General features: G+C 58.5%; 50 protein-coding genes and 1 pseudogene (1 of these 51 running past the window's edge). 21 read left to right on the forward strand and 30 right to left on the reverse strand.

Translation table 11 applies throughout. From position 1 onward, the window contains the following. Positions 1-621 precede the first annotated feature (621 nt). The 3 genes from ltrA to AC13CY_RS11470 all read left to right on the forward strand — a co-directional run bounded on the left by ltrA (position 622) and on the right by AC13CY_RS11470 (position 3,870). Entirely contained in the window at positions 622-1,902 is a 1,281-nt protein-coding gene (ltrA, locus tag AC13CY_RS11460) for a group II intron reverse transcriptase/maturase (RefSeq protein WP_023006382.1), read from the forward strand. Positions 1,903-2,149: 247 nt separating this feature from the next. Continuing rightward, the gene (locus AC13CY_RS11465; protein WP_058578181.1) at positions 2,150-2,980 is read left to right on the forward strand and encodes an amino acid ABC transporter substrate-binding protein; all 831 of its coding nucleotides are present in this window, start codon (positions 2,150-2,152) and stop codon (positions 2,978-2,980) included. Between the two features lie 11 nt (positions 2,981-2,991). Then, positions 2,992-3,870, forward strand: coding sequence for an amino acid ABC transporter substrate-binding protein (locus AC13CY_RS11470; protein ID WP_063610158.1), 879 nt, complete (start codon positions 2,992-2,994; stop codon positions 3,868-3,870). Positions 3,871-3,935: 65 nt separating this feature from the next. On the opposite strand, the gene AC13CY_RS11475 is transcribed toward AC13CY_RS11470, so the two are convergent. The 6 genes from AC13CY_RS11475 to AC13CY_RS11500 are packed head-to-tail and all read right to left on the reverse strand — an operon-like array spanning position 3,936 to position 10,257. After that, entirely contained in the window at positions 3,936-4,253 is a 318-nt protein-coding gene (locus tag AC13CY_RS11475; protein ID WP_170968087.1) for an AtuA-related protein, read from the reverse strand. Beyond that, a complete protein-coding gene (locus AC13CY_RS11480) occupies positions 4,246-5,619 on the reverse strand; it encodes an acyclic terpene utilization AtuA family protein (RefSeq protein WP_062360938.1) in 1,374 nt (457 codons plus the stop codon). Before AC13CY_RS11480 ends, AC13CY_RS11475 begins: the two co-directional genes overlap by 8 nt. Then, on the reverse strand, positions 5,616-6,464 hold the full coding sequence (locus AC13CY_RS11485) for a beta-keto acid cleavage family enzyme (RefSeq protein ID WP_058578138.1): 849 nt from the start codon (positions 6,462-6,464) through the stop codon (positions 5,616-5,618). Before AC13CY_RS11485 ends, AC13CY_RS11480 begins: the two co-directional genes overlap by 4 nt. Beyond that, the gene (locus tag AC13CY_RS11490; RefSeq protein WP_058578139.1) at positions 6,461-7,390 is read right to left on the reverse strand and encodes a 3-hydroxyacyl-CoA dehydrogenase NAD-binding domain-containing protein; all 930 of its coding nucleotides are present in this window, start codon (positions 7,388-7,390) and stop codon (positions 6,461-6,463) included. The genes AC13CY_RS11485 and AC13CY_RS11490 overlap by 4 nt, the downstream gene beginning before the upstream one ends. Then, positions 7,387-9,264, reverse strand: a complete 1,878-nt coding sequence (locus AC13CY_RS11495; RefSeq protein ID WP_058578140.1) for a TRAP transporter permease — start codon at positions 9,262-9,264, stop codon at positions 7,387-7,389. Before AC13CY_RS11495 ends, AC13CY_RS11490 begins: the two co-directional genes overlap by 4 nt. Positions 9,265-9,282: 18 nt before the next feature. Next, positions 9,283-10,257 carry a TAXI family TRAP transporter solute-binding subunit gene (locus tag AC13CY_RS11500; protein ID WP_058578141.1) on the reverse strand — a complete coding sequence of 325 codons (975 nt, stop codon included), beginning with the start codon at positions 10,255-10,257 and terminating at the stop codon, positions 9,283-9,285. Positions 10,258-10,387: 130 nt separating this feature from the next. On the opposite strand from AC13CY_RS11500, the gene AC13CY_RS11505 reads away from it, so the two are divergent. Next, positions 10,388-11,335 (forward strand): LysR family transcriptional regulator, encoded by a 948-nt coding sequence (locus tag AC13CY_RS11505; RefSeq protein WP_063610144.1) that lies wholly within the window; start codon positions 10,388-10,390, stop codon positions 11,333-11,335. Positions 11,336-11,353: 18 nt separating this feature from the next. On the opposite strand, the gene preA is transcribed toward AC13CY_RS11505, so the two are convergent. The 4 genes from preA to AC13CY_RS11525 are packed head-to-tail and all read right to left on the reverse strand — an operon-like array spanning position 11,354 to position 16,451. Next, positions 11,354-12,697 carry an NAD-dependent dihydropyrimidine dehydrogenase subunit PreA gene (gene preA / locus AC13CY_RS11510; protein WP_058578142.1) on the reverse strand — a complete coding sequence of 448 codons (1,344 nt, stop codon included), beginning with the start codon at positions 12,695-12,697 and terminating at the stop codon, positions 11,354-11,356. After that, on the reverse strand, positions 12,694-14,073 hold the full coding sequence (locus AC13CY_RS11515) for an NAD(P)-dependent oxidoreductase (protein ID WP_483052535.1): 1,380 nt from the start codon (positions 14,071-14,073) through the stop codon (positions 12,694-12,696). Before AC13CY_RS11515 ends, preA begins: the two co-directional genes overlap by 4 nt. Before the next feature lie 40 nt (positions 14,074-14,113). After that, a complete protein-coding gene (gene hydA / locus AC13CY_RS11520) occupies positions 14,114-15,553 on the reverse strand; it encodes a dihydropyrimidinase (protein WP_058578144.1) in 1,440 nt (479 codons plus the stop codon). 31 nt (positions 15,554-15,584) lie between these two features. Further along, entirely contained in the window at positions 15,585-16,451 is an 867-nt protein-coding gene (locus tag AC13CY_RS11525) for a nitrilase-related carbon-nitrogen hydrolase (protein WP_058578145.1), read from the reverse strand. A 620-nt stretch (positions 16,452-17,071) separates the two neighbouring features. Between AC13CY_RS11525 and AC13CY_RS11530 the strand changes: the two genes are divergently transcribed. Continuing rightward, the gene (locus tag AC13CY_RS11530) at positions 17,072-18,589 is read left to right on the forward strand and encodes an NCS1 family nucleobase:cation symporter-1 (RefSeq protein ID WP_058578183.1); all 1,518 of its coding nucleotides are present in this window, start codon (positions 17,072-17,074) and stop codon (positions 18,587-18,589) included. Positions 18,590-18,650: 61 nt separating this feature from the next. Here the strand turns inward: AC13CY_RS11530 and AC13CY_RS11535 are convergent, their stop codons facing one another. Next, positions 18,651-19,556, reverse strand: a complete 906-nt coding sequence (locus AC13CY_RS11535; RefSeq protein ID WP_062360936.1) for a LysR family transcriptional regulator — start codon at positions 19,554-19,556, stop codon at positions 18,651-18,653. 163 nt (positions 19,557-19,719) lie between these two features. Between AC13CY_RS11535 and AC13CY_RS11540 the strand changes: the two are divergent. Beyond that, a pseudogene (locus AC13CY_RS11540) lies at positions 19,720-21,654 on the forward strand (putative bifunctional diguanylate cyclase/phosphodiesterase); the annotation flags it as partial. Here AC13CY_RS11540 and AC13CY_RS11545 read toward each other — a convergent pair. From AC13CY_RS11545 to AC13CY_RS11565, 5 genes are read right to left on the reverse strand one after another with little or no spacing between them, the layout of a single operon-like run. After that, the gene (locus tag AC13CY_RS11545) at positions 21,634-22,662 is read right to left on the reverse strand and encodes a CobW family GTP-binding protein (protein WP_483052536.1); all 1,029 of its coding nucleotides are present in this window, start codon (positions 22,660-22,662) and stop codon (positions 21,634-21,636) included. The pseudogene AC13CY_RS11540 and the gene AC13CY_RS11545 overlap by 21 nt on opposite strands. 3 nt (positions 22,663-22,665) lie before the next feature. Then, on the reverse strand, positions 22,666-23,658 hold the full coding sequence (gene moaA, locus AC13CY_RS11550) for a GTP 3',8-cyclase MoaA (protein WP_074211432.1): 993 nt from the start codon (positions 23,656-23,658) through the stop codon (positions 22,666-22,668). Continuing rightward, positions 23,655-24,908, reverse strand: a complete 1,254-nt coding sequence (gene moeA, locus AC13CY_RS11555; RefSeq protein WP_483052537.1) for a molybdopterin molybdotransferase MoeA — start codon at positions 24,906-24,908, stop codon at positions 23,655-23,657. The genes moaA and moeA overlap by 4 nt, the downstream gene beginning before the upstream one ends. Beyond that, positions 24,905-25,525: a molybdenum cofactor guanylyltransferase MobA gene (gene mobA / locus AC13CY_RS11560; RefSeq protein ID WP_483052538.1), complete on the reverse strand. Its 621-nt coding sequence runs from the start codon at positions 25,523-25,525 to the stop codon at positions 24,905-24,907. The genes moeA and mobA overlap by 4 nt, the downstream gene beginning before the upstream one ends. Next, positions 25,522-26,379 (reverse strand): formate dehydrogenase accessory sulfurtransferase FdhD, encoded by an 858-nt coding sequence (locus AC13CY_RS11565; RefSeq protein WP_427720554.1) that lies wholly within the window; start codon positions 26,377-26,379, stop codon positions 25,522-25,524. The genes mobA and AC13CY_RS11565 overlap by 4 nt, the downstream gene beginning before the upstream one ends. A 151-nt stretch (positions 26,380-26,530) precedes the next feature. Here AC13CY_RS11565 and AC13CY_RS11570 point away from each other — a divergent pair, with 151 nt between their 5' ends. The 11 genes from AC13CY_RS11570 to AC13CY_RS11620 all read left to right on the forward strand — a co-directional run bounded on the left by AC13CY_RS11570 (position 26,531) and on the right by AC13CY_RS11620 (position 37,275). After that, complete coding sequence (locus tag AC13CY_RS11570; RefSeq protein ID WP_253028054.1) at positions 26,531-26,971, forward strand: DUF3305 domain-containing protein; 441 nt, start codon at positions 26,531-26,533, stop codon at positions 26,969-26,971. Further along, positions 26,968-27,582 (forward strand): DUF3306 domain-containing protein, encoded by a 615-nt coding sequence (locus AC13CY_RS11575; protein ID WP_253028053.1) that lies wholly within the window; start codon positions 26,968-26,970, stop codon positions 27,580-27,582. Before AC13CY_RS11570 ends, AC13CY_RS11575 begins: the two co-directional genes overlap by 4 nt. A gap of 200 nt (positions 27,583-27,782) precedes the next feature. Further along, on the forward strand, positions 27,783-29,495 hold the full coding sequence (locus AC13CY_RS11580; protein WP_058578152.1) for a 4Fe-4S dicluster domain-containing protein: 1,713 nt from the start codon (positions 27,783-27,785) through the stop codon (positions 29,493-29,495). Positions 29,496-29,499: 4 nt separating this feature from the next. Then, the gene (locus AC13CY_RS11585; protein WP_253028051.1) at positions 29,500-30,153 is read left to right on the forward strand and encodes a TorD/DmsD family molecular chaperone; all 654 of its coding nucleotides are present in this window, start codon (positions 29,500-29,502) and stop codon (positions 30,151-30,153) included. A gap of 78 nt (positions 30,154-30,231) precedes the next feature. Continuing rightward, positions 30,232-30,435, forward strand: a complete 204-nt coding sequence (locus AC13CY_RS11590) for a twin-arginine translocation signal domain-containing protein (protein ID WP_052509959.1) — start codon at positions 30,232-30,234, stop codon at positions 30,433-30,435. 24 nt (positions 30,436-30,459) lie between these two features. Beyond that, on the forward strand, positions 30,460-33,315 hold the full coding sequence (locus AC13CY_RS11595; protein WP_483052539.1) for a molybdopterin-dependent oxidoreductase: 2,856 nt from the start codon (positions 30,460-30,462) through the stop codon (positions 33,313-33,315). 61 nt (positions 33,316-33,376) lie between these two features. Beyond that, positions 33,377-33,991: a formate dehydrogenase FDH3 subunit beta gene (gene fdh3B, locus AC13CY_RS11600; protein ID WP_054645125.1), complete on the forward strand. Its 615-nt coding sequence runs from the start codon at positions 33,377-33,379 to the stop codon at positions 33,989-33,991. Positions 33,992-34,002: 11 nt separating this feature from the next. Continuing rightward, entirely contained in the window at positions 34,003-35,103 is a 1,101-nt protein-coding gene (locus AC13CY_RS11605) for a formate dehydrogenase subunit gamma (protein ID WP_054645124.1), read from the forward strand. Positions 35,104-35,206: 103 nt separating this feature from the next. Further along, the gene (locus AC13CY_RS11610; protein WP_062372825.1) at positions 35,207-35,554 is read left to right on the forward strand and encodes a DUF1244 domain-containing protein; all 348 of its coding nucleotides are present in this window, start codon (positions 35,207-35,209) and stop codon (positions 35,552-35,554) included. Between the two features lie 4 nt (positions 35,555-35,558). Then, positions 35,559-36,077 (forward strand): molybdenum cofactor biosynthesis protein B, encoded by a 519-nt coding sequence (moaB, locus tag AC13CY_RS11615; protein WP_016915144.1) that lies wholly within the window; start codon positions 35,559-35,561, stop codon positions 36,075-36,077. Beyond that, the gene (locus tag AC13CY_RS11620) at positions 36,070-37,275 is read left to right on the forward strand and encodes a molybdopterin molybdotransferase MoeA (protein WP_457824818.1); all 1,206 of its coding nucleotides are present in this window, start codon (positions 36,070-36,072) and stop codon (positions 37,273-37,275) included. The genes moaB and AC13CY_RS11620 overlap by 8 nt, the downstream gene beginning before the upstream one ends. Before the next feature lie 481 nt (positions 37,276-37,756). Here the strand turns inward: AC13CY_RS11620 and AC13CY_RS11625 are convergent, their stop codons facing one another. The 3 genes from AC13CY_RS11625 to AC13CY_RS11635 are packed head-to-tail and all read right to left on the reverse strand — an operon-like array spanning position 37,757 to position 39,987. After that, on the reverse strand, positions 37,757-38,923 hold the full coding sequence (locus tag AC13CY_RS11625; RefSeq protein ID WP_457824817.1) for a glutathionylspermidine synthase family protein: 1,167 nt from the start codon (positions 38,921-38,923) through the stop codon (positions 37,757-37,759). A gap of 35 nt (positions 38,924-38,958) precedes the next feature. Beyond that, the gene (locus tag AC13CY_RS11630; protein WP_457824816.1) at positions 38,959-39,561 is read right to left on the reverse strand and encodes a DUF1190 domain-containing protein; all 603 of its coding nucleotides are present in this window, start codon (positions 39,559-39,561) and stop codon (positions 38,959-38,961) included. 12 nt (positions 39,562-39,573) lie between these two features. After that, positions 39,574-39,987, reverse strand: coding sequence for a DUF350 domain-containing protein (locus AC13CY_RS11635; protein WP_044630035.1), 414 nt, complete (start codon positions 39,985-39,987; stop codon positions 39,574-39,576). A gap of 303 nt (positions 39,988-40,290) precedes the next feature. On the opposite strand from AC13CY_RS11635, the gene AC13CY_RS11640 reads away from it, so the two are divergent. Together AC13CY_RS11640 and mtnK are read left to right on the forward strand one after the other, a co-directional pair. Beyond that, positions 40,291-41,889 (forward strand): solute:sodium symporter family transporter, encoded by a 1,599-nt coding sequence (locus tag AC13CY_RS11640; protein ID WP_273424819.1) that lies wholly within the window; start codon positions 40,291-40,293, stop codon positions 41,887-41,889. Positions 41,890-42,145: 256 nt separating this feature from the next. Next, positions 42,146-43,408: an S-methyl-5-thioribose kinase gene (gene mtnK / locus AC13CY_RS11645; RefSeq protein ID WP_483052540.1), complete on the forward strand. Its 1,263-nt coding sequence runs from the start codon at positions 42,146-42,148 to the stop codon at positions 43,406-43,408. A 152-nt stretch (positions 43,409-43,560) separates the two neighbouring features. On the opposite strand, the gene AC13CY_RS11650 is transcribed toward mtnK, so the two are convergent. Genes AC13CY_RS11650 through mtnB form a run of 3 tightly spaced genes read right to left on the reverse strand, consistent with a single transcriptional unit; the run spans position 43,561 to position 45,420 of the window. Then, complete coding sequence (locus AC13CY_RS11650) at positions 43,561-44,109, reverse strand: 1,2-dihydroxy-3-keto-5-methylthiopentene dioxygenase (protein ID WP_054645121.1); 549 nt, start codon at positions 44,107-44,109, stop codon at positions 43,561-43,563. A gap of 37 nt (positions 44,110-44,146) precedes the next feature. After that, on the reverse strand, positions 44,147-44,833 hold the full coding sequence (mtnC, locus tag AC13CY_RS11655) for an acireductone synthase (RefSeq protein WP_483052541.1): 687 nt from the start codon (positions 44,831-44,833) through the stop codon (positions 44,147-44,149). Continuing rightward, positions 44,830-45,420: a methylthioribulose 1-phosphate dehydratase gene (mtnB, locus tag AC13CY_RS11660; protein ID WP_253557607.1), complete on the reverse strand. Its 591-nt coding sequence runs from the start codon at positions 45,418-45,420 to the stop codon at positions 44,830-44,832. Before mtnB ends, mtnC begins: the two co-directional genes overlap by 4 nt. Positions 45,421-45,525: 105 nt before the next feature. Between mtnB and mtnA the strand changes: the two genes are divergently transcribed. Then, positions 45,526-46,545: an S-methyl-5-thioribose-1-phosphate isomerase gene (mtnA, locus tag AC13CY_RS11665; protein WP_483052542.1), complete on the forward strand. Its 1,020-nt coding sequence runs from the start codon at positions 45,526-45,528 to the stop codon at positions 46,543-46,545. 13 nt (positions 46,546-46,558) lie between these two features. Here mtnA and AC13CY_RS11670 read toward each other — a convergent pair whose 3' ends face one another. The 8 genes from AC13CY_RS11670 to AC13CY_RS11705 all read right to left on the reverse strand — a co-directional run bounded on the left by AC13CY_RS11670 (position 46,559) and on the right by AC13CY_RS11705 (position 55,655). After that, positions 46,559-47,239, reverse strand: coding sequence for an RES family NAD+ phosphorylase (locus AC13CY_RS11670; protein WP_058578166.1), 681 nt, complete (start codon positions 47,237-47,239; stop codon positions 46,559-46,561). Then, a complete protein-coding gene (locus AC13CY_RS11675) occupies positions 47,236-47,637 on the reverse strand; it encodes an MbcA/ParS/Xre antitoxin family protein (protein ID WP_054641243.1) in 402 nt (133 codons plus the stop codon). The genes AC13CY_RS11670 and AC13CY_RS11675 overlap by 4 nt, the downstream gene beginning before the upstream one ends. A gap of 74 nt (positions 47,638-47,711) precedes the next feature. After that, positions 47,712-49,832 (reverse strand): DNA helicase RecQ, encoded by a 2,121-nt coding sequence (gene recQ, locus AC13CY_RS11680; RefSeq protein ID WP_483052543.1) that lies wholly within the window; start codon positions 49,830-49,832, stop codon positions 47,712-47,714. Between the two features lie 62 nt (positions 49,833-49,894). Beyond that, positions 49,895-50,740, reverse strand: a complete 846-nt coding sequence (locus AC13CY_RS11685; protein WP_483052544.1) for a carbohydrate ABC transporter permease — start codon at positions 50,738-50,740, stop codon at positions 49,895-49,897. Beyond that, on the reverse strand, positions 50,737-51,621 hold the full coding sequence (locus AC13CY_RS11690; protein WP_058578169.1) for a carbohydrate ABC transporter permease: 885 nt from the start codon (positions 51,619-51,621) through the stop codon (positions 50,737-50,739). The genes AC13CY_RS11685 and AC13CY_RS11690 overlap by 4 nt, the downstream gene beginning before the upstream one ends. 68 nt (positions 51,622-51,689) lie before the next feature. Beyond that, complete coding sequence (locus AC13CY_RS11695) at positions 51,690-52,970, reverse strand: ABC transporter substrate-binding protein (RefSeq protein WP_058578170.1); 1,281 nt, start codon at positions 52,968-52,970, stop codon at positions 51,690-51,692. A 44-nt stretch (positions 52,971-53,014) separates the two neighbouring features. After that, positions 53,015-54,142: an ABC transporter ATP-binding protein gene (locus tag AC13CY_RS11700; RefSeq protein WP_483052545.1), complete on the reverse strand. Its 1,128-nt coding sequence runs from the start codon at positions 54,140-54,142 to the stop codon at positions 53,015-53,017. 94 nt (positions 54,143-54,236) lie between these two features. Continuing rightward, complete coding sequence (locus AC13CY_RS11705) at positions 54,237-55,655, reverse strand: sigma-54 interaction domain-containing protein (protein WP_228168755.1); 1,419 nt, start codon at positions 55,653-55,655, stop codon at positions 54,237-54,239. 287 nt (positions 55,656-55,942) lie between these two features. Here AC13CY_RS11705 and speB point away from each other — a divergent pair, with 287 nt between their 5' ends. Beyond that, positions 55,943-56,891, forward strand: partial view of an agmatinase gene (gene speB / locus AC13CY_RS11710; RefSeq protein ID WP_253028033.1) — the 5' portion only. The gene runs 2 nt beyond the window's last position; only the first 949 of its 951 coding nucleotides appear in the window; its start codon is at positions 55,943-55,945; the stop codon is cut by the window's right edge — 1 of its three bases falls inside, at position 56,891.

The following is a 56,891-nucleotide window of genomic DNA, read 5'->3' on the forward strand; positions in this document are numbered from 1 at the left end:
ATTTGAGTGCGCCAGGCAAAGCCTGGACATCCGGGAAACCGAGAAGGTGGAAAGGATGTCGTGAAACCCAGTGGGTGAAAGTCCCACCCGGCCAAGGCTAGCCACCAGCCGGCAGCGAGTGTTGCGTGGTGTCGGGTAACCGCCGCTGCGAAGCGTACACAGCGAGTAGGTAGGCCGTGTGATAGAGCCCCGAAATTGTGGTAGTGGCAGTCGCCGACAGTTTTCAAATGCTGGAAGGCAACACGACCCTGCCGTATGGCTTGGCAGGGAAGGGCCGCCGGGGTCGAAGAGCAGGGCATGTCCATACAGGGGTTTCCCAGGAACCTGGGAGGCCCGTCCTTCTCCTCTGAACGACAAAGGTACAGGCATGGGGCTGCCTGCGGCGAAAGCTCCCGGTCCGGTGCTGTCGTGCCTGACGGTACCGGAAGCAAACAACAGGCACTCAGGGGGTACGGCCAGGCGACCATAAGGAGCCAGCCGGATGGAAGGGCGGGAGTCGGAGTCGCTCATAGTACCGAAGAAGGCGGGGAACCTACTCGACGGGACCCGCTGGAGGGAAGGGGCGGCCAATCATCAGAACTGCACGAGGGCAACATGACAGGTGCACAGGAACCTGAGGTCATGTCCACGAAACAAGTGCGGATAGCAGCGCTGGCAGAGCGCTTCCCGCAGCGTGCCTTCACGTCACTGGCGCATCATATCGACGCCCAGTGGCTGAGGACGGCCTACCTGATGACGCGCCGTGACGGCGCCGTCGGGATCGACGGCCAGACGGCGGACGACTTCGCGCGCGACTTCGAGGCTAACGTCCAGCGTCTGCTGGAAGCGGCCAAGAGCGGTCGCTACCGGGCGCCGCCGGTGCGGCGCGTCAATATTCCCAAGGGAGACGGGCGCTCCACACGGCCGATTGGCATTCCTACCTTCGAAGACAAGGTCCTGCAACGTGCCGTGGTGGCCCTGCTGGAGCCGCTCTATGAGCATGATTTTCACGAGTGCTCGTATGGTTTCCGGCCGGGGCGCTCGGCGCATCAGGCCATCGGAACGGTGAGGAATGGCCTGATGTCGATGGGCGGAGGCTGGGTCATTGATCTGGACATCAAAGCCTTCTTCGACACGATCGACCACCAGCACCTGCGTGCGTTTCTGCAGCAACGAGTGAAGGACGGCGTGATCCTCCGCCTGATCGGCAAGTGGCTCAAGGCCGGGGTATTGGACGCCGGGCAATGGCAGAAGGGCGAGATAGGCAGCCCACAAGGGGGTGTGATTTCCCCCTTGCTGGCGAATGTCTACCTCCACTACGTGCTGGATGAGTGGTTTGAGCAAGACGTCAAACCACGCCTGCGCGGACGAGCATTCTCGGTGCGCTTCGCCGATGATGCCGTGCTCGCCTTCAGCAACGAAGCTGATGCCCGCAAGGTGCTGGAGGTACTGGCCAAGCGCTTTGCGCGCTTCGGCCTTACCCTGCACCCGACCAAGACTCGGCTGGTACGGTTTCGGCCACATCGCGAGCTACGGGCCGAGACCTTCGACTTCCTGGGCTTTACCTATTACTGGGGGAAGTCCCTGCGTGGACGCTGGATCATCAAGCAGAAAACGGCCAAGGACCGGTTCAAGCGAGGCCTGAAGCGAATTTCGCTGTGGTGCCGAGCCAACCGCCACCTGCCCCTGCGTGATCAGCACCGCCAACTCTGTCGAAAGGTTATGGGGCACTATGCGTACTACGGGATAACCCACAACATCGAGTCTCTGCAACGCTTCCAATACAGGGTTCAGACAACCTGGATCAAGTGGCTCAGGAGGCGATCACAGAGAGGATGGTTCCCGTGGGAGAAGGCAAGGCAACTGTTGCTGACACTCCCGTTACCGCGAGCGAGAATCGTGCACCGAGCGTCCTTCGTGTGAACCTGACGGTTGAGGAGCCGAGTGCGTCAATCGCGCACGCTCGGATCTGTGGGGGGCCGGAACGAGCAATCGTCCGGTCTACCCGACCTATAACTCATGTGGCGCTTTACACCGCCAAGGCGATGGGGAGAGGGCGCTATGCGGTTTTTGGCCCTGAGATGACGATGGGAGGCACTTCATGACGGCGAAGATAACATCATGCTTAGTAGCTTCCCTTTTCAGCGTGTTAGCTAGCAGCACTACGCTCTTGGCAGACACCTCTCCTACACTTGAACGTATTGCGCAGAGGCAGACCATTACGATTGGTCATCGAGAAAGCGAGGTGCCATTCTCTTACCTAGTCGATGGGCAGCCGGTTGGGTACGCCATCGACCTATGTTTGGCGGTGGTAGAGCGCATTAGCGAACAGCTTGAAGGCCCTCCGCCCAGAGTGGAGTTTGTGCCGGTGACTCCGGTGAATCGTTTTATTCTGCTGCGTAATGGTGAGATTGACCTAGAGTGTGGCGTCACCACCAGCACTTCTGAACGCCGCCAGCAGGCCGCGTTTTCCTATCCTCATTTTCTCACCGCCACGCACTATGTAGCCCTCGCTGAAAACGACATAAATACGGTAGCGGACTTGGCTGGCCGCAGCGTTGTCTCGACAACGGGCACGATTAACGTTGAGCAGTTAAATGAGCTCAATCGTACCCAAGAGCTGAATATCGCAGTGATGTTAAGCCGTAGCCATGACGAAGCGTTCGCGATGGTCGCCAACGAAAAAGCCACGGCGTTTGTGATGGACGATATTTTACTCGCCAGCCTAGTATCTGCGGCGGCCTTGCCTCAGCGTTTCCATATTTCGGAAGAAACAATTAGTGAGCCAAAGCCCTATGGCTTGATGATGCCATTAGAGGATGCAGTGTTTGCTGAGATGGTTAACGAAGCGCTGTATGAGCACTATCACAGCGGCGCTATTCAGGCGCTGTACGATAAGTGGTTTTTAAAGCCTATACCACCTGGAAACCGAGTGATTGGCTTGCCGGTAAGCTCAGAGCTGGCCGCTATCTTTGAGCGCCCAGATGCCTATGCCCACTAAGGAGGTAAGAGATGCAAAGAGTGCAAGCGCGGTGGTGGGGGCTGTTGATGGCTGTTTGGATGCTCTCTACGGCAGCAGCAGCGGAGATCAATACGCTACAGCGGCTGAGTGAAACCGGCACGCTTCGCGTGGGGTATGGCGATACCGCTCCCTTTTCTTACCAAGATGACGAAGGCAATGTGCGTGGCTACTCCATTGAATTATGCCAGCGGGTGGCGGAGCAGTTACAGCAGCAGCTTAACCTGCCCAAGCTCGATATTGAGTACGTTTTCCGCACCCCCGGTAATCGGGTTCAGCTGTTAAACAGCGGCGAAATCGATATTGAGTGCAACGCCAGCACCAATAATGCGGAGCGAAGGCGCAGCGCTGATTTTTCGCTTAGCCACTTTTTTGTCTCTGTACGCTTTGTGGCACTTAAAGAGAACCAGTTTTTCACTCTGCAGGACCTCGCCGGGAGGAGCGTGAGTGTGGCCCGGGGAACCGTCAATGTAGGACAAATTAACCAAGCCAACCGCGAACAGCAGCTCAACCTTTCTGTTGTGCCGGTGGAAACGCTGCAAGAAGCCTTTGATCTAGTCACGGAAGGTCGTGTTGCCGCCTTTGCCATGGACGATATCCTGCTCAGCACGATGATCGCTGAATCGGAAGATCCCTCAGCCTATTCGCTTTCAGAAGAGGCGGTTACCGCTGAAGAGCCGCTGGGCTTACTGATGCGCCAAGGGGACCAAGCGTTCGTGGAGCAGGTCAACCAGGCGCTGCGCGAGATTTATCAGCGGGGAGACATATTGGCGTTGTATGAAAGATGGTTTCTGCAGCCGTTACCCGGCAAGGGCATCACTCTTAACGTGCCTATTAGTGAGACGCTAGCGCAGCATTTTATGAACCCGTAGCGCTATGAATACGACGCCAAGCCGCCCACGTTGATGGGAGCCGTTCAAAGGGCGGCTTGGCGTATTTAAGTAGGAGGAGTCACCTGCATAGATAACAATAAGGCCGATAGCGTTTTACCATGCCCATCCAAGTTTAGAGCGCCATTGACGCCACCTTGTAGCGCGTCATCAAGCACTAAGTTCACCCCTTTTAGATGAGGCAATAAATAGCGGGTGACGTGACTCACACCCCGATGCTCAAATAGCGCTGCAACGTTTGGCTCTGAAAGTTGCTCAACTAGCCAAGCGTAGTGATCCTCCTGATACACAAATACCCCTAGGCTGAGTCGGTCGCCTTTATCGCCGGCCCGGGCATGGGCATAGCGGTGCAATAGTTCACTCATTACCCTCTCCTCCATGCAGTGTAACGGTGGGGGCCACTTGTTGCCTGGGTACCAAATACGAGGCTGTTTTTAAGCGTTGTGTATGGTGGCGTCGTACGCCGCCACCTCCCGCTGGCCCGCAGCAATAGAGCGCCAATAACTCCTGTGTTGCCAGCTCAACCACGCTTTTGTCTGCATGCTCTACGGCAAGACGAAGGCGAATATCGTTGGCGGCGTCCTGCAAAGTTTGAGCGGTGAGCTGTGAGTCGCCATCGAAAACGCTGGAAATGCCAATTAAGTCAAAGCGTGCACGCAGATTGGCGGGGCAGCGCAATGCCAGCCGCTGGCGCAGGGTTTCTCTGGCCAGGTTTGCTCTAGCGAAGGCATTAGGGCCCGCATAGGAAATCTCGGCTTCGCCTTGGTAACCATCTAGAAAACTCACAGTGGTTTTTAAACGATCAGGTGCTGGCTTGCCGCGTACACCGGTGACTTCAACACGATCTTTAGTAAGCTGCCTGACCCGGACGTGCTCAAGATCAATGACGACATCGGGAGTGATATAAGCGCCGGGGTTATGTATTTCATATAGCAGTTGCTCTTTGACCGTTTGCTCGGTGACTAAACCGCCCGTACCCGGTGGTTTGGTCACTACCAGCCGCCCGTTACGCTCAACCTCCACCAGGGGATAGCCTAGGGAGGCCATGCCAGGGACCTCTTTAACTCCCGGATCAGCAAAGTAACCGCCGGTCACTTGCGTGCCACACTCAATCAAATGGCCTGCTAAGGCCCCGGCGGCTAGTTTGTCCCAATCATCGCCTGCCCAGCTGTGGTAATAACAGAGTGGGGCAAGCGCGAGTGAGGGGTCGGCCACTCGCCCTGTAATCACGACTTGAGCCCCTTGGGCCATGGCCTCGATTAAGGCATCGGCACCCAGATAGACATTGGCGGCGACCACTTGCTCTAGTGCGGAAATAGACCGCTTTTCGCCCTCCCAAGCCTGCCAGTCGAGGGCATGCAGCCGGTCTCTAACATCATCGCCATGAATAGTGGCCAAGCACGCTTGAGAGTGGCCTAAGCGCTGAGCCAACTGCTGAATACGACGGCATGCGGCAGTTGGATTCGCCGCGCCAAAGTTACCCAAAATCGTAATGTGGTTAGCCAGGCAATCACTCAGAACCGGCGATAAAAACTCTTCCAGCAACGGCTCATCACCGCTGTCCGGGTCTTTGATCCGGCGTAACTGGGCAGCCGCCAGCGTGCGTTCCCCGAGTGTTTCAAACATCAGCGCACGAGGAGCATCATAAGACATGAGGGCATCGACCAGCGGCCTAGCCGCATCGGTGCGATCACCAGAGAAGCCCGCGCCACAACCTACCACGACCGTCATAAGGTCACCCCCGTATTAGCAGCGGTAGTCAGGGCGAGAAAACGGCGTGCCTCGGAGGCATTCATCACCCGGCGTCCAGTCGCTTCGATACGAGCTTTAGTCGCGGCGACTAGCTCGGCATTGTTGGTGGCGAGTTGGCCATCCGATCGCCATAGATTATTTTCAAAGCCGACTCGGGTATGACCACCTTGCTGGGCCGCCAGCGCTAAACAATCACCTTCGGTTGGCCCAAACGCACAGACTGCCCAGTGGTCACCAGCCATTAATGCTTGTAAAAAGCCGGGTAGACGGCTTGGGTCGGCAATGGGTGGGTCAACGTAGCGCCCAAGTACGAAGAGTAAGAAAGCCGGACCATTAGGCACATCACCTTGCTCTCTTAAGTGATTGAAGTGGGTGAGGTCTTCAGGCGAATAAACGATGTATTGAATATGTGTTCCGCAGCTGGCCAGGTAACGGCACAGCTCGCCACTGGCTTGAACCTCATGAGCATCACCGAACCATTCACGCACCGCGATAGACACGTAGCCTGGCTGCAATGCCTCCATCACATCTCGTTGTTCTGAGGGGGAATACCGCCCTCCTGCTTCGCTGGTGACTTGAAGAAGTAATTGATCTCCTACGGTTTCCTTAATGGCGCTAATGGCATCTCGGTAGGCACCAGCATCCAGTAAATGACGCCCGCCGGCTTCACGTACATGCACATGCATGGCGGAGGCGCCCGCTGCCAGGCACTCTTGTGCGTCTCTTGCAAGTTCCTCAGGGGTGAGAGGAATAGCGGGATGGTCGTGGTAGACGCGCCGAGCCCCATTAGGGGCTACCATTAGCAAACAAGGTGAGAGGCTCATAAGGTCTCCTCCTGTTTTACGTTAATTGCCAGCGCTTGCTGAATAGCCGTCAACTGCCGATCTCGTTCAGAAAAAAGGTCAGGCAGTGATTGGCCTTGCGTCGCAGATTCAACCCCATGGATCACTTGCGCATACAGCTCATCGTTCATGGTCGGTTGGCCTAAGCTAGCCCAGCGATACTCCTGGCTAGGGCCGAGGTGTTCCAAGTAGTGGCGAATGCCCCCTTGGCCGCCGCCCAGATGATAAGTCAGAAATGGCCCTTGAATGGCCCACCGCAACCCTGGGCCTGCCGTTACTGCCAGGTCGATGTCTTCCACGCTAGCCACGCCTTCCTGTAATAGATAGAGCGCTTCCCGCCACAATGCCGAAGAGAGTCGATTCGCAATATGGCCAATCATCTCTTTACGTAGCATCACCGGCTGCTTACCGATACGCCGATAAAAATCGACCAATCGCTCCACAAGCTCAGTTTCTGGCCCATAGAGTTCGACCAGAGGGACTAGGTGGGGTGGATTGAAGGGGTGCGCGATAATAATGCGCTCAGGCGCAGGTGCACCCTTAGTGATATCAGAGTGCTTTAAAGAGGAGGTGCTGCTCACCACCAACGCTTGTGAAGGCGCTGCCTGTTGAATATCTACTAAGAGCTGTTGCTTGAGCGAGACGGATTCAGGCGCATTTTCGACGACCAGCTCTACGCCTTCTAAGGCCTCTGCCAGCGTTTGCGCGACCACTGGCGTGCGGGCCTCGGCACCAAGGGCACGCATATCCTCAGCCACACGCTGGGTAAATTGGGCGCGGGCGTTGGCATCCGGGTCGAAAGCCGTGACATGTAAACCGCGAGAAAGAAAATAGGCGGTCCAACTAATGCCGATAGTGCCACAGCCAATCATCGCAATATTCGTCATGTTCACTCTTTGATGACTCATAGCTCCGCTCCTTGAAGTGCAACACGCCGAGAGGATTGCCAGGCCCATAGATAGAGCCCCGTCAGTCCCGCAATGCCGACTAACCCAAGTGCGATATTCGGCACCAGCGCCAATAGCCCTGTGGTTGCCAGCAGCGCACTATCCAGCCATCGGTTGCCGAAAAGGCGAGCGCCCCCCAATATGCCCGCGAAAGCCAAAACAAAGGCCATGGCACGTGCGGCGGCTAAGGTAATGTCCCAGGCATCGCCTAAACCGATAAGCGCGGGGTACGCCAGAATCAAGAAGGGAATAACGTAGGTGGTGGCTCCCAAGCGGATAGCATGCCCCGCGACTTGTAACCAGCCCGCCTTAGCGATCCCCGCAGCAACAAACACCGCGATGCACACAGGCGGAGTGATGACCGATATCGTCGCAAAATAGAAAACGAACAGATGGGCGACCAAGGGTTCGATACCGATGCGGGTCAGTGCAGGAGCCAGTACGGCGGCGACCAGCACATAGGCTGCGGTAGTCGGAATGCCCATGCCCATAATCAAGCAGATGACCGCGACAATTAGCGCGACTAGAAACACCTGCTCGCCAGCGACACTGACCACTAGCGTCGACAGCGTGACGCCAATCCCCGTTAAGTTGAGCATGGCCACCAGAATCTGCGCCCCGGCGAGCAACACTCCAATGATGACCATGCCCTTGCCAGCATCTTCCAGACCCGTCAGTAGCGAACGTAAGATTTGGCGGGGCGGCGTTCGGTCCAATAAAGCAAAGAAGAGATAACTGACAAGCAGCAAAGTAATGCCCAAGAAAGCTGCGAATTGGATGGAGTAGCCATTGAGAACGCCACCAAACAAGCCACCCAATGCGGCAACAATCGGGGTCAGCCGCTTAAATTGGAGCACATCTGGCCAAGCGGGAAGCTCGCTCTCTGGGACCAGCGGTAAGGCTTTGCGCACAGCGACCAAGTGCAGCGTAAAAAAGACCGCTACATAGAAAAGGAACGCGGGTAACACGGCGGCTAAGGCAATGGTGACGTAGCTGACACCGAGTATCTCAGCCATGATAAACGCTGCAGCGCCTAAAATCGGCGGCGCGATCTGGCCCCCGGTAGATGCAACCGCTTCAACGCCGCCAGCAAAGGCCGGTGGGTATTTGAGCCGTTTCATCATAGGAATGGTGAAGTTGCCCGTGGTGGCTACGTTAGCCACCGCGCTTCCGCTCACCATCGCAAATAGGCTGGAAGCCACGGTCGCGATTTTGGCGGCGCCCCCTTGGCTTCGCCCACCGATGCGCATTGAAAGATCAATAAAGGTCTGGCCGCCACCTGTGTGGAGCAAGAGACTGCCAAAGAGTACAAACGCGGCAATGGTAGTGGCAGCTACGCCGAGTAGCATTCCCCATACGCCTAAATCCCCGAGAAACAGCGTCTCTGTCACGAAACTAGCATCAAAACCTCGATGGCTGAGCGGGCCTGACAGTCGGTCACCCAGCAGGGCATAGGCGATACCGATGGTGACTAGTAGCGGGAATACCCATCCAATAGCTCGTCGGGCCACTTCCAAAATAGACACCACTAAAATGGCCGTGAGCGCCATATCCTGGGGGGTGGCCCAGGGTAGCGTGGTCAGAATGCTATTGGCGTTGAAGGTAATAAACAGGCAGGCGGTTATTGCCCCCAGGGCTAATAAACAATCAATCACCACCCCTACTGGGCGCCATGTTTTACCAGCGCCCAAGGGATAGGTGAGTAACCCCAGCCCGATCACCAGCGCAAGAAACAGACTGCGATGAACCAAGCTTTCAAAAGGCCCAGCCGCTGAGGTGTAGAAGATGAAGCCGCCCAAAAACAGGGCGACCAGCATGAGCAATTTATTGCGCATGGAACCGAGCTCCTTCCCTTATTCTGATGGCATCAGACGGTCAGGAATATCGTATCCCTGCTCTTCAAAATAGCGTGCGGCACCAGGGTGAAAAGGCACTGTTCCGCTGCTAAGGGTGAGTTCGGCGATATCAACATCGGCGAGATTAGCGAGCGCACTGACCTGCGGTTCGGGATTTTCCATCACGGCTTTAACAATTTGGTAAGCCGTTTCTTCATCAAGTTCGGGGCTTGCGTGCATCGCTAAGCCAAAGCTCCAGGTCGTGTAGGCGGGCATGCCATCCGCCGCTCCCTCGGGGATATTGACCACGGAAATATCAGGCATCTGTTCATTCAGCGTTTCAGCCTGTTCATCGCTAAGCGACAGCACTTGGATCGGCGTAAACGTTGCAATATCCATGGAGGAACCATCCAGCTTTTCACCTACGCCAGATTTGACGTACCCCGCCATGCGATTGTCTTTTACACCGGCAACCACGTCTGTGGTAGAGCCACGCACATACTCAGGGGTTAGGCCCAGCGTCTCCATGACGGCAATCGTCGTTGCTTCGGTGGCAGAGCCGGTGATGCCAGGATTGAGGCGGGCACCGTCCAATTCCGCCATGCTGGTCACGCCAGAGTCTTCGCGCATCACGACATTTTGTGGTGCTTGGGAATAGACCCAAAGCAGGCGGTTATCGACGGGGCGGCTTTCAAACTCTCCTTCACCCGCATAGGCGTGATAGCCCACGTTCGTGGTGACGAGGCCCATGTCGACCTGGTTTCTTAAAATGCGGCGCAAGTTGTCCACTGTGGCACCGGTTTCTACGACCGAGGTGCGCACACCATCCACATGCTGATTAATAATTTGCCCAACGGCGACGAAATAGCCGTATTGGCTAGACGATGTAGAGGTTGAGCCAATTAACAGCTGCTCTTCTGCTTGAGCAGCCGTGCCTGCGATTAAGCCAGCGCTGAGAATGGCGGTTAAGAGCGGCGTTTTTAGTGAGTACATAGCAATTGCTCTCTCTGGGTATTGTGGGTTGTTGGTTCCAGAAGATGCGTGTCATTTGACTTATTAAGAATGAGAGAGCCTGCTAGTATTTGTCTAATATAATTATACGAACGAGACTTTTACTTTATTTATGCAGCCTTCAATCCGACAACTAAAAGCCTTTGTGGCGATTGCCGAGTTCGGCAGCTTCGTTGAGGCGTCCGAGCGCCTGCACATGTCGCAGCCAGCCTTGAGTATTGCTATTCGAAAATTGGAGGAGTGTGTTGGCGGTGTCCTGTTTAATCGCTCGCCGCGAGGCGTACAGCTCACTCCGGAAGGAAAGTTCTTTCTGCCCACGGCTAGACGGCTGATTGGCGATTGGGATGAGGCGCTGGGCGATCTGGGAGAGCTGTTCAATAAACAGAGAGGCAAAATAACGCTCGCCGCGCTGCCGACATTAGCGGCGGGATTTTTGCCGACCGTGCTCGCCGACTATCGGCGTCGATTTCCTAATATCGCCATCAGCGTTCACGATGTATTAGCCTCCCAGGTAGATGATCTTGTTAGCGATCATCGGGCCGATATTGGGCTATCGGTACAGCCGCTGCGCGCAGAAGCAACCCATTTTGAGCCGCTTGTAGAAGACTACTTTGTCGCGGTATGTCCGGATGGGCACCCCTTATTAGCTATGGACACCGTGCCTTGGGAGGCGCTACTGCGCTACCCCATTATCGGCGTGAGTCGCTTGTCGAGCACGCGTGCTGCGATAGAGAGCGTCTTAAAAGAGCTGAGCCTTGAAATGGATTTGATGTGTGAAGTCAGCCAAATTGGCACCGCCGGACGGATGGTGGCCGCAGGTTTAGGGGTGGCTGCGCTCCCTTCACTCAGCTTTCGCCAGATTTCCGCGGAGGGCATAGGCTGGCGGCCTTTAACGGCCCCACACGTTCCGCGGTCATTAGGCATTATTACTCCCTCGCGTGGCTCACCTTCTGCAGCAGCGACCGCCATGCTGGAACTAGTCCGAGAGCATGCTGCCTTCCTACGCGTACGTTTTGAAAGTGGAAATGCGACCGCTTCCTATAAAGGAGGCGGTCGTTAGAGTGATCATCCTGGGTGGTTATGAAGCGACACGGAAGGGGTTACGCGGGTCGTTATCCCAGGCGAGGAAGGGTTTGCCGGTTTCCTGAGGCACCATGGTGATGCAGTTCTCTACGGGGCAGGTGATTTGGCACAGGTTGCAGCCCACGCACTCGTCTTCGATGACCTCGTAGCGGCGTGCGCCGTCCTGCTCGGTGAGTTTGGCAATCGACTGGTGAGAGGTGTCTTCGCAGGCGATATAGCAGCGGCCGCAGTCGATGCACAAATCCTGGTTAATATGGGCGATGGTCTTGAAGTTGATATCCAGATGCTTCCAGTCGGTGGTGTGCGGCACCGCCTTGCGGGAAAACGCCTCAATGGAGTCGTAGCCTTTTTCTGCCATCCAGCGGGAGAGGCCGTCTTTCATCTCCTCTACGATCCTAAAACCGTTGAGCATGGCGGCGGTGCACACCTGCACGCTGCCTGCGCCCAGGGCGATAAATTCCGCCGCATCCCGCCAGGTGGAAATCCCGCCGATGCCTGAAATAGGTAGCGTAGGTGTGGCTGGGTCACGGGCAATTTCTGCCACCATGTTCAGGGCGATGGGTTTGACGGCGCTGCCGCAGTAGCCGCCGTGGGTGCTCTGATGGCCTACGGTGGGTTTGGCGACCATGTTGTCCAGGTCGATGCTGGTGATCGAGTTGATGGTGTTGATTAGCGAGACCGCATCCGCGCCGCCACGTAGCGCCGCCTGGGCACCCACGCGAATATCGGTGATGTTGGGGGTGAGTTTGACAATCACCGGTTTGGAGTAGTGCTTCTTACACCAGTAGGTGACTTTTTCGATCAGATCCGGGTTTTGGCCCACCGCCGCGCCCATGCCGCGTTCCGGCATGCCGTGGGGGCAGCCCAGGTTGAGCTCAATTCCGTCTGCGCCGGTGGCTTCTACCAGCGGCAAGATGTACGCCCAGGCTTCCTCGTTACAGGGCACCATGATGGAGACGATTAGCGCCCGGTCGGGCCAATCCTTCTTCACCTGGGTGATCTCTTTGAGGTTGATCTCCAGCGAGCGGTCGGTAATCAGCTCGATATTGTTAAAGCCAATCACCTCGCGGTTTTTGCCGTAGTGAGCGGAGTAGCGGGAGGAGACGTTGACTGCCGCAGGCTCTTCACCAAGGGTTTTCCACACCACGCCGCCCCAGCCCGCTTCGTAGGCGCGCACGACGTTGTAGGCTTTGTCGGTGGGCGGGGCAGAGGCCAGCCAGAACGGGTTGGGGGCTTTGATACCGGCAAAATTCACCGACAGATCAACGCCGTTCACCACGCTGTCGCCGCTGTTTTTCTTGCCTGGAAAAGAGAGGGTGTTGAAAGGCGTGGTGTTCATGCGGCCTCCTGCTGGGCGGCGAGCGCTTGATGGATGGCGTGAGCCGCCAGCTTGCCGTGCTGCACGGCTTGTACGGTGAGGTCCTGGCCGGGTTTCACGCAGTCGCCCCCGGCGTAAACGTTGGGCAGTGAGGTTTGGAACATCTCATTGACGTGAATGCGCTCGCCGTCGCGGGCAAGCTCCGCGGCAGTGGCGTCGCGCAGGCTTTCGCCAGCGAAGCCTTGGCCGATGGCGGTGAAAATGGCATCCGCCGCGATCTCGAAGGTCTCGCCCGTGGTGGAGAGGCGACCCTGCTGCTCTGCGGTGTTGGCAAAACGCATGCCTGCCACCCGCCCTTGCGCGTCCAGCAGAATCTCGTCGGGCTGCGCCCAGGTGATCATGCGCACGCCGTTAGCTTTGGCGATCTCCTGTTCATGGTCGGTGGCGGACATCGCCTCAACGCCACGGCGATACACCAACGTGACTTCAGCCGCGCCCAGTCGCGCCATTTGCGTGGCCATATCGATCGCCGTATTGCCTGCGCCAATCACGATGCAGCGCTTGGCCACGGCCAGGCTGCCCAGGTCATCGGTTTGGCGCAGGGTTTTGATGTAGTCCACCGCAGGCATCAGGCCCGGTGCATCCTCGCCGGTTAGTCCCAGCGTACGGCTCGCCCCTAGCCCCAAACCCAGGAATACGCTGTCGTACTGCTGGCGCAGGGTGTCGAGGGTAAGGTTGTCGCCCAGGCGCTGGCCGTACTGAAGGTCGATGCCGCCGACTTCCAGTAAGAACTCGACTTCTTTACGGGCAAAGTCATCGGTCATTTTGTAGCGGGCGATACCGTACTCGTTAAGCCCGCCGGGCTTTTGTTCGGCCTCAAAAATCGTCACCTGATGGCCCAGCATTGCCAAGCGATGCGCGCAGGAGAGCCCCGCAGGCCCGGCACCCACCACGACGATGTGGCGGCCAGTGCTGGCGGCGCGCTTAAACGGGTGGCTCTCAAACTGCATATGATCGGTGGCGTGGCGCTGGAGCAGACCAATCAGCACCGGCTGGCACTCGGCGTCGTGGTTACGCACGCAGCTACGTTCGCAGAGAATTTCGGTGGGGCATACGCGGGCGCAGCTGCCGCCGAGGATATTGGCTTTCAGAATGGTTTCCGCTGCGCCATTAATGTTGTTTTCACTGATTTGGCGGATGAAGCTCGGTATATCAATATCCGACGGGCAGGCCTCGACGCAGGGCGCGTCAAAGCAGTAGAGGCAGCGCTGGCTTTCAATGATGGCCTGGCGTGGCGTCAGCGGCGGGTGAAGGTCGCTGAAATTATGCGCCAACGTCGCTGGGTCGTAGGTGCCGACCTCTTTTGCGCTGGGCAGATGATCAAGTGAATGGGTCACGGTCGTTTCTCCATTGCTCTGTTCTTCGTAGGTGCTGGGATTAGCGAGTTACCGCCACGGGTGCATTCAGCTCGGCACGTTTTGCGAGCAGCTCGAACACGCCGGGGTAGGCGGGGCGCTTTAAGTAGCGCCCTGCGCCGCGCTCGGCATGGAGTTCACCGTCCCGCCATGTCCACTTGCCCTGGCTAATGGTGTGGCGAGCAATGCCGCGCACCGTTTTGCCCTCGAAGATGTTGAAGTCGACGTTCTGATGGTGAGTTTTCGCGGAGATCGTGCGCGTACCGTTCGGGTCCCACACCACGATGTCAGCATCGGAGCCCACTTGGATCGCCCCCTTGCGCGGGTAGAGGTTGAAGATTTTGGCGGTATTGGTAGAGGTGACCGCGACAAACTCTTGGGGCGATAGCTTGCCGGTATTCACGCCTTCGTCCCACAGCACGGCCAGGCGGTCTTCCACGCCTGCGGTGCCGTTGGGGATCTTGGTGAAGTCATCTTTCCCAGCGGCCTTTTGCTCTTCGCAGAAGCAGCAGTGGTCGGTGGCGGTGGTTTGCAGGTTTCCAGATTGAAGGCCGTGCCACAGCGCTTCCTGATGACCCTTAGGGCGGAAGGGCGGACTCATCACATGGGCAGCCGCCGTTGCCCAGTCGGGGTTTTGATAAACGCTGTCGTCGATCACTAGATGGCCCGCTAAGCACTCGCCAAATACCGGGTGGCCCTGCTGGCGGGCGTAGGCGATTTCGTCCACCGCGTCCTTGGTGGAAACGTGTACCAAATAAACCGGCGCCCCCAGGGTGCTGGCAATACGAATCGCCCGGCTGGCGGCTTCGCCTTCCACCTGAGGTGGTCGGGAAAGCGGATGCGCTTCTGGCCCGGTCATCCCCTGGGCGAGCAGCTTTTGCTGCATGTGGTAGACCAGCTCGCCGTTTTCTGCGTGAACGGTGGGTACTGCACCCAGCTCCAAGCAGCGGGAAAAACTCTCCACCAGGATATCGTCGGTGGCCATGATCGCGCCCTTGTAGGCCATGAAGTGCTTGAAGCTGTTAACGCCGTGCTCCCGCACCAGCGTCCCCATCTCTTCTTTGACGCTCTCATCCCACCAGGTAATCGCCACGTGGAAAGCGAAATCGGTGGCGGCTTTTTCGGCCCAGCCTTGCCAGGTGTTAAACGCTTCCAGCAGCGACTGGCCGGGGCTTGGGATCACAAAGTCGATGATGGTCGTGGTGCCCCCTGCCATAGCCGCGGCGGTGCCGGTGTAGAAATCTTCGCTGGCCACCGCACCCATAAACGGCATCTGCATATGGGTGTGGGGGTCGATACCGCCGGGCATCACCAATTGGTGGCTGGCATCGACAATCTCGCAGCCTTCCGGCACGTCTAAATCGGTGCCAATGGCGTGGATTTTTCCATCGACGCAGAGCACGTCAGCGCGGTGGGTGTCGGCGTGGGTGACGACGGTGCCGCCCTTGATCAATAAACTCATGATTCACTCCTGGGATAATTGACTGAGGGGCTTATTCGCCGTCGGTTAAGCGGGTGTAGGTTTCCGGGCGGCGGTCACGGAAGAACTGCCAGTTGTTGCGCACCTCGCGCACCATGTCTAAATCGATCTCGTGTACCAGCAGCTCGTCTTCCGTTTCGCTGGCCTGGGCTTCGATTTTGCCGCGTGGGTTAACGATGTAGCTGGAGCCGTAAAAGTCGCCGATATTCCAAGGCGCTTCGCTGCCCACGCGGTTGATGGCAGCGATGAAGCAGCCGTTAGCGGCGGCCGAGGCGGGTTGTTCAAGCTCCCATAAATATTGGGATAGCCCGGCCACAGTCGCGGAGGGGTTGAAGATCACTTCGGCACCGTTAAGGGCCAGTGCTCGCCAGCCTTCAGGGAAGTGGCGGTCATAGCAGATATACACGCCGATCTTGCCGTAGGCGGTATCGAACACCGGCCAGTTAGATTGGCCAGGCTTAAAGAAGAATTTTTCCCAAAAGCCAGCCACTTGGGGAATGTGTGTTTTGTGGTATTTGCCCAGATAGCTACCGTCAGCGTCGAACACCGCTGCCGTGTTGTAGTAAACGCCGGTCTCGGTCTCTTCATAGATAGGGACGATGATCACCATACGGTGTTCGGCGGCGAGCTTCTGCATCATCTGGCAGGTGGGGCCTTCCGGCACCCGCTCGGCAGCGGCGTACCATTTGCTGTCCTGGCTGGGGCAAAAGTAGGGTTGATTAAACACTTCCTGGAAGCACAGTACTTGCACACCTTGTTCAGCGGCTTGTTTTATCAGCGGCAGATGCGCTTCGTTCATTGTGTCTCGAATAGCGGCGGGTTCCAGGTCGGTACTGGTTTTTAGGCCCATTTGAACCAGGCCGATTTTCATCTTCTGCATACAAAGCCCTCTCGTGTCATACGCACCAACCGTCTGCTAGCGCATAACGGTGATTAACGGTCAGGTAAAACCATGTATTGCTAATACGGATTAGCAAATACGGCGGTCGCTTGGCGTGTAGTGACATCGGCTTAAAGCCAAATGTTTATTGTTATGAGTAAAAGTTGTCATATTTGACAGCTTTTTGAACATAGACCTTTACGTAGTCACTTTTCAAGGTTTTTTTATGGGGTGTGCGGCTATCTATTAACCAATTGATTTTATTTGTTTTTATTTTTTATGTGATCTTTTTTTGCTAATTTAGTGAGTGTTTGCACATATTTGGTGGTTTTTAAATTCTTTTAAAATCAGTAATTTGATTTTTCATTGACTGGTTTGTGCACTTTTTATGGTGCTTTTATGGTGCAATATTTTTTTAACGAACTAAGGTTTTTAGTGGGTTTGCTATACATTGGCGAAAACAATAACAAGCGCGTAGGTAGTGACTGCCTATCTGTCGATCAAGTCAGCTTTTTGTTCAATAAGTTAACGATCCTGTCTTCAGTTTAGGCATGCTTATTGCTGCGACAAAAGCTGAACCCGTACCTGCGGTCGGCAATGTCGCTGCTGAGGAGAATAAAATGACTGGCTCAAGAACCCAGATGGTAGACAGAGAGGGGTTGATTGAACTTAATGTTGGTGAGGACGTGCGTAATAGTCCCCGCTTCAATAAAGATATTGCACCTACCCAGGCAAGTGAGCGTACCTGGAGTAAGTGGAATATCGCGGCGCTATGGGTGGGGATGTCGATCTGCGTGCCCACGTATACGCTGGGTGGGGTGCTAACCGCCTACTTCGGCTTGAGCGTGGGGGAGGCGCTCTTTGCCATCCTGCTGGCCAACGTCATCGTACTGATTCCACTGACGCTGAATGCCTTTCCTGGCACTAAGTTCGGGATTCCTTTTCCGGTGGTATTGCGCTCATCCTTCGGTATTTTGGGCTCGAATGTGCCGTGCCTAGTACGTGCGCTGGTGGGCTGCGGCTGGTTCGGCATTCAAACCATGTTTGGTGGTTTAGCTATCCATTTGCTGCTGTCGGAGCTAATTCCTGCCTGGGCTGCTTTGGGTGGCGTGGGGGAGGTGATTGGCTTTTTTGTTTTCGGCGCGATGAACCTGTATGTGGTCATTCGCGGAGCGGAGTCGATTAAGTGGCTGGAAACGCTGGCTGCACCGCTGCTGTTGGCCGTAGGCGTTGGCCTGATGATGTGGGCGTGGCCGCATATGTCGATGACCGAGCTGCTGGCTCAACCGCCATCGCGCCCTGAGGGGGCTTCCGTTTATGGTTATTTCTTTGCCGGTTTGACCGCCATGGTGGGTTTTTGGGCGACTCTCTCACTAAATATTCCTGACTTCAGCCGCTTTGCCAAAAGCCAAAAAGATCAAATTGCAGGTCAAATTATTGGTCTACCGCTGACGATGTTCTTCTTTGCTGCCCTTGGGGTTGTGCTAACCGCTGCGTCTGAATCGCTAGTAGGGCAAACCGTTGCAGATCCGGTGAGGTTAATCGGTTATATCGACAGCCCCTTCTGGGTCATTATGGCGATGTTATTGATCATTATTGCCACTATTTCGACCAACACCGCTTCTAATATCGTCTCACCTACCAATGATTTTCAGAACATAGCGCCAAAAGTGATCAACCAGACGCGTGGCGTGCTGATAACCGGTGCGGTGGGAGTGCTGCTGATGGGCTATGACCTGTTACAAAAGGCAGGCATCATTCCTCCTGGAGTGTCTCTTGAGCAGATGTACTCCAATTGGCTGCTGGGTTACTCCAGTCTGTTAGGCCCCATTGCGGGCATTATGGCGGTGGACTACTTCCTGATTAAAAAGCAGCGCCTGGATGTACCCAGCCTGTACCTGGATAGTCACGCCTATCCTGCGGTCAACATGGCCGGTTTTATCGCTTTCGGGGTTCCTGTTGTGCTGACCTTACTGTCACTGTTAACCGGCACGATGAACTGGTTCTATGACTACGGCTGGTTCACTGGCTCCGCGCTGGGGGCGATTGTTTACTACGTCGCAAGCCAGGTATTGGCGTCATCTCCAAAGGCGGGGCCTGCGCCAGTGATGGCCAGCGAGGTGACAGAGCAATCCTGATCGGCTGTCGATGATAGTGGCTGTATGACAAAGCTCGGCAATTAGCCGAGCTTTGTCAGGCTTAGCCCCCCCCACTGATAAACCCCAAAAACGCATCCACCACGCGGTTGGGGCGGCGGTCATGGCGGGTAATCAGTACAAACGGGATGCGGTAGTGCTGAGTAGCGGTGTGAAGCGCGCGCATCTTGCCAGCTGCCACCCACTGCTCGGCGACATGTTCGGGTAGAAAGCCCATAAAGCGTCCGGTCAAAATCAGAAAGGCGGCCCCTTCTCGGTCCGAGGCAGAAGCCTGTAGGTTGAGTGCTTCGTGGGCTTGGCGTGCAGCATCAGGTAGGGGGTAGCGCGGGCGAATCGCCGGGTGGCTGGCGATTTGTGCAAGGCTCAATGCCTCATCGGGCACGCTGAACAGGGGATGTTCGGCGGAGCAGTATAAGTAAGAAGGTTCGTCGTACAACAGCCGTGTTTCTAAACTGGTGGGCAAATTCACCGCAGGCACTACCCCCACATGCAGGTGACCATCCATCACGCCGCGAATCACCGCGTCCGATGGCTCCATATGAATATGGACCGTTACCTCGTGATGAGGGGCGGTGAGTGCTGCCAATGCATGGGTCACATCCATGGCGGGTAGCGTGACGAGGTTATCGGTAATACCGATATTCAATTCGCCTTTGATAGTGTGATGCAGCGCGTTAACGTCGCTTTTAAAGGTCTCCAGCGCCGTAAGCAGCGTTAGCCCTGCCTGATAAATCTCTTTCCCCTCTTCTGTTAGGCTGAATCCGCCGCGTCCTCGCTGACAGAGGGAAAACCCCAGACGCCCCTCCAGGTCGTTCATATGCTGGCTAATGGCCGAGCGACTAATCCCCAAGGTGGTTTCCGCAGCGGTAAAACCGCCGCACTCAACGACCGTCTTAAAAATGCGGATCAGGCGTATTTCGTAGTCGCTCATTTGGCCTAGTGATGCCATAACTGTCTCTTGATCAGGAAAAAAGGGGGGGGCTGCATTGCGTTTAACAAAAAATTGATATACATCAAAAAAGCGAAGCGTCACTATCCTGGCATTGCGCCCATAGAGTCGCGGTGGTGTATCTTCCACTGTTATCCATGCCATCGCAAAGGACAAGCTACTCTTGGGTAGCCAGCAAGCGCTAGGATTGCACTATCAGCAGGTGTTGCCCCCCGCGTTGGCAAACACCTTTGACGCCATCTTTCATCAAGTTCAGCAAACCCGTCAGGTGGCGACGTTTGAATACCCGCTGATGCTAGGCCAACAGCAACGTTACTTTCATGCCACTGTTAGCCCCTTGGCAAGCAAAGCAAAATACTTTGAAGGAGTGCTTTCTGTGACCCGCGATATTACCGACGCGAAGCAAGCCGAGGCTGAACTGCAAATCGCCGCTGCGGCATTCCAGGCGCATTTAGGCATTATGGTGACCGATGCGCGGGGCAATATCCTGAAGGTTAATGATACTTTTAAGCGTATTACCGGTTACAGCGATGAGGAGATGATTGGCAAAAACCCGCGTATGTTTAGTTCCGGCCACCATAACGCTGCGTTTTATCGTCGGCTGTGGCGTAGCGTTATGGCAACGGGTAACTGGGAAGGGGAGATCTGGAATCAGCGCAAAAACGGCGAGCTGTTTCCTGAGTGGCTGACCATTAGCGCGGTGTATGGCCACGGCGGTGAATTGACCCACTACGTGGCGACCATGAGCGATATTAGTGAGCGTAAAGCGGCCGAGGAGGAGATCCACCAGCTTGCCTTTTATGACCCGTTAACCGGCTTTGCTAACCGTCGACTGTTTATTGATCGTATTGGTACAGCGTTAAAAGAGCTTAACCGTCATCAGCGCTGCGGCGCGTTAATCCTGATCGATATTGATAACTTTAATCATGTTAACGATACCCTAGGCCACCATGCGGGCGACCAGCTGTTGCAAAGTGTTGCCCGGCGCTTTGGGCGAATGCTGCGAGATACCGACACCTTGGCAAGGTTGGGAAGCGACGAGTTTGCGGTGCTGATCGAAGGGATTGATGGTAGCCCACGGCAAACTCAGCAACTGGCTAAATATATCGCGTATAAGCTGCTGGTGGCGCTGGATGAGCCGATCAGCGTGGGGGAGGAGAGTGCGTTAGTCACCGCTAGCGTAGGTATTACGATCATCGCAGATAGCCAGCGCAGCGCAGACGACTATCTTCAACAGGGAGATATGGCACTTTCTCAAGCGAAAGCCAGCGGCCGACGAGCAGTGCGCTTTTTTGACCCTTCCATGCAGGCAAAACTGCTAGCTAAGGTAAAACTAGAGTCGGAGCTTCGCCAAGCGCTTGAGCATCAGCAATGGCGGCTGCATTACCAACCTCAGGTTGATCGTCGGGGTAGATTAATAGGCGTTGAAGCCCTACTGCGCTGGCAGCACCCTGAGCGTGGGTTAGTCTCGCCGGGCGAGTTTATACCGCTGCTAGAGAGCACAGGGCTGATTAATGATGTCGGGGAGTGGGTGCTGGAAGAGGCTTGCCAGCAGTTAGCCCAGTGGGCAGGTTCGCCGCTGCTGGATAGGCTCACGATTTCGGTGAACATCAGCCCATTACAATTCCGCGAGAACAACTTTCTACAGCGGGTCGAGCAGGTATTTCAGCGTACTCAAGCGCCGCTAGAGCAGCTGAAATTAGAAGTCACTGAAACTCTGTTTGTAGAGGCGCGTGACGATGCACGCGATAAAATGCTCAGTCTAAAAGCCTTGGGCGTTCGTTTCTCGCTGGACGACTTCGGCACCGGCTACTCGTCGCTGGCTTACTTGGCCCAACTGCCGTTGGACCAGCTGAAAATTGACCAATCCTTTGTGCAGCAAGTGCTCGAGAGCAAAGCAAACGCGGCGATTGTGGAAAGTACCATTGCCCTGGCGAAGAGCTTAAACCTGGATGTGATTGCCGAGGGGGTGGAAGTGGAAGCGCAGCAGGCGTGGCTGATGGCCCATGGCTGTCACGCCTTTCAGGGCTATCTGTTCGGACGGCCGGTGTCCGTTAATGACATTGAAGCAGCCGTGCTAGCTCAGTCCTACGCGTGAGGCATGCAGCTTGATGAGTAACGCCGCGATCAGCGCGGCGTGCTCAAAGCTCTCGGGGGTAATCACCTCAAGCCGTGAGTCCTGCCGCCAGGCGCTGCTGGCAACGCTGAGCGCGCCGTCTGCGCGGTTGAACCGTTTCCAGCCGTCGGTGGTGTGGAACACTCCCTTTACCCGCGCCGTAGCGGGCAGCTCGCCAACACAATGGGCGAGATGGTCGAGGTCGAATCGCTCGGTAGGGTGCCACCGCAGGCCCGTGCTGGTGTAACCCAGGGCAGTGGCGGTTTGCTGTTGGGGCTGGCCAGCAGGGGGCGGAAAATCGAAAAAAGCCCCCTCTAGGCTAGGGCTGGCTGCCAGAGCCTGATGCTCGGCAGGCATCGCAGGCTGATCTTGTTGGCGCGCCTGGCCGCTGTCCAAGATGAGCGACACCGGCAGCCCCCCTTCCTCAACGGTGTACACCCATTTACGGGCCGGCCATAGCGTGCCGATAAACTGCTGCGCTTGTTGATGCTGGGCGCTGCTTGCCTGCTCGCCCATGGTGATAGCGATGGCGTCAGCCATATTTAGCTGGTCCTGAAACGTGTCGTGCTCACGCACGCGGGCTTCATCCAATCGGCGTGGGTCAAGCGTGGCGATGATATCCTGCACCGCCACCACGTCTTGAAACGCCTCGCCGCGCAGTAAATCTAATAACCCCGCCGGATGGCCAAGGCCCGATGGCTCGATAATCACCCGGTCGGGCTTGCTGCGCGCTAATAAATTGACCAGCGCCGCCTGAAGCACAAACGCCAGCTGGCAGCATAGGCAGCCGCCGGGCAAGCCTTTTACCACCACATCATCGCGGGCATCAAACATCGCTTGATCAATGCCGATCTGACCAAATTCGTTGACCAAAATCGCCCACTTCTCATCCACAGGCTTTTGCTCGATCAGGCTGTGGATAAGCGTGGTTTTGCCGCTACCTAAAAAGCCGGTGACGATGTGAACGGGAACGCGTGAAGCGGCTGCCAACGGTTAACCTCCGGTCATGTTCATAAAACGCACCACCTGCACGTCGCCATCGGTGGTGAAGTGGTGGCGTTCGGGCTTGAGCGGCAGCGCATTGATAATGGCGGTTTTGAGCGCCTGCATATCGCCAGGATGGCGGCGCAATACGGCGCGCAGGTCCACTGAGTGTTCATTCCCTAGGCAGAGCAGCAGGCGACCTTCCACGGTGACCCGGACGCGGTTGCAACTATCGCAGAAGTTGTGGCTGTGGGGCGAGATAAAGCCCACCCGACTGTCGCTATCGGCCATTTTGAAGTAGCGCGACGGCCCTGGTGTGCTCTCTGTGGTGGGCATCAGCGGGTAGCGTGTTTCGATCAATGCCTGAACGTCGTCGCTGGAGTAGAAGGTCTCTGCTCGGGAGTGGTCGGACACATCGCCCAGCGGCATCTCCTCGATAAAGCTAATATCGAGGCCCTCCTGACGGGCAAAGGTCACCAAGTCGAGCACTTCGTCTTCGTTACGCCCTTTCAAGATTACCGCGTTCAGCTTGATGCGCTTGAAGCCCGCCTCTTTGGCGGCGTGGATACCGTCGATCACTTTGGCTAAGTCGCCGGTGCGCGTAAGTTGCTTAAAGCGCTCGGGGTCGAGGGAGTCCAGGCTAATGTTGAGCCGACGTAGGCCACCGTCATATAGCCGCTTGGCGTGCTTGCGCAGGCTAGCGCCGTTGGTGGTCATGGTGAAATCGTCCAGCCCCGGTAGGGCGCCAATCTCGTCCACCAGTTGCTCAATCCCTTTGCGCACTAGCGGTTCGCCGCCGGTCAGGCGGATCTTCTCGACGCCAAGCTCGGTGAAGGCGCGCGCCACCATGGCGAGCTCTTCCAGCGTGAGCACTTGCGCGCGGGGGAGAAACGTCATCTCCTCGCTCATGCAGTACACGCATCGGAAGTCGCAGCGGTCCGTCACGGAGATGCGTACATAGCGGACACGGCGGCCAAAATCGTCAATCAGTTGTTCGGTCATTGCCAGCTCGTTATGGGTTGAATGCAGACCGCCTCGCCTGGTTGAGCGTCTGCTTGGTCATCGCTAAGTTCAATTAAGCAGTTGGCCATCACCATGGAAGTCAAAATACCCGAACCCTGGGCACCTGTGCTGCGCACATGTAGCACGCCCTGCTCATTACAAGTATAAATGCCACGTAGAAAGTCGGTGCGCTTCAGGCGGCTTTTTAGCGGTGTTTGGGCAATCGCTGTGAGTCGTAAGGGCGGAAAAGGCAGCTGCCCCTGCAGTCGTTGCAAAAGCGGCACCACAAACTGGCTGAAAGTAACCATCACCGCCACCGGATTACCGGGTAAGCCCACAAACGGCGTGCGGGAGTCACTCAGTTGGCCGCAGGCCATCGGGCGGCCAGGGCGTAGCGCCACCCGCCAAAAGGCCAGCCGTCCAAGTTTTTCCAGCGCGTCGCGGGTGTAGTCCGCGTGGCCCAAGGACACGCCGCCGCTGGTAATCACAAGGTCACACTGCGCCGCTGCTTCCGCAAGCGCTTGCTCAATGGCGCGCGGGTCGTCGGGCAGAATACCTAAATCCACCACCTCGGCGCCTTGCTCGCTAAGCATGCCGATTAAGGTAAAGCGGTTGGTGTCGTAGATCCCGGCGCTGGGGAGCGGCTCTCCCGGTGGCGTGACTTCGTTGCCGGTAGAAAAAATCGCGACCTTAGGGCGCTGGTATACGTCGACCTCGGCATAGCCTAACGAGGCCACCAGCCCCATGCTGGCAGCATCCAGCCGTGTGCCCGCCGTCAATGCAACGGCCCCTTTGGCAATATCTTCTCCGGCTTGGCGTACGTGCTGCCCAAAACTGACCCGCTCTGGCGCATCGATGGTGACGCTGTCGTCGCCCTCAATGAGCTGCTCACGCATAACCACCGTATCGGTGCCGCTGGGCAGCGGCGCGCCGGTGGTGATGCGTACGCACTGGCCAGAGGGCACCTCACCCTCAAACGCTTGCCCGGCGAAGGCATCACCTACGATCTGAATATGTGTGGTGTAGGGTGGCTCTTTGGGCCAGGACAAGGCAACGCCATCCATCGCCGCATTGGTATTCTGTGGCACGCTAATAGGCGCAGTGATATCAGTCGCCAGCCTGCGTCCGTAGGCGCTGCCTATTGCCACCTGTTCTACCGCTACCGATTTCTCAACCAGCGTCATCAGCGCATCGCGGGCGGCATCGACGCTGAGCATCTGCTCGCCTAGCTCAAAACACGACAGGCTCATGGCGTCTCCTGGGAAGGCGTTGTCAGTGCCAGCTCCAAGCGGGATTTCTCCTCTTCAGTATTGAGGTTGGCGAACGCTTCAGGGCAGTCGGACATATCCACTCGGCACCAGGCGTGGCGAGCGTACCAGCGGTCGATTTTGCGTTCGCCTTCGGCCAGGGTGGCGGCCAGGTCGTCGGCCAGCGACGTACGCAGCAGCGCGACGACGGGGTGCAGGCGCTCGCCATCAAACGCCACGGCGATATCGTGCTCGACACCCTCCTGGGTAATACCTGCGACCATGCGCGCCACCAAATCGTGGGGCAGTGCAGGGGAGTCGCAGGGTGCGACCAGCAGCCACGGAGTTTGAGCCGCACGCAGGCCGCTGTAAATACCCATCAGCGGGCCTTTAAAGCCGCCTTCGGCATCTTCAATCACACGGTCGGCAAACAGCGCATACGCATCGCTATTACGGTTGGCGTTAATCACCAGCTCATGTACCTGGCCTTCGAAACGCTTGACGGTGTGTGCCACCAGCGGCAGTCCGGCAAATGGCTCTAGGCCCTTATCACGGCCACCCATGCGACGGCCTTCTCCGCCCGCGAGGATCATGCCAGTCAGTTCGTGCTTGGTGATCATATGCCTGCCTCCTTGGACGAGCGCGCGCTCGGCGGCTTGGGGGGAATCGCGTCCAGCGTCAAGCGGCCAGCGGCGTTAATGGCTTGGAAGCCTTTCCCCTTCGCACGGGCAAGCAGCATCACGCCGAAACGTTCGGCCAGCTCTACGCCTTTTTGTGTCACGCCTGAACGCGATACCAGTACGCTAATGCCCATTTGCGCGACTTTTAGCACCATTTCCGATGTTAGCCGGCCCGTGGTGTAGAAAATATCGGCGCTACGGCTATCAGCTTGGTTAAGCCACTGGCGACCCGCCAGTGTGTCCACGGCGTTGTGGCGGCCCACGTCTTCGACGAAATCCAACACCTGAGCTTGGTGGCACAGCGCGCAGCCGTGTACCGCGCCCGCGCTGCGGTAGGTGTCATTATAGGTGTTCAAATTGGTCAACAGTTGATAGAGCGTCGATTGGGCCAGCGGTGTCTCAGGCAGCGTTGTGAGAGAAGTTTGCTCCAACAGTTTACCAAACACCGTGCCCTGGCCGCAGCCCGTTGTGACGGTGCGCGTGCTAAGGCGCGCTTCCAAATCATCAGGCAGGTGGCGGGTAACGATCACCGCAGCCTCTACTTCCCAATCGACTTGAACGGCGGTTAAGTCCTCGACGCTTCTTAATAGCCCCTGGTTGCGCAGGTAGCCTACCACTAGTGCCTCGGGGTCATCGCCCAGCGTCATCAGGGTGACAATTTCACGCTTGTTAAGATACACCGTGAGTGCACGCTCGGCGGCAATGGCCTGGGGGCGGGTGTCGCCGTAGGCATCCATGACATCAATGGTGGTCGTGGCCGGTAAGCGGGCTCGGCTTAACTGAAGGGCGGGCATCCGCAATCCTCACTGATACCAAAACGCTGTGTGGCTGACGCAAACACGGCGCACAAGATCATAATAGTTGAGTAAAATAGTCTGAGTTGACGATGATGGCGCTCAAAAGGCTTACTTGTCTACCCGTTCAAGGTCTAAGGTGGTGAAACCCATGAGTGATAGTTTACGCGCATTAAGCGTTACCTTAGTCGCCGAGCCCAAGCAGGTGCGCAGTTTCACGCTGACCCAGTGGCGCATTGCCGAGCTGGTGCCGGGGGACCAAGGGGAGTGCGTACTCAACCTGCAGCTCTATATGACCGAGCGAGCCGCCTATCGATTTAACCTCACCGCGCCGACGCCGCGCCTGTTCGTGCGTGCCGGGTTCACCGGGCAAACCCCGAAGCCCGATGCGATCACCGCCAGCCAGGATGTGGCCGCAGGCTGGCTGGATGGCGAGCAGCAAGTATTAGAAGCTGCGATGCCGATGGCGATTCAGGTGTGGATAGAGCACTATCTCGCGCGCCACGGTGAAGCGCCGGTGGAAACCCGCAAGAAAAAACGCAAAGGGGCCGGGCGTGGCAAAGAGATCCCGACCAAGGAGCAGCCACAGTGAGCCGTTTGGAGCGCTGGTCGCGTAAAAAGCGCGGCATTGAACATGAGAGTGATGACAGTCAGCCGGTGGAGCCGATAGAGCCTCAGTTGGAAGTGGAGACGCACGCGCCTGAGTCTGAGGGCATAGATGCCTCCTCCTCAGCGGTAGGCGAGCAAGAGGCCGCAGCTCCGCCCCTGCCGGGCAGCCTGGACCACACGTTGCCCGACCCAGACACCTTGCCTGCAGGCAGCGACTTCAGCGCCTTTATGGTGCCTGGCGTCAGTGCTGCGCTGCGCCGCCGTGCCCTGCGTAGGCTCTGGGCCACCGGTAACTACAATGTGCGCGATGGTTTGGATGATTACGACGCCGACTTCACTCAACAGTTAAAGCCCATGGCCAGCGAGCTAGCGGGCAAGCTGCGGCGTTGGGCCAATAAGGCGGAAGAGACCTTAGAGAAGCTGGAAGATTCGGCACAAAAAGACGCTGAACACAGCGAAAAAGTGGCGGCTGAGAGCCCGCCTGAGCAGGTGAGCGCTTGCACAAGTGATGACAGTTTTGTACAAAGTGCCTCGCCAGACGACCAGTCTGATTATCCTGATCACGCTCCAGGAGAGCGAAAAAAAGAAAGTTAGCTTTTTGAATCAGTGGGTTATGGTAAGTATGGTGGGCTTTCGTTGACAGCGGTACGACCAAAGGAAGTGGCAAAAAAGCTGTTTTCGCCATACGCTGATACAAGAAGCTATGTCGTTATAACGCCGAAAGTCATCCGTGGTGAGATGACAAAATCTAATCTCTAATTATAACAAAAACGACCTCTTGACCGTGAGAATGCATGAACCAACGAATCCAACTGGCGTCGATTGACGACCAGCGCAACGTCGCCGCTCGTGAAGCGGTGCGTCGGCGTATCTCATGGCCGGTGAATTTAACGCCTGCCAACGTGACCTACCACAGCCGCGGTCATGTGCTGCTGCTCGGTAGTGCGCCGTCAGTGACTCAAGCGGCACGAGTGCTTCAGGGGCGAGGATTAGCGTCCCTCACGATGCTGACCACAGATGAGGCCGTTGATCTTCCCGTCGCCAGCGAGCCGCTGATCGCTCAAGTGCTGAGTGCGCATCAACAGTCACAGCTTAACATCGCGGGTCATTTGGGTGGTTTTCGTGCCACTCTGAGCCAAGACGATGGCGACTCTCTCAATCTTGCCCAAGCGCTGATTGAGCGGGACGTGTTTGACGTAGTGCTGGACCTTTCGGAGGGAGCACTTAACGTCGCTTCTTGGGAACTGCCCCCGCCGGGCTACCTGCGCCTCGCGTGGGAGCGCCAGGAAGCTGAGCGTGCCGACGTGTTAGAGAGCGTGACGGAGCTGGTCGGTGAGTTCGATAAACCGCGCTATTTCCAGGTCAATACCGATCTTTGTGCCCACTCTTCCAGTGGTAACGTCGGTTGCACTCGCTGCCTCGACGTCTGCCCGGCGGATGCAATTTCTAGCATCCAAGGCCGCATTGAGTCGCGCATTGAGATTGATCCTTTCCTTTGCCAAGGCGTAGGCAGTTGCACCAGTGCGTGCCCTACGGGTGCCATCGAGTTTCGCCTGCCGGAAACCCGCCGTCAGCAGGATACGTTAGCCACTTGGCTCACTGCTTATCGGGACGCCGGTGGCGAGGTGCCGGTGCTGCGCTTTATTACCCATGACTCGCTGGAAGCTGAGCGTGCTGCAGGCATTACCACGCCGGGCCACATCATTGATGCCCCCTTGGAAGAGCTGGGCGCGGCGGGTCACGACCAGTGGCTGACGGCGCTCGCCAGCGGCGCTTCTGAAGTGCGCATTCAGCTTCACGACGGCATGCCGCCCCGGCTCAGCGCATTTTTAGAGCATCAAATCGCTCAGGCCCATAGTCTGCTGGCCGCGCTAGGCCACGACGCCGCGCGTATTAAGCTACTGTCGGTAGATGCCGAGGGCGAGCGAGATGCGCTGCCCAGCCTAACACCGCTCACCGAGTCGCCATTGAGCTTTAATGAGCCTAATAAGCGTGCTCGCCTGAACGTTGTGCTGGCGCGGTTGGCTGAACTGGGGGCTCCCAGCGGTGAGCGCCACGCCATGCCTCAAGGGGCGGCTTACGGCGGCATTAATGTCGATAGCGCGGCCTGTACGCTGTGCCACGCCTGTGTCAGCAATTGCCCAACGCCTGCGCTTAAGTCCGGCGGTAATACCCCCGCGCTTAGCTTCCTGGAAGCCGATTGTGTACAGTGCGGGCTCTGCGAACAGGCCTGCCCTGAAGACGCCATCACGCTGGAGCCAGGCTTCCTCGCGGCACCTGCGCGCGAAACGCGGCATATTTGCCACGAAGAGGCGGCTTTCGAATGTATTAGCTGCGGTAAGCCGTTTGCCACCGCCAGCACCGTTGCCACCATTAAAGCCAAGCTGGCCAACCACCCTTACTTTGCCGGTGATGCCATGACGCGCTTAGAAATGTGTGAAGACTGTCGGGTGAAAGACGTGTGGAAAACCATGGCTCGTGACCCTGAAGCGCAACTAAAGGTGTAAAGCAATGAGCGATGCAATGCCGACGCTAAGTGAAACCGATGCGCTGCGAATGGATATCTACCAGCTGTTTGCCAGTCTGCTGCGCCAAGCGCCGGACAGCGAGCTACTGGCGTGGCTAGAAAGTCTCGATATTGAGCAAGATGGTAGCCGCATTGCCGAATACTGGGCCGCGCTGTCAAAAGCGGCAAGCCAAAGCGATGTGGACAGCCTGAAGCGTGCGCATTTCCGCCACTTAGTAGGCGTCATTCAAGGCGACGTTGTGCCCTATGCATCCTGGTACCGCAACGGCGAGCTGATGGAAGCCGCGCTGGTCGCGCTGCGCCAAGATCTCCGAGTGCTAGGCTTTGAGCGCAGCGAGCATACCCGGGACCCAGAGGATCACTTGGCGGCGATGTGCGAAGTGATGGCCATGCTCATCGCCGCGCAAAGTAGTGAACAGTTCACCTTTTTCCAACAGCACCTTGCCCCCTGGGCTAGCCGCTGTTGGGATGACCTTGCAAAAGTAGACACCGCTTTCTATTCAGCACTGGGGCAGTTGGGTAGTGCTTTTATGGAGAGCGAACAGGCACGTTTGAGCGATCAAGCGGCCTATCAACCGGTGCGCATAGTGGAGCCTGCTTCCTATGATGCCGGTGCAGCGCGCAAAGCCACACCGTGACGTGACCGTGCGCAGCGGTAAGCGAACAACAGGGCCTACGGGCCACGCATAAAAAAGGGCATGAAAGAGGAGAACCCCATGCACCAGTCACATAACCCTGAGCGCCGCCGGTTTATGAAAACCGTTGGTTTAGGCACCGCCGCTGCGGGCGCAGCCGTTGCGGTAGGCCACGTCACGCTGGCACAGGCAGATGATAAAAGTCCGGTTGAGCGCGACAAGCAGGCGGTGAACTACCGCGAGACCGACCATATTCGTGCTTATTACGCCTCGCTGCGTGACTGACGGCGAACTGCCAGGAGATTTGCCATGCGTCTAACTCGCAAAACGAACACCCCCGCTACCACTGGGTTGGGTATTTCCCGTCGTCAGTTCCTAAAGCGCACGGGTGTAGCCACCGGAGGGGTGGCTGCGGCAGGCTTTATGGGCGCGCCGATGATGCAGCGCACTGAAGCGGCTGATAAAACGCCGGTACTCGACTCCCCGGTAGAAACGAAGCGCACCATCTGCTCCCACTGCTCGGTAGGCTGCGGTGTGTATGCCGAGGTTCAAGAGGGCATCTGGACCAAGCAAGAGCCCGCCTTCGACCACCCGATCAACCGTGGCGCTCACTGTGCCAAAGGTGCGTCGCTCCGCCAGCACGGCCACTCCACGCGCCGCCTGAAGTACCCGATGAAACTGGTCGCCGGTGAATGGCAGCGCCTGAGCTGGGACGACGCCGTCAATGAGATCGGCGACAAGCTGCTGGAACTGCGCGACGCCCACGGCCCCGACAGCGTTTACTGGCTGGGGTCGGCCAAGTTCAGTAACGAGCAGGCGTACCTGATGCGCAAGCTCGCCTCCATGTGGGGCACCAACAACACCGACCACCAGGCGCGTATTTGCCACTCCACCACGGTAGCGGGTGTGGCCAATACCTGGGGCTACGGGGCGATGACCAACTCGCTCAACGATATGCACAACAGCCGCTCCATGCTGTTCATCGGCTCCAACCCCAGTGAAGCCCACCCGGTGGCGATGCAGCACTTCCTGATTGCCAAAGAGCGCAACAACTGCGACATCATCGTTGCCGATCCGCGCTTCACGCGTACGGCCGCCAAGGCCAACAAGTACGTGCGCATCCGCCCTGGCTCCGATGTGGCCTACATCTGGGGCCTGTTGTGGCACATTTTCGAAAACGGCTGGGAAGACCGCGAATACATCAACCAGCGCGTCTACGGCATGGATGAAGTGCGTGCCGAAGTCGCCCAGTTCCCGCCCAGCGTCGTGGAAGACATCACCGGCGTCTCGGAAGCCGACATGTTCGAGGTGGCCAAGCGGCTTTCCGACAACCGTCCGGGCTGTGTGGTCTGGTGTATGGGCGGTACTCAGCACACCACCGGCAACAACAACACCCGCGCCTACTGCATCCTGGAGCTGGCACTGGGCAATATCGGCAAGTCTGGCGGCGGTGCCAACATCCTGCGTGGTCACGACAACGTACAGGGTGCCACCGATTTGGGCCTGGGGTCTGATTCACTGCCGGGCTACTACGGCTTAGCAGAAGGCGCTTGGCAGCACTGGGCCAATGTGTGGGACGTAGACTACGAGTGGCTGAAAGGCCGCTTCGACGACACCGAGTACGCCGACGGCAAGCCCATGTACTCCAGCGGTATTACCGTCTCCCGTTGGGTAGATGGCGTGCTGGAAGAGGACGAAAACATCTCCCAGCGCACCGCGCTGAAAGCGATGTTCTACTGGGGCCACGCGGTCAACTCGCAAACCCGCGGCGTTGAAATGCAAAAGGCGATGCAGAAACTGGAGATGATGGTCATCGTCGACCCTTATCCCACTGTCGCGTCCGTCATGCACGACCGCACCGACGGCGTTTACCTGCTGCCCGCTGCCACGCAGTTTGAAACCACCGGTAGTGTGACTGCCACCAACCGCTCGATTCAGTGGCGTGACCAAGTCATCGAACCGCTGTTCGAGTCCAAGCCCGACCATGAAATCATGTACCTGTTTGCCCGCAAGCTGGGCTTCGGTAATGAGCTGGTCAAGAACTATGAAATGAACGGCGACGAGCCGCTGATCGAAGATATTCTGCGTGAAATTAACAGAGGTATGTGGACCGTCGGTTACACCGGCCAAAGCCCAGAGCGCTTGAAAGAGCACCAGCAAAACTGGCACACCTTCAGTTTTGAGAACCTGCGTGCCCAGGGCGGCCCTGCCGATGGCGACTACTACGGTTTGCCGTGGCCTTGCTGGGGCACCCCGGAATTCCGTCACCCGGGCTCCCCGAACCTCTACGATACCAGCGTGCCCGTGATGGAGGGCGGCATGGGCTTCCGCGCCCGCTTTGGCATCGAGCGTAACGGCGTCAACCTGCTGGCCGAAGGCTCGGCCCCGGTAGGCGGCGACATCGACGACGGTTATCCGGAGTTCAACGACCAGTTGCTGAAAGACCTGGGCTGGTGGGATGACCTGACGGCCGAAGAGAAAGAGGCTGCTGAAGGTAAAAACTGGAAAACCGACTTCTCCGGCGGTATCCAGCGCGTTGCTATCGAACACGGCTGTGCGCCTTATGGTAATGCCAAGGCCCGTGCCGTGGTGTGGACGTTCCCGGACGCGGTGCCGAAGCACCGCGAGCCGCTCTACACCACTCGTCGTGACCTGGTCGAGCGCTACCCCACGTGGGACGACTTTGACTCCATCATGCGTCTGCCCACGCTCTATCGAACCATCCAGGAGCGCGACAACAGCGCGGACTACCCGATCATTCTGACCTCAGGTCGTTTGGTCGAGTACGAAGGTGGCGGCGAAGAAACCCGCTCCATGTCGTGGCTGGCGGAGCTGCAACAGGAAATGTTCGTCGAGATGAACCCTGCCGACGCCAACGATATCGGCGTACGTGACGGTGACGATGTCTGGGTCGAAGGCGCCGAGGGCGGCCGCGTCAAGGTGAAAGCCCTGGTCACCCCCAGGGTGGATCGCAAGGTGGCCTTCATGCCGTTCCACTTTGGCGGCATCTTCCAGGGCGAGAACCTGCATGATCGCTACCCGGAAGGCACGGCGCCCTATGTTCAGGGTGAGGCAGCCAACACGGCGACCACTTACGGCTACGACCCGGTGACACTGATGCAAGAGACCAAGTGCACCATCTGCCGTATCGAACGCGCCAGCTAATAAGACCTGACCTGACAGCATGCCGGTGCGGGCACGCCCGCACCGGCAAGAGGAGAACACCATGGCTCAAATGAAATTTATGTGTGACGCCGAGCGCTGCATCGAGTGCAACGGCTGCGTCACCGCCTGTAAAAATGCCAACGACGTCGAGTGGGGCATCCAGCGCCGCCGCGTGGTCACGCTGAACGACGGCGAAGCGGATGAAATGTCCATTTCCGTTGCCTGTATGCACTGTGATGATGCCCCTTGTATGGCGGTTTGCCCTACCGACTGCTTCTACAAAACCGACGATGGCATCGTGCTGCACGACAAGGACCTGTGCATCGGCTGTGGTTACTGCCTATACGCCTGCCCCTTCGGCGCGCCGCAGTTCCCCCAGCAGAACGCCTTTGGCGAGCGCGGCAAGATGGACAAGTGCACCTTCTGTGCCGGTGGCCCTGCGGAAACCAAAGAAGAGGAGTACCAGAAGTACGGCTCCAACCGCATCGCGGAAGGCAAACTGCCGCTGTGTGCTGAAATGTGCTCTACCAAAGCGCTACTGGCCGGTGATGCGCAGGATGTGGCCGATATCTTCCGCCAGCGCGTGGTACACCGTGGCCATAAAGATGGTGCGTGGTCGAACAATCCTCGGGCTAGCACTGACAACCTTGCCTATGATGCTGCCCGCAAAGGGTAAGGAGGCGTGTCATGACAACGTTGACCATGACAAAGGTGCCCTCACGGGCACCTAGCGGCACCGCTAGCTGGCTACAGCGTGGCTGGCGTCTATGCCTAATGCTGGTGCTGTTGGTTGCGAGTTTGGGGGTCACCCACATGGCCGTGGCGCAAGCCGACCCGGATCGCGAAATGACCACCGCCGCCCCCGGCATCACGGCGGATCAGTGGCGCCAAGTACGCAGTGGCGAGACGGGACCGAACTACCGTGACTCCCGGCACGAGAGTAACTACAACCTGATCAACGCCAGCGGCGAAACGTGGCGGATACTGCGCAATCGCTGGGTATCGCCGTTTGGCTTGATCGCCATCGGCGGCATGGCCGCGATGATTGCGCTGTTTTACTTCATCGTTGGCCGTAAATACCTGGAAGAGCCGCGCACGGGCCGCAAGCTCTTGCGCTGGTCGCTGCTAATGCGCGCGCTGCACTGGACCGTGGCGACGCTGTTCATCACGCTGGCGCTGACCGGGCTGAACCTGCTGCTGGGCAAGTTCGTGTTCCGTACGCTGTTCGGCGATGCCGTCTGGGGCTGGATGGTCGCGGCGTCCAAGGTGTTACACAACTACTTGGGGCCGATTTTTGGCGTGCTGCTGGTCATCATGCTGATTAGCCTGATCAAAGAGAACATTCCCAAGAAGCACGACTGGGTATGGTTCAAAAAGGGCGGCGGTATGATTGGCAAAGGCCATGTAGATGCTGGTTTTGCCAACGGTGGCGAAAAAGCCTGGTACTGGCTGCTAGCGTCGGTAGGCATTTTGGTGGTGGCGAGTGGCTTCGTGCTCGACTTCCCCAACTTTGACCAGGGCCGCGACACCATGCAGTGGGCCAACATCATCCACGCCGTGGGCGCGCTGGGCTTGACCGCCGTCTCGCTGGGCCATATCTACATCGGCACATTAGGTACGGAAGGCGCGCTGGAAGGCATGACCACCGGCTACGTGGATGAAACCTGGGCTAAAGAACACCACAACCTGTGGTATGAAGCGGTTAAAGATCAGACCGTTAGTGAAGAGGAACTGGCCGCACGTAAAGCGGGCGGCAGCGGTGAGCCTTCAGCAGCCAAGCCAAGCTGAGTCACGCCGTCGAGATAAGTGGACGTGAACGCCCTTCGACACCGCCTTCGGGCGGTGTCTTTTGTTATGCTGCACTCCAATGACTTTTGAAAGAGGAATCACCATGGCGACATTTGACGAACTGGATGCCACCACCCGCACTGAGCTGGAAGCCGCCGCCTTTCGGCGCTTGCTTAAGCATCTGGACGACAATAAAGATGTGCAGAACATCGACCTGATGATTCTGGCGGATTTCTGCCGTAACTGCCTCTCCAAGTGGCTGGTGACCGCCGCCGATGAGCGCGGCACCGAGCTTGAGCTGGACGCCGCCCGCGAGTACGTCTACGGCATGCCCTACAGCGAGTGGAAAGCCAATCACCAGGGTGAGGCAACGCCGGAACAGCTGGCTGCTCTTGAAGCGCGCCAAGCCAAGAAAAAGGCCAACGCCTCCCCCAACGAGCACAAGGAGTAGCGCCATGGATGCCATGGAAGCGCTGAACATTGCGGTGCTCACCGTCTCCGATACGCGGACGGAAGAGACCGACCGCTCGGGGCAGTCGCTGGTGCAGCGGCTAACTGAGGCGGGGCACCGTTTGGCGGATAAGCGGATCGTACCGGATGACGTTTACCAGATCCGTGCGGTGGTAGCGCAGTGGATTGCCGACCCCGGCGTGCAGGTGGTGCTAACCACGGGCGGCACAGGGTTTACCGGGCGCGACTCCACCCCCGAAGCGGTCTCGGTGCTGCTGGATAAACGTATCGAAGGTTTTGGTGAGCGTTTTCGCCAGCTCAGCGGCGATGAGATCGGCAGCTCCACGATCCAGAGTCGCGCATTGGGTGGCTTCGCTAACGCCACGGTGGTGTTCTGTTTGCCGGGCTCTACCGGTGCGTGCCGTACCGGCTGGGATGGCATTCTGGCCGAACAGCTCGATAGCCGCCATAAGCCCTGCAACTTTGCCAACCTGGTGATTCCCGGTCGGGGGCAGCATGGCTGATCTGCAGCCGATTGAAGCGGCGCTGGAAGCGCTGCTGGCCGACGTGACGCCGCTCGATGCCGAACGGGTCGCGTTGAGCGACGCCGCTGGCCGCGTGCTGGCCGAACCGGTCACGGCCACGCTGGACGTGCCGCCGTTCGATAACAGTGCGATGGATGGCTATGCGCTGTGCGCGTTAGACGCGGGTAAGCGGCTGCCGGTGAGCCAGCGGATTGCCGCGGGCAGTACGGCACGGCCATTGGCGGCGGGCACCTGCGCACGAATCTTTACCGGCGGGCAGATTCCGCCAGGTGCCGACTGCGTGGTGATGCAGGAGCGGGTGGCTGAGGAGAACGGCGAGGCGCTCATCCCCGTGGACGTGCCTGAAGGAGACAACGTTCGCCTGCAGGGCCGCGACGTGCGCCAAGGCGATGTGCTGCTCAATGCTGGCGAACGCTTGGAAGCCGCCGCGTTAGGGCATTTGGCGGGGCAGGGCATCACCGAGGTTCGCGTACGACGCCGCCCACGGGTGGCGCTGCTTTCCACGGGTGATGAGATCGTCGACCCCGGCACGCCGTTAAAACCAGGTCAGCTGTATAACTCCAACCGCCCCATGCTCAAGCGGCTGCTGGAGACGTTCGGGGCTGAGGTGGTTCAGCTGGTGAGCGTGCCCGATGACTACGCCCAAACCGTGGCGCTCTTGAACCACGCCGCTGCCGAGGCCGATGTGGTGGTGAGCACCGGTGGTGTCAGCGTCGGGGAGGAGGATCACGTCAAAGCGGCGCTGGAGTCGCTTGGGCAGCTCGATATGTGGAAGCTGGCGATTCGTCCTGGCAAGCCGCTAGCGCTGGGTCGCTTGCCCCGCGACGATGGCAGTCATGCTCGGTTTGTGGGGCTGCCGGGTAACCCGGTGTCGGGGTTTGTGGGCGCGTGGCTATTTCTACGCCCACTGATGGGGGCACTACTGGGCTGCCCTGCGCTAGCGGAGCTTCCGTGCTTAACGGCGACGGCTACCTTTGCCACCGAGACCGGCCCGCGCCAGCACTACATGCGGGTAGCGCTGCGCTTTACGCCTAGCGGTATCGAGGCCGATGCCTTTGATGACCAAAACTCAGCGGTGCTTTCATCCTGTATAGCCGCCGATGCCCTGGCGGTGATTGACCCGCATACCCGGGTAGAGAAGGGTAGCCCAATGCGCTGCTTATGGCTGGTGGGTTGAAGCAGTGGCGGAAGGTGGGCTTAGCCGAGCTCCGTTTAGGAGCAGAGTGAGCTGCTCCCCTTCCAGGGCGATGCCGCACAGCGCCGGATGGTGAGAGCGGGCGGCCAGCGTGTTGGGTGGCTAGGCTGATTAAGCAGTAGCGCATCGGCAGCGATGTGTCGATGATGAGTGGGCGTACTATCGATGCGTTGAATATAGCGCGCTTCTAAGGCCACACGGTGGCCGCTAGCTTGAAAGCATACGCAGGCGACATAGCTCACGGCCTAACCAAGCCCCTTTTGATAGGCGTGAAACAGGGCATCAGGGTCCAAGAGGGCCGTGGCACGCTGCTCGTCACTAGGTTGCCACAAAGCGCTGACGTAGGGGCGTAACGTGCTCTATGTGAAGAGGTACACCGCTTACTCGGTGGTTACGAACTAATCACGCGATTAATTTTGAATAGGCACTTAATCGGTTGCTAGAAAAAAGAATGATCGAGCAACTAAATAATGGCATGGGGAATAAAACACGACGTATCCTTGGTAATACGTCCCACGTCTTCGCGAATGCCTATGCCACACGCGCGGTCGCCCACTACCCAACTGCCAATCAGCGCGTGCATGTCGCCAAAGCGCGGCAGTGGGTGGTACGCCTGGCGTATCCACGGGTTATCAGTGTAAGGCCCGCCCACGCTCTCTTGCTGGCCGCTGGGCGTTATCAAACTGATATTGCTCCCTTCCCGTGAGAAAAACGGCTTGCGCACCCAGCCTGCTTCCAGCGGCGAGTGACTATCGTTTTCAAAATACGCTGGTAGCAGATTCGGGTGCCCTTCAAACTCTTCCCACAGCAGCGGCAGAATCCCTTTATTGGAGAGCACGGCTTTCCAGGGCGGCTCGAACCAGTGGGTGTTGAGCTGCGTGACCGCCTCGCCAAACGCTTCTACCGCCATCTCTTCCCACGGATAGAGCTTGAACAGGGCGGTAATCGGCTGCTCGTCCAAATCGACAAAGTGCTCGACTCCTGGGGCCACGCCAATGTCTTCGATGTAGATAAACGGTGCCTGTAAGCCTGCTTGTAGAGCGATATCCTGCAAGTAGCTGACGGTGGCGCGCTCCTCGTCGCTGCCTTTCACACAGGAGAAGTAGAGGGTGCGGTTTTCCAAGCGGTCGCCCAGATGCGCCATGGCATTGAGCAGGCGTTCTTGAATCGAGTTGTACTGGTCGGCGTGGCGGGGCAGGATGCCTTGCTCAATCGCCTGCTCCAGCCATACCCACTGGAAAAAGCCCGCCTCATAGAGCGAGGTGGGCGTATCGTAATTCAGCTCTAACAGCTTGGCGGGGCCGTTGCCTGAGTAGGCAAAGTCCATTCGCCCATAGAGGGGCGGTTGCCCGCTGCGCCAGGAGTGGTGGATGAGGTCCCACATATGCTCGGGGATTGCGAGGCGCTGCATTAAGGCATTGGAGTGACAGACCTTATCCACCAGCTCCATACACATCTCGTGCAGGGCTTCGGTGGGTGCTTCGATCTCTTGCTCCACCTGCTCCAGGGTGAACTGGTAGTAGGCGTCCTCTTTCCAGTAGGGTTCGCCATCAATGGTATGGAAATGAAACCCCAGCTCTTTGGCCAGGGTTTTCCATTGCGGGCGTTCAGAGACGTTGATGCGCAGCATGGTAGCTCCCAAACGGTGGTCAATACCCCAAAACGCTAGGAACCCCAAGAGGCCGATCGTGTGCCCAAACCGCGACGTGTCGTGGCTTGGCGGTTTTGCACCACCGAGCTGCGCAGGGCCTCGTTACGCTGATTGACCCGTTGCGTCGCCTGGCTGGCCGCAGCATTCCAGTTGCCCTGGTTTTGGCGGTTGCGGTAGACCGGCTCTTGATACACGCGCTCAAACGAGCGCCCTCGGCTGGTATTCGCCAGCATGTTACCGACCATATAGCCCATCATGGCAGGCATGAACCAACTGCCGCCGCCTGTGGCCTGGGCCTGCTCGTCGGTGGGGGCTGCGCAGGCGCCTTCGCCGTGTTCGGCTTCGCAGGCTTCTAGGGTGTCGAAGCGTGGCACGGACTCTAGAGAGGCCTCGTAAGCGTCTTCGCAGGCGCTGCGGGTGTACACGTTGGCGGCTACGCACTCTTCGACGCCTTGATAGCTTTTGGGCTCGTCGAAGCGAACATCGGTGAGGTGCTCGTCCTCTGCGGGCTGAGTGCAGGCGGTCAAACCGAAGGCACTCGCTCCCATCATCGCCAAAGAGAGACGTGCGCTGCGTTTACGGCGGGGCAGGTGAGTGGGATGGGTCTGCTTTTCCATGAGTGCGCTCCGTTACCAGGTCATTGAGGCTGCGTTGATCAAGCCCACGGCAATCGAGATGCTGCCCACCAGCGTGCCGTAAGCTTGATGACCTTCGGTGATGTGCTGAGACAAGCTCTCGCCCTGGCGGCGTAGAAATAGTTTTAGGCCAAAGAACGTGGCGATCTGCACGCCGAAGGCCACCACGCCCCACAGAATGAAGTCGATATAGCTAATGGAGTGGGCCATGGCGCTGTAGAGCGGGAGGGTGAAACCCAGGATAGAGCCGCCATAAGCGGTGGCGGCCGCCGCATTGCCCGCTCGAATCAGCGCCCACTCGTGGTGCGGGGTTAGGCGGCTATAGCAGTACATGAAGGCCACCAGCAGCGCGAGCGCGCCAAGCAGGTAGGCGAAGAAAGACGGTAATCCCTGTAGGTAGTGCAACATGGCGGTGTGCATCCTTGTGGTTAATGACGTGTGGTCAGTCAACAGTCAGCATTGTGACATAGCTTAGCTGGAGAGCGGCAATCATCCATCGCCTTTCGTCGCGCCGCTTGGTAAGTAGTAAAAAAACCTATTTTTTGACTTTTGTTGCGACTAAAGGCTAATAGATGAAACGTGTCACCTGCTTAGAATCCCGCGATGGTTGGTATTTTTACCTAAACTCACCGTGTCGTATCGCTTGATACCGCTCTTCGTGCCCGTGTTGGGCACCGCTTTAGACGCGACCGCTTCGAAGGACTTCCCCTCATGCATGCCCTAACCCTGGCATCGTTTCTGTTTTTTACGGGCCTGGTGGCCTTTGTCACATGGCGCATCACGCGGCGTGATGACCACCGCAGCACCAGCGGCTATTTCCTGGCAGGCCGCACGCTGACCTTTCCGCTGATCGCAGCGTCCATGCTGATGACCAACCTCTCCACCGAGCAGATGGTGGGGCTGAACGGGTCCGCGTTTACCGATGGTTTGAGCGTCATGGCGTGGGAAGTGATCGCCGTGATTGCCCTGGTGGCGCTGGCGCTGTTCTTCCTGCCGCGCTTTTTGAAAAGCGGCATTGCTACGCTGCCGCAGCTGCTTGCGATCCGTTTTGATACAGGCACGCAGCTGATTGCCAACGTTATCTTCCTGATTGCCTACGCGGTGGTGCTGCTGCCGATCATCCTCTACTCCGGGGCCATCGGCCTTCAGGGCATGCTGGACTTACAGGGCCTGACCGGCATTGGCTCCAGCACGGTGCTGCTCTGGGCGACGGTATGGGCGGTGGGTCTGATTGGCGCGGTCTACGCGCTGTTTGGCGGCCTGCGTACCGTTGCCGTTTCTGACACTTTAAACGGGGTTGGTCTGCTGATTGGCGGCTTCGTGATCGTTTACTTTGGCCTACAGGCGGTGAGCGGCGGCAGCGGCGTGATGGAAGGCTGGAGCATCTTGAAAGAGAGCGACCCCAGCAAGTTCAACTCCATGGGCGGGCCAGATCAGCAGGTACCGTTCTCGACTATCTTTACCGGCGTGCTGCTGCTTCACCTCTTCTACTGGACCACCAACCAGCAAATTATCCAGCGCACCTTTGCCGCCAAGAACCTGGCCGAAGGCCAGAAAGGCGTGCTGCTCACCGGCTTCTTCAAGCTTTTGGGGCCGCTGTACCTAGTACTGCCCGGCATCATTGCCTACCACCTGTATGCCGACCAGGGCATTCGCGCCGATGAAGCGTATGGCCACCTAGTGTTCAACGTACTGCCGCCCTACCTGACCGGCTTCTTTGCCGCCGTCATGGTCGGGGCCATTCTCTCCTCGTTTAACTCTGCGCTGAACAGCACCACGACGATCTTCAGCCTGGGCATCTACAAAGGCGTGCTGAAAAAAGATGCGACGGAAGAGCAGGTGGTGAAGTCTGGCAAGGTGTTTGGCTGGACCATGGCGATTACCACCATGATTATTGCGCCGCTGCTGGCGGGCCAGGACAGCCTGTTCGGCTACCTGCAGAAGATGAACGCGATCTACTTCATCCCGATTCTCGCCGTAGTGCTGGTCGGTCTGCTAACCAAACGCGTACCGCCCATGGCCGCGAAAGTAGCGCTGGTCGGCGGCTGTTTGCTGATTGCGGCGGGCTACTTCGTGCCGCCGTTCAACAAGCTGCCCATAGTGATGCACGAGTTCCACTTCGTCGCTGCGGTGTTCGTGCTGCTAGTGGCGGTCATGCTGGTGATCGGTAAGCTGCGCCCCCGCGCTACGGACTGGGTGCAGGAAGACTCCGGCGATGTCGATCTCACCCCGTGGAAAGGCGCGGTGCCTACCGGTATCGTGCTGGTGGTGTTGGTGGTGATCATGTACGCCTCCTTTGCGGGTGGCTGATCACGCCAGTGTTGTAAATGGAATAGCCCCAACGCCCCGCATTGCGGGCGTTGGCGTTGTTGGCGATAGGCTTGGCGGCATGACAGGTGGCGTCGAAGCGTTGAAGCGTTAGAGGAGGTGTGTAGAAGCGTACTGAGCGAAATGCATTTTAAAAAGTGATGCAGCCAGTGGTGTAGCGCCCCCATCATGCTGCACTGAATTGACAACGTTGCCGGGGTATGACAAACACACATCCATTTTGTGCGAGGAATCATCGGTGGCAAACGAGCAGACTTATCAAGCGTTGGGAGTGGATACCCTTGGCCAACGGCTAGGCGGTGTGGAGGCCGTCGCCAGCCGAGTGGGTGGCAACCCCGCCGAGTGGCACATCCGTGAAGTAGGCGACGGCAACCTCAATCTGGTGTTTATCGTGACAGGCAGCACCGGCAGCGTGGTGGTCAAGCAGGCACTGCCCTATGTGCGCATGGTGGGCGAGAGCTGGCCGCTGCCGCTCTATCGCGCCCATTTCGAATATTACGCCTTAGTGCGTCAAGCCAAGCGCGCGCCCGGCGTGGCCCCCGAGGTGTACTACTTCGATAAGCCCCAGGCATTGATCGTGATGGAGTATCTTCACCCCCATGTGATTCTGCGGCGCAAGCTGATCAGCGGCGAACGGGTGGCGGAGCTGGGCGCTACGTTGGGTGAGTTTTGTGCGCGCACGGCGTTTCGCGGCTCTGAACTCTCCATGGCAAGCCCGGATAAGAAAGCCGATGTCGGGTTGTTCTCTGGCAACGTGGCGATTCCGGCGATCACCGAATCGCTGGTGTTTACCGACCCCTACTACGGCGCGGAGATGAACCGCCACACGCCCGAGCTATCGCCCGTGGTGGACGAGCTGCGCCGCAACGCCCGCCTGAAAGCCAAGGTGCAGCGGCTGCTGATGAAGTTCACCGCCAACACCGAGACCATGCTGCACGGCGACCTGCACTCCGGCTCCATCATGGCCACCGACACCAGCGTGCGCGTCATCGACCCTGAATTTTCTCAATACGGCCCGATGGCGTTCGACTTGGGCATGGCGGTAGCCAACTTCTTCATGGCCTACTTTAGCCAGCCCGCCCACCGCCAAGAAGGTGACCTGGAGGAGTATCAAGCGTGGATTTTAGAAGTGATCACCGATTGCTTTACCCGCTTCGATGAGGAGTTTCGCCACCTCTGGCAAACCGAGCGCACCGGTATTCTGTTCCCCAGAGCGCTGTTTGAAGAGCAGGGCAACAGCGCCGACGACGCCTGCGACGCGCTGCTGGAAGAGATCCGTGAAGATGCGCTGGCCTACTGCGGCATCGAAATGCACCGCCGCGTGCTCTCGCTGGCCCACAATGCCGACTTCGAAGAGATCGAAGACACTGCCCTGCGCGCCAAGCTGGAAGCACGCAACGTGCTGATGGGCCAAGCGCTAATCATGGAGCCGCAAGCTTACTGTGATCTCAATGCGCTGGCAGAGCTGGCCAAAACGTTTAACCAGAAAGCGGTGTTGTAGGAAGAGGTTATTAAAGACAGAACGGCGATGTGGGAAGGCCGGTACAGACCGTAGCGGGGGTCTTTCGCCATGGATGGCGAAAGTAGCGCCCATGGATGGGTTCACAGCGCCCCCGCATAGGTGTGTACCGGCCTGGGATCAGTCTTGTCTATTCAAAGCTGATCCAAACGATCAAACTTCCCAGCGATGTCGCTTTCGGTCCAGTGGGGCACCCAGCCTTCTACGTTGTCGAAGAAGCGCAGCGCGGTGAATTCCGGCTCAGGGCCCATGTCGAACCAGTGCGGGGTATTGGCGGGCACGCTGATCAGGTCGTTGCGGGTGCACAGCACCTGATACACCTTGTCGTCGATGTGCAGGCAGAACAGCCCCTGGCCCTTCACGAAAAAGCGCACTTCGTCTTCATGGTGGCGGTGCTCGTTTAAGAACTTCTGACGCATCGCTTCTTTGTCCGGGTGGGTGGGCACCATGTGCAGCACATCGACGGTTTGGTAGCCGCCTTTGGCTTTGACCCGGTCGATGTCCTCCTGATAAAGCGCCAGAATCTCCTCCTGAGTGGCATCGTCGGCAATCTCGCCCGGCGCTGCCCAGCGCTCAAATAGCACGCCTACCCGGTTCAGCTCAGCGGCAATTTGTTCGCCGTCCGTGGTGTCCAGCAGCGCATCATTAGGATGTTGATCGGCAAAGACTTTCAGTTGGGACATAAAGACGCTCCTAAGAGATAAGGGGTGAACGTAGCCGTTAAAGGGCAATGTCAGCAAAGCTTTCGACACAGGCGTGTGCAGTGCCTGCCTGAGTACCTTCGCGCACGAGCTGTAAGGTTTGCATACCCGCCTGCTTGGCCGCATCCAGCTCTTCGACCACATCCGACAGGAACAGTATCGACTCTGCAGGTAGATCGAGCGCCTCGACAATGCGCTGATAGGCCACGGCCTCACGCTTATGGCCAATATGGGTGTCGAAATAGCCGCTGAACAGCGGGGTCAAATCGCCCTCATCGCTATAGCCAAACAGCAATTTCTGCGCCTGCACCGAGCCTGACGAGTACACATACAGCGCCTTGCCTTCCGCCTGCCACTGGCGCAGCGCTGGCGCCACATCCGCGTATAAATGACCGGTGAAGTCGCCGCGCTGGTAGCCGTCGGCCCATACCATGCCCTGCAGGGCTTTCAGCGGCGTCACTTTCTGGTCGGTGTCGATCCAGTGCAGCAGCGTGGCGATTACCGCTTCCAGCGAGGCGTCGGCGTCCTGCATGACATCACGCACGGCTTGGATCTGCTCGGCCACCGCCGGTGCCTCTGCGTTCTCGCGCAGAAAGTCAGGCAGCTTGGCGTGGGCATAGGGGAACAGCACTTTGTGAACGAAGTTGATATCGGTGGTGGTGCCTTCGATATCGGTCACGATAGCGCGAACGGTTGGTTGACTCATTGGGGCCACCGGCTCTCTTCCAGTACACAGGCAAGTAAAAATTCAATCGCTTCCAGATGGCGGCGGCAGCTGGCAATGCTGTCGCCCACGGCGTAAATGCCGTGTCCTGCCACTAAAAAGCCCCAGGGCATCGGCCAGCCCTGGCGAACGTGCTCGGCTAACTCCTCCATATCCTGGGAGTTGGGCACCACCGGCAGGTGAATCGTCGCGTCATGCGTCACGTTACCCGCCAACGCCTTTTGCATCTCGAAACCGCTCAGTTCGATGCCGTCGGGAAAGCGTCGCGACAGCACGGTGCTGGCCACGGTGTGGGTGTGCAGCACGCAGTGAATGGTCGGGTCTAGCCGGTACAGCGCGGCGTGCAGGTCGCTTTCGGCGCTGGGTTTGCCGTTGCCTTCCAGCACACGGCCTTCCAGGTCACACAGCAGCAGGTCATCCGCCTGGATGCGGGTTTTATCCCGCCCGGACGCCGTGACCCAGTAACCAGCCTCGGTACGCGCGGAAAAATTGCCGCCGGTGGCGGGGGTCCAACCTTGCTGCGCTGCCCAGGAGATGGCGTCCAGCAGTTCGGTGTGTAAGGTAGTCATAAGGCCTGCATCGTCTCATCCAATGGGCATCATTCTATATGATAAGCTTCGCGCCTGATAAGCCGCGCGCCGAGTTCACCGGTTCAAGACCTCAAGGAGCCCTTCATGGTTACGTTACAGTCACGCAGTTTACGAGTGCATGCCGACGCCCTCGAATACCTGGACCAGACCCGGCTCCCCCAGGCCGAAGAGTGGGTGCGCTGTGACTCTCCCGAGGCGTGGCAGCACGCCGTCAAGCATCTTGCCATCCGCGGGGCGCCATTGATTGGTTTGAGCGCTGCTTTCGTGCTGGCCCAGTACGCCGCTCGCCATCCCGAACCCGAGTGGCAAGCCGTCAGCGACCGTTTACGGGCAACGCGACCCACGGCGGTGAACCTGATGTACTGCCTGGACGCCATGGAAGCCTGCTTTGCCCAGGGCGCGGACGCTCTGGCCGAGCGTGCCCAAGCGCTGTTCGAAGAGGACCGCGCGCTGTGCCAACGCATGGCCGAGCGGGGCGCCGACCTGTTGGCCTCCGGCGACCGCGTGCTGACCCACTGCAACACCGGCGCGCTGGCCACTGCCGGAGTGGGCACCGCGATTGGGGCGTTGGCCATCGCCAAACAACGCGGCATAGATCTGCATGTCTACGTAGATGAGACCCGCCCGCTGCTCCAGGGCGGGCGTTTAACCGCGTGGGAAATGGCCGATTTAGGCATTCCCTACCAGCTAATCACCGACAGCATGGCGGCCAGCTTAATGGCGGCGGGCAAGGTGGATAAAGTGATGGTCGGGGCGGATCGCATCTGCGCCAACGGCGACTTTGCCAACAAAGTGGGCACTTACATGCTGGCGGTGGCGGCGCATTACCATCAGGTACCGTTCTACGTGGTGGCCCCTTACACCACGGTCGACCCCGCCTGCGCCACCGGCGCGGCTATTCCCATCGAGCAGCGCGATGGCGCGGAGGTGCGCGGAGCCGCAGGCGCGTTTGGCGAGGTGGTGTGGGCACCGAGCGATGCCCCGGTGTGGAACCCAGCCTTCGACGTGACGCCCGCCAAGCTAGTCACCGCCTGGATTTTGGATACTGGCGTGTTTGACTCAGCGGCGATTGCACGGGGCGAGCATCTGCAGGGCTGGCGCTAGCGGTCAGGCAGGCTCAGTTTAGAAGCGTTAGCTCATAAACGTGCCGAATGCGCTGACCGTCCCAATCATAACCGAGATGACGGCCTTGCCGCGTGGCGGAGAGTACCGGGGGTCTTAGCACTGCGGCGCACTCGCCATCGGGGTCGCGAACGCTGGGGTAAACGATGCCATCTGCCTGCTGCTCCCAAGCGTTTCTGCCCAGGGCTTGCCCGGCAGACCAGCTGTCTGGGGTGAGTAGGGGCTCTGCGTCGCGGTGGCCCCGCAAGTCAATCAGTTGCCCCATCAAATCGGAGAGATAGACGCGCTGCTGCAGCATCATGGGCGGCTCGTTGGACTCCCCCATGAAGCGCTCTGCGTGGTACAGGGTTTCTGCAATGGCGGTGGCTTCGGTGAGTGCGCAGTAGTAGGCACCAAAGGTGCCATCGCTAAACCGCGAACCGGAGGCAGGGAAATGACAAAACGCCGCCATGACGGGTGTCCATCCAGGCCCATACCGGCGGTCGCCGTCGCGCACCAGATGGATCGCGCCCATTTCTTCACGAAGCCTAGCAGAGGTCTCGCCTTCCAGTTCGTTAAGCAGGTCCCAGTCGTCAGTGTGGCTATTGACGCCTTCGAACAGATCAATCGGAGGGAAGCGCGAAGGGATAACGCGGTAGCTTGGCCGCCATGTGACGTTGCTGAGCGGGAAGTTCATACATGGCCCCCTCCACGTGCGGCATCCAAGTGCTGCCGAACGACATAGAGGTCGGAAACGTGACCACTTAACAGGCGTTCCATGGGCGTGTGACCGGCAAACAGTGGGTTGCTGTTGGCTCGTTTTAGCCAGCTATCGGCGGCCTCCTGATTGGGGAGCAGGATATGCAGCGCCTTGTAGATGCCCAGAATCAACGACATGCGCTCAAGATGGTTGGCATCCAGGCGGGCTTGCTCGGGAGTTTGCTTCCAACGCCGGTAAGTGGAGTCGGGCACGCCGAGTAATAAGGCGGCTTCGCTCTCTTTCAGCCCCCAGCGGCGGGATATGTTGGGATACGTGCGCATGGCAGCGGCTCCCATGTCACGGCGCTTGGTAGCGGTGTTGTGCTGAATGGCCATATCGCTTTCTCCTCTCTTGAATAGAGAATACACCAAATGAGCGATTTTTAAAAAATACGATTATTTGGTGGGCGTTAACGCTTGGCAGCCATGGATGCCCGCACGCAGTGCAGAACCGGGTAATCAATACGGCCCTCCAGCGCTTCGAACACCACTTTCAGCCCTTGGTCTGGAAACTGCTCAAACGCTGCGTGAATCTGTGCCAGGGTTGCTTGGTCCAGGTTGACCACCTCTTCCAGGCTCAGTTCGCCGCCTTGAATGGCATCGCTCAAATGGCGGTAGACCGTGTTGGCGGCCAGCCCGCGCTGCTCGGCGACTTGTTCGGGGGTTAGCCCCTGGCGCAGCAGCGTGGCGGATTCCATGGCGCTATTGCCGATGTCGGTGGGCGTTTCGGGCTCATTGGGGTGCGCCAGTACCACCGCCAGAAATCCTTCGCCGTAATCGGCCAGTTTGCGCGCGCCGATGCCCGAGATGGTGCCCAGCGCCTGCAGCGTTTGCGGTTTTTGCGCTACCAGCTCGGCCAGGGTAGCGTCGTTGAAGATCACGTAGGCGGGTACGCCCTGGGCATCGGCCAGCGCTTTGCGATGCTGGCGCAGCGCTTCCCACAGTACGCCGTGGCCCTTGGCGGCAGATGCCCCTTTGGCTCCGCGTCGCGCGGGCTTGCTGGGTTTGCGCAGGGTGAGACGTTGCTCGCCGCGCAGTAGGGGCCTGGCGTTGGCGGTGAGCTTGATCGCGCCATGGCCCTCCATATCCACGCTCAAATAGCCGCTGGCGATCAGCTGCCGAAAGAGTGCTTTCCACTCGCTGGCGGTGAGCTCTTTGCCAATGCCGAACGTACTCAAACCGTCGTGACCAAAGCGGCTGATACGCTCGTTGCGCTTGCCGAGCAGCACATCCACCAGATAAGTGACGCCAAAGCGCTGCTCGGTGCGGTAGACACACGACAGCGCCTTCTGCGCAGCCACGGTGGCCTCCCAGGTGTCAGGCGGGGTGAGGCAGTTATCGCAGTTTCCGCAGGGTTCGTCTAATGAATCGCCAAAGTAGTGGAGCAGCGCCTGACGGCGACAGCTAATGATCTCGCAGAGCCCTAGCATGGCGTCGAGCTTCTGCTGTTCGATGCGCTTTTGCTGGTCGGCGGCACCGGAATCCTGCTGCATCTGGCGCAGAGTGATCACGTCCTGAAGCCCGTAGGCCATCCATGCATCGGCGGGCAGCCCGTCGCGTCCGGCGCGGCCGGTTTCCTGATAGTAGGCTTCGATGCTTTTGGGCAGGTTGAGGTGTGCCACGAAACGCACGTCGGGTTTGTCGATGCCCATGCCGAAGGCAATGGTGGCGACGATCACCACGCCGTCTTCGCGCAGAAAACGGGTTTGATGCTGCTGGCGCTGCTCGGCGGGCAGCCCGGCGTGGTAGGGCAGCGCGGTCAACCCCTGGCGTGCCAGCCAAGCGGCGGTCTCCTCCACCTTGCGCCGAGAGAGGCAGTAGACGATGCCCGCTTCGCCGTCGTGGTGTTCGCGGATGAAACTCAGCAGCTGCTCTTTGGCATTGCCCTGATTTTCCGCGATATGGTAGCGAATATTGGGGCGGTCGAAACCGTTGTTGTAGAGCGCGGCTTCCTGAAGCTGCAGGTGCTCCATGATGTCGTGCCGGGTAGGCACGTCGGCGGTGGCGGTGAGCGCGATGCGCGGCACGTCGGGAAAACGCTGGTGCAGGTGGGAGAGCTGGCGATACTCGGGGCGGAAATCGTGCCCCCACTGGGAAACGCAGTGAGCTTCATCAATGGCGAACAGCGCAATGTGGGTCTGCTCCAGCAGCATCTGCATGCGCGCCGTGGCTAGCCGTTCGGGCGCGACGTAGAGAAGATCCAGCTCGCCCGCCCGCAGGCGGTTCTCCACCTCCATCGCCTCATGCATCTCAAGGCTGGAGTTCAGGTAGGCGGCGCGCACCCCGTTCTGGATCAGCGCGGCCACCTGGTCCTGCATCAGCGCGATCAGCGGCGAGACCACAATCGCGGTGCCTTCACGTAGCAGCGCAGGGATCTGATAGCACAGCGATTTACCGCCGCCGGTGGGCATCAGCACCAGCGCATCGCCTCCGGCCATCACATGCTCAATGATGGCCTGCTGCGGGCCACGAAAGCGCTCAAAGCCAAAGACTTCCCGCAGTACTTTGAGGGCTGCCGAGTCGTCGTGCATCGCTGCTCTCCTTGTCGTGTGCGTGAAGGAGAATTGTCGCACGAAAACCCGAGTGAGTTGGGTTAGCGAATCCCCGCCCGTAAAAACGACTGCACGAACTGGCGCTGGAACAGCAGAAAAGCCACCAGCAGCGGCGCAATACTCAGCAGCGTGGCAGCGCTGACGGTGGCCCAATTGACGCCGGTTTCTGGCGCGGAGAACACGCCCAATCCTACCGTCAGCGGGCGGCTTTCCACGGAGTTGGTCACCACTAGCGGCCACAGGAAGTTGTTCCAGTGGTGGCTGATCGACACCAGCCCGTAGGCCAGATAGGTGGGCTTGGCCAGCGGCACGTAGACCTTCCACAAAATTTCCAGCCAGCCACAGCCCTCGATACGGGCGGCGTCCTCCAGCTCTCGGGGGATGGTCTTGAAGGTCTGACGCAGCAGGAAAATGCCGAAGGCGCTGGCCACGTAGGGCAGGCCAATGCCGGTGATGGTATTGATCAGCCCCAGCTCGCTGGCGATACGGTAGTTTTCGACGATCAGCACTTCGGGAAACACGAACAGCTGAATCAGTACCAGCATGAACAGCAGGTTCTTACCGGGAATGGGAAAGCGGGCAAAGGCAAACGCCGCCAGCGTACACACCACGAACTGGGCCAGTACCACGCCGGTCACTAGCGCGAAGGTGTTCAGGTAGTAACGCGCAAAGGGGGCCTGGGCCCAGGCGTTCGTGAAGTTATCCAGCGTGAGCGGGGCGAACAGATCGAAAGTCACCATGAATTCGCTGGGATGGAAGGCGGCCCAAAAGGCGTACAGCAGTGGGAAAATCCAAATAACTGCGAGCATCCATGCCGCTACTGTTTCCAGCGCTGGAAGTGAGTAGTAGAAACGTGAGCGGGGCGCGTAGGTAGCGGGCGTATTCATTGGTAGTGCGTCCTGCGATCTAGAATCGTGAACTTCAGCGTGGCCACCACGGCCAACACCAGCAGAATCACCACGGTGATGGTGGCCGCCATGGTGCGGTCAAAGAACGAAAAGGCATTCTCATAGACGTAGTACAGCAGCAGGTTGGTGGCGTTATTGGGCCCGCCCTTGGTGAGAATGAACAGGTGGTCGACCACCCGCACTGCATTGATCAGCGCATTGATCAGCACGAACAGCGTGGTGGGCATCAGCAGGGGAAAGGTCACTCGCCAAAAGAAGCTCCAACGGCTCGTGCCCTCCAGGTCAGCGGCTTCCTTAAGCTCCGGGGGGATGGCCTGTAGCGCGGCAAGGTAGAAGATCATGAAAAACCCCGCCTCTTTCCACACCGACATCACGATGACCGACCCAAGCGCTACGCTGGGGTCGCCCAGCCAGTTCACGCCAGAAAAACCTAACGCGCCAAGCAGCTTGTTAAATAGCCCTATCTGCGGGGCATAGAAAAACATCCAGATATTGGCGGCGGCGATCATGGGCAAAATGGTGGGTGTGAAGTAAGCCATGCGTACCAGCCCACGCCCTGGCAGCTTGCCGTTCACAAATAGCGCCATGCCGAGGGCCAGCGCAATGGATGTGGGAATCGTACCCAGGGCGTAAAGCAGGTTGTTGCGGGCTACCTTCCAGAACGTGGGGTCGTCCAGCAGCACGCGATAATTGTCGAGCCCGACAAAGGCGGTGGGTTCGCCGCGAAAGCCGGGCAAAAAAAGACTGTTGATCACGGTGGTGATCGTGGGCAGGTAGGCAAAGGTACTGAGCAGCAGCGCCGCTGGAAGGAGCAGTAGGGCACCGTAAAGCTGCATCGTTCGATGGGCGTTCAGGTTCATAAGGCAGCCGTGATGAGAAAAAGCCGGGGCGAACCCCGGCGAGCATGGAAACGTAACCCTAGTGACACTTACTGTGCATAGCGGCGTAGCGCGGCATCGGCCTCACGCTGGGCCTGGCTCAGCGCTTCGGCAGGGCTCATTTGGCCCGTCAGCGCGGCCTGCACGGCGTTATCTAAGGCACGGCGCACGCGGCCACCCTGGTAGGTAGAGAGCTCAGCAGTGCCATGTTCGAGCTGGTCCCGGGCCACGGCGGCGGGAGCAAACTCTGCCACGTAGCGCTGCAATGCATCGGTGTCATAAGCGGCGGGGCTAACGCCCATATAGCCGGTTTCAATCGACCACGCGGCGGCACGCTCGGGGGCGGTCATCCAGCGGATGAAGGTCATCGCCGCGCGCTGCTCTTCTTCACTGGCATCTTCAAAGATATAAAAATTGCCGCCACCGGTGGGGCTGCCGCGCTGGGTCTTCATGGGCAGCATGGCGACGCCAAAATCAAAATTGGCCTCGTTGCGCACGGCGGTCAGGTTGCCCGTGGTGTGCCACATCATCGCGGTGGACTGCTCGATAAAGTTTTGGCGCAGCGTACCCCACTCGATGGTGCCATCGGGCATGGCATTGTGCTCGGTGGCCAGCGACACCCAGTACTCCAACGCTTCAACAGCGGCCGGGTCGTCAAAATAAACTTCCGTACCATCGTCGCTCATCAAGCGATGGCCGTTCTGAAAAGCGAAGGCCTGAAACATCCAGTAAGGGTAGCCGGTGGAAGGCACCATCACGCCCCACTGTTCACCGTTGGAGGCTTCCCGCACGGTGGCGGCCATTTCAGCCATCTCTTCCCAGTTCTCAGGGGGCGTTTCGGGGTCTAGGCCAGCGGCTTCAAAGGCGTCTTTGTTCCAGAACAGCACGATAGTGGAGCGCTGGAAGGGGATGCCGTAGGTTTTGCCATCCAGCTGACCGTTCTCCATCAGACCGGGGTAGAAGCTCTCCAGCCACGCTTGCTCTTCCTCGGTTTCGATGAGGTCGTCAAAGGCCACAATGGCGTTCTGCTCAATCAGTTCGTACAGGTCGATGGAGAACAGCACCGATAGCTGAGGCGTATCACCCGCTTCCATGGCGGACATGGCGCGTACTCGGGTGTCGTCGTAGTTGCCCGCGTAGATGGCTTCTACGTTGATGTCCGGGTGTTCGCTTTCAAACTCTTCCACCAAGTTGTCAACGACCTCGGTCAGTGCGCCACCTACTGAAACAGGGTAGTACATCGTCAAGTCGACACTGTTAGCGCTGGCGTGGCCGGCACCTAACAGTGCTGCGGCGATGGCTGTCATTGCAAAAGAGAACTGAGAACTCATGAGAGACTCCACAAGTGTTTGTGATGTTGTCAGGATGAGAGCGGTCAGTGTTGGAAAGAGCCCACTGCGGGCGGGCGCGGTACGCTTCGATGCGAAGCGGGTAAGGCAGGAGGCGCTAACGCTTGCTGACGCAGACCCTGTTGATCAAACAAATGGGCGCTATCTGGCGTCCAGTAGAGTTTGCAGGGCTTACCAGAGAGCGCTTGCTTACCGCTTAGACGAACGCGCACGGTGTGATTGCCAACGGCGACATGGGCAATAGTGTCGGCACCTAAGTACTCATCGCTGAGTACCTGGGCCGGAATGCCTGCCTCGGATGCTGGGCGCAGTTCGATATCTTCAGGGCGCACGCCCAACTGACCCCCGGCGGCCTCCATGGGGGCCACTGGAGTCGTGGGTTCGCCCTCAATAACGGCCCCCTGTTCACCTAGCACAAGAGGCAAAAGGTTCATGGCTGGGCTGCCAATAAAGCTGGCGGCAAAAGCGCTGGCGGGCTGGTTATAAAGCTCGTCGGGTGTGCCGTCCTGCACGATATGTCCCTGTTGCATCAAGATCACACGGTCTCCCATGCTCATGGCCTCTACTTGGTCGTGAGTGACGTAAACCACCGTCATGTTGAGTCGTGATTGCAGGGCTTTAATTTCCCTGCGCATATCGCTGCGAAGCCGCGCATCCAGATTGGACAGCGGTTCATCCATCAAACAGATGGGATGCTCGGAGATAATCGCTCGCGCCAGCGCGACCCGCTGGCGCTGGCCACCGGAAAGTTGGGCCGGTTTGCGGTTCAGGTAATCGGTGAGATCGACCAGTTCGGCGACCTTGGCGAGCCGTTCACGTTGTTCTGCCTTGGCTACCTTGCGGCTGCGCAGACCAAACACGATATTGTCGGCCACGCTTAAATGTGGAAACAGCGCATAGGACTGAAACACCATGCTCAGTCCTCGGTCGCCGGGTGGCAGGTGGGTCACGTCCCGTTCGCCGATATGGATGCGGCCACTGCTGGCGTCATCCAGCCCCGCCAGCATGCGCAGGGTGGTGGATTTTCCACAGCCTGACGGCCCCAGCAGAATGACGAACTGCCCGGGCTGAATATCGAAGGAAATGTCGTTGACTGCCGTGGTCGCGCCCCAGTGCTTGGAGACGCCTGCCAGGCGAATGCGCGATTGGTTCATGGCTCTCATCCGTCATGCGTGGCGACGATCTATAGTGAGAGCAAGGTGTTGCGTTTGTATGACGCCTGGATGTCAGGTTGATGTCGTGAGGCGATCACGGGGTGATCTTGATGCCGTAATGCTGCAGGCGGCGCACGACGCTGGATTGGCTGATGCCCAAACGTTTGGCGATGGCATACGTGCTGGGCAGAGTGCCGCACAGTTGGCTCAAGGTCTCGCGCTCGATGCGCGCCAGGTACTCCTTCAGGCTTTCGTCCTGTTGCAGAGACGCCGCTGGGGACGTCAGCCACGCAGTGGGCAGCGGTGTGTCGGGTGGCTCAGAGGCCGAAGGTGCCGCGGGCGCTTCGATCTGGTCGCCGGGGCTTGAGAGCCAGGCTCTTTCCAGCCAGTTTTCCAGCTCCCGCACGTTGCCGGGCCAGTCGCTGCCCATCAGCGTCGACCAGGCCGGGTTACTGATGATTTTTTGGCGGCCATAGCGGTGGTTCAGCCGGGTCAGGCAGGCTTCCACCAGCACGGGAATGTCTTCGCGGCGCTCGCGTAGCGGGGGCAGCGTGATGGGGATGACGTTCAGACGATAGTAGAGGTCGAGCCTGAACAGGCCGGTTTCGACCCGTTTGGCCAAGTCCTGATTGGTCGCCACGACCAGCCGGAAATTGACGCGACGAGCCCGCGTGTCGCCCAACCGGGTCAAGCTGCCATCTTGAATCACTTTCAGCAGTTTGGTCTGCATCAGCAGTGGCAGCTCGCCAATTTCATCCAGAAAGAGCGTGCCCCCTTCGGCCTGCTCCAGCAGTCCGGCCTTGCCTTGCCGCGCGGCACCGCTGAAGGCGCCGGGCTGGTAGCCGAACATCTCCGACTCGAACAGGTTTTCCGGGATCGCTGCGCAGTTGACCTCGATGAACGGGCCATGATGGCGCTCGCTCCAGCGGTGGAGCTGCTTGGCAAAGGCTGTCTTGCCCACGCCAGACTCCCCCAGCATCAGCACGTTGGCATCCGATGATGCCACGCGCTTGAGCAACAGGGCGATTTCCCGCATCACATGGCTTCTGACCTGAAGGTGGTCCAGCGCAGCATCCAGCGCTTGCTCTTCGGCATCGGGGGCGGCCTGGCTGCGTTTCAAGTGTTCACTAAAACGTTTTTGCAGCAGAGCGTATTCGTCCTGCAGCAGCTGAAGGTCGGTCAAATCCCGTGAGCGGCTGACAATGCGCTCCAGCTTGCCGTTGGCGAACACGGGGTAGGCTTCGGCAATGACGCGGCGGCCCGTGCCGGTGATTTGCATTAGCTGAGCGGGCTGTCGAGTGCGGATGACTTCCATGGTGATGGACGGTTTCAGAACACCGGCGGCCTGGAGCTGTTGAACGCTGCTGGAAAGCAGCTCCTCCCGTGATACGCCGTATACCGCCTCGGCACCGGGGCTGATATCCATAATCTGACCGTCGCCGCTGACGATAAAGAAGTGGTCATTGGCGGTTTCCACGATGGTTTGCAGTACGCGCCTGTCGATTTCACTCATGCGTCTTCCTTATCTACCGCACCGGCTTTTGTATCGTTAGATGAACAGGATAATGCAAATATGACTCATTGATTCATTTTTGCATCATTTCATTGGCGTTGCGATTCATTTTTGCATCGATGGGGCGGTAAACCTCCCTATTTATCAGCGCAGGTGACTTGGCATGGTCTGTGCAGTGGTCTGTGTATTGAACTGTGCATCAACGATACATGAGCGGTATGAGCTGGATAAATCGCTGAAGCGCCAGCCCGTCAGGCTGGCCACAATAAATCCAAGGAGAGAGAACGATGTCGGAATTCAATCAGCCGCTGGGCGGCAACACCATGCCACGCTTTGCAGGCCCCGCCACCATGATGCGCCTGCCCACGCAACAGAGCGCAGAAGGGTTGGACGCGGCATTTATCGGCATTCCCATGGATATCGGCACCTCCAATCGCCCGGGTACCCGACTGGGGCCACGCCAGATTCGCGATGAATCGCGCATGTTGCGCCCCTACAACATGGCCACGGGGGCGGCTCCCTTCGAGCGGCTTCAGGTCGCCGATATCGGTGACGTACCCATCAACACCTTTCACCTGCCGAAAAGCGTCGACATCATCACCGCCTTCTACGACGACGTGCTGAAGCATGACTGCATTCCTCTGACGCTGGGGGGCGAGCACACGCTGACGCTGCCGATTCTACGCGCCATGGCCAAAAAGCACGGCCCGGTGGGCTTGATCCATATCGATGCCCACGCGGATGTGAACGAGCACATGTTCGGTGAGCCCATTGCCCATGGCACGCCGTTCCGCCGCGCCCAGGAGGAAGGGCTGCTGGCTCATAACAAGGTCGTGCAAATCGGCCTGCGTGGAACCGGCTATGCCCCGGAGGATTTCGACTGGTGCCGCAAGCAGGGTTTCCGCGTAGTGCCCGCCGAGGAGTGCTGGTACCGCTCGCTGGCCCCACTGATGGCTGAAGTGCGTGAGCAAATGGGCGATACCCCCGTGTACATCAGTTTCGACATCGATGGTCTGGACCCTTCGGTCGCCCCCGGTACCGGCACGGTGGAAATGGGCGGGCTGACCTCTGCTCAAGGGCTGGAAATCGTGCGTGGTGCCGCTGGCTTGAACATCGTGGGCGGGGACCTGGTCGAGGTGTCGCCGCCGTACGACCCCAGCGGCAACACGGCGCTGATGGGCGCCACGCTGCTGTATGAAATGCTCTGCGTACTGCCCGCAGCGCAACGCCGCCCGT

Source organism: Vreelandella sp. L-15, assembly GCF_056857635.1.

Coding starts and splice junctions, on each gene's coding strand:
- ltrA (WP_023006382.1), top strand. CDS start 622: ATGTCCACGAAACAAGTGCGGATAGCAGCGCTGGCAGAGCGCTTCCCG.
- AC13CY_RS11470 (WP_063610158.1), top strand. CDS start 2,992: ATGCAAAGAGTGCAAGCGCGGTGGTGGGGGCTGTTGATGGCTGTTTGG.
- AC13CY_RS11475 (WP_170968087.1), bottom strand. CDS start 4,253: ATGAGTGAACTATTGCACCGCTATGCCCATGCCCGGGCCGGCGATAAA.
- AC13CY_RS11480 (WP_062360938.1), bottom strand. CDS start 5,619: ATGACGGTCGTGGTAGGTTGTGGCGCGGGCTTCTCTGGTGATCGCACC.
- AC13CY_RS11485 (WP_058578138.1), bottom strand. CDS start 6,464: ATGAGCCTCTCACCTTGTTTGCTAATGGTAGCCCCTAATGGGGCTCGG.
- AC13CY_RS11490 (WP_058578139.1), bottom strand. CDS start 7,390: ATGAGTCATCAAAGAGTGAACATGACGAATATTGCGATGATTGGCTGT.
- AC13CY_RS11495 (WP_058578140.1), bottom strand. CDS start 9,264: ATGCGCAATAAATTGCTCATGCTGGTCGCCCTGTTTTTGGGCGGCTTC.
- AC13CY_RS11500 (WP_058578141.1), bottom strand. CDS start 10,257: ATGTACTCACTAAAAACGCCGCTCTTAACCGCCATTCTCAGCGCTGGC.
- AC13CY_RS11505 (WP_063610144.1), top strand. CDS start 10,388: ATGCAGCCTTCAATCCGACAACTAAAAGCCTTTGTGGCGATTGCCGAG.
- preA (WP_058578142.1), bottom strand. CDS start 12,697: ATGAACACCACGCCTTTCAACACCCTCTCTTTTCCAGGCAAGAAAAAC.
- hydA (WP_058578144.1), bottom strand. CDS start 15,553: ATGAGTTTATTGATCAAGGGCGGCACCGTCGTCACCCACGCCGACACC.
- AC13CY_RS11525 (WP_058578145.1), bottom strand. CDS start 16,451: ATGCAGAAGATGAAAATCGGCCTGGTTCAAATGGGCCTAAAAACCAGT.
- AC13CY_RS11530 (WP_058578183.1), top strand. CDS start 17,072: ATGACTGGCTCAAGAACCCAGATGGTAGACAGAGAGGGGTTGATTGAA.
- AC13CY_RS11535 (WP_062360936.1), bottom strand. CDS start 19,556: ATGGCATCACTAGGCCAAATGAGCGACTACGAAATACGCCTGATCCGC.
- moaA (WP_074211432.1), bottom strand. CDS start 23,658: ATGACCGAACAACTGATTGACGATTTTGGCCGCCGTGTCCGCTATGTA.
- moeA (WP_483052537.1), bottom strand. CDS start 24,908: ATGAGCCTGTCGTGTTTTGAGCTAGGCGAGCAGATGCTCAGCGTCGAT.
- mobA (WP_483052538.1), bottom strand. CDS start 25,525: ATGATCACCAAGCACGAACTGACTGGCATGATCCTCGCGGGCGGAGAA.
- AC13CY_RS11565 (WP_427720554.1), bottom strand. CDS start 26,379: ATGCCCGCCCTTCAGTTAAGCCGAGCCCGCTTACCGGCCACGACCACC.
- AC13CY_RS11570 (WP_253028054.1), top strand. CDS start 26,531: ATGAGTGATAGTTTACGCGCATTAAGCGTTACCTTAGTCGCCGAGCCC.
- AC13CY_RS11580 (WP_058578152.1), top strand. CDS start 27,783: ATGAACCAACGAATCCAACTGGCGTCGATTGACGACCAGCGCAACGTC.
- AC13CY_RS11585 (WP_253028051.1), top strand. CDS start 29,500: ATGAGCGATGCAATGCCGACGCTAAGTGAAACCGATGCGCTGCGAATG.
- AC13CY_RS11590 (WP_052509959.1), top strand. CDS start 30,232: ATGCACCAGTCACATAACCCTGAGCGCCGCCGGTTTATGAAAACCGTT.
- AC13CY_RS11595 (WP_483052539.1), top strand. CDS start 30,460: ATGCGTCTAACTCGCAAAACGAACACCCCCGCTACCACTGGGTTGGGT.
- fdh3B (WP_054645125.1), top strand. CDS start 33,377: ATGGCTCAAATGAAATTTATGTGTGACGCCGAGCGCTGCATCGAGTGC.
- AC13CY_RS11605 (WP_054645124.1), top strand. CDS start 34,003: ATGACAACGTTGACCATGACAAAGGTGCCCTCACGGGCACCTAGCGGC.
- AC13CY_RS11610 (WP_062372825.1), top strand. CDS start 35,207: ATGGCGACATTTGACGAACTGGATGCCACCACCCGCACTGAGCTGGAA.
- moaB (WP_016915144.1), top strand. CDS start 35,559: ATGGATGCCATGGAAGCGCTGAACATTGCGGTGCTCACCGTCTCCGAT.
- AC13CY_RS11620 (WP_457824818.1), top strand. CDS start 36,070: ATGGCTGATCTGCAGCCGATTGAAGCGGCGCTGGAAGCGCTGCTGGCC.
- AC13CY_RS11625 (WP_457824817.1), bottom strand. CDS start 38,923: ATGCTGCGCATCAACGTCTCTGAACGCCCGCAATGGAAAACCCTGGCC.
- AC13CY_RS11630 (WP_457824816.1), bottom strand. CDS start 39,561: ATGGAAAAGCAGACCCATCCCACTCACCTGCCCCGCCGTAAACGCAGC.
- AC13CY_RS11635 (WP_044630035.1), bottom strand. CDS start 39,987: ATGTTGCACTACCTACAGGGATTACCGTCTTTCTTCGCCTACCTGCTT.
- AC13CY_RS11640 (WP_273424819.1), top strand. CDS start 40,291: ATGCATGCCCTAACCCTGGCATCGTTTCTGTTTTTTACGGGCCTGGTG.
- AC13CY_RS11650 (WP_054645121.1), bottom strand. CDS start 44,109: ATGTCCCAACTGAAAGTCTTTGCCGATCAACATCCTAATGATGCGCTG.
- mtnC (WP_483052541.1), bottom strand. CDS start 44,833: ATGAGTCAACCAACCGTTCGCGCTATCGTGACCGATATCGAAGGCACC.
- mtnB (WP_253557607.1), bottom strand. CDS start 45,420: ATGACTACCTTACACACCGAACTGCTGGACGCCATCTCCTGGGCAGCG.
- mtnA (WP_483052542.1), top strand. CDS start 45,526: ATGGTTACGTTACAGTCACGCAGTTTACGAGTGCATGCCGACGCCCTC.
- AC13CY_RS11670 (WP_058578166.1), bottom strand. CDS start 47,239: ATGAACTTCCCGCTCAGCAACGTCACATGGCGGCCAAGCTACCGCGTT.
- AC13CY_RS11675 (WP_054641243.1), bottom strand. CDS start 47,637: ATGGCCATTCAGCACAACACCGCTACCAAGCGCCGTGACATGGGAGCC.
- recQ (WP_483052543.1), bottom strand. CDS start 49,832: ATGCACGACGACTCGGCAGCCCTCAAAGTACTGCGGGAAGTCTTTGGC.
- AC13CY_RS11685 (WP_483052544.1), bottom strand. CDS start 50,740: ATGAATACGCCCGCTACCTACGCGCCCCGCTCACGTTTCTACTACTCA.
- AC13CY_RS11690 (WP_058578169.1), bottom strand. CDS start 51,621: ATGAACCTGAACGCCCATCGAACGATGCAGCTTTACGGTGCCCTACTG.
- AC13CY_RS11695 (WP_058578170.1), bottom strand. CDS start 52,970: ATGAGTTCTCAGTTCTCTTTTGCAATGACAGCCATCGCCGCAGCACTG.
- AC13CY_RS11700 (WP_483052545.1), bottom strand. CDS start 54,142: ATGAACCAATCGCGCATTCGCCTGGCAGGCGTCTCCAAGCACTGGGGC.
- AC13CY_RS11705 (WP_228168755.1), bottom strand. CDS start 55,655: ATGAGTGAAATCGACAGGCGCGTACTGCAAACCATCGTGGAAACCGCC.